Here is a 57169-nt window from a genome sequence, read left to right as displayed (position 1 = left end):
CCCCAACGACTCGAAACTCACAAAATGTAGTGAAGACTTTCGACAACCCGATCAATAATGACAACCACTTACAAAAATAACTGCGGAAGTTGGGCTAACTTTTACATAATGTGCTTATTGTCTGCCTATCTCCAATGCGATTCACTCCCAGGAAAATCAAAAACAAAGCTGCCGACGCGAGCGCCCACGCGCCGGTAGCAGGAATCGTAGCGGGCACACTTGCGTTGTCTTGTGGGTCGCTGCCGCCGTTGAGTTCGTCCAGATTCGTGTAGGTGTCGCCGTCGGGGTCGCCGGAGGCGCCGTTGTCGGGGTTGATCGAGCCGTCATCGTTCGGATCGAGCGAGTGGAGCACCTCCCACGCGTCGGGCAGGCCGTCGCCGTCGGTGTCTGGATCGCGCGGGTTGGTGTTGTAGATCGCGTTTTCGTCCGCGTCGGTCAATGTGTCGTTGTCGCTATCGAGATCGAGCCAGTTTGGTATGCCATCGCCGTCGGTGTCGGCGCCGGTTTCAATGCCGTTCGCGATACCGTCGCCGTCGTTGTCGAGTAGGACGAATTCGTCGAAGTCGAGTGTGAAATCGTCGTTGCGGTCGATGCCGAGGGTGTAGCCCGAGCCCGCGGGCACGGCTTCGAACGTAAGTTCTGAGTTGGCAGCGGCCAATGCGGCGAGCGCCGCAAGCGATATGGGCGCGTCTGCCGCGGAGTCTGGCGTGAACATGCCGCCGCCGGTGTATTCCCATCCACGCGGAAATCCTGCCTGTATGCCCTTCACGATGAGGTCGATATCGCCGGCGTTCGCGAGCGTAACAAACAGATTGATCGTGGTGAGGTCGTCCAGGGGATTGCCGATCGTCACCTGTTTGCCGACTGCGGCGTGCGCGTTATTGTTGGGGTTGCCGGGCGCTTCGGGATTGGGGCCGGGGTTTGGAGGGGCGTCGTCGAACCCGCCGGAGAATGAAAGGACGAGCGCGGTGAGATCGGCGACGTCCTGGTCCGAGTTGACATTGAAAACCGGCTCGCTGACGAAGCGCGCGATGCTGTCGATGCTGCCGTCGTGAAGTACGCCGAACCCGCTCAGACTTGGGTTGCCGGGCGTGAGTTCGAAGCCGGCCTTGTCGTATTGGTTGCGGAGTTGCGGGATTTTGATCGCGTGATTAGTCGAGCCGTCGACGGAGACAAGCGTGACGTGATGTTCGCCATTCGGCCCGGTCGCGATGGGAACGAACGCCGAGCCGTTCCAACGCGAATCCGTGCCGTCACCGACGGGGAGCGTGTGACAGATGACGCAACTGAAGCCGCCGTCCATGGGCGCGGTTTGGCTGCGGTAGAGCTGAAGGCCGCGCACGGCGTCGCCGGCGGGCAGGGGTGCGCCGTTGCCGAGGACGAAGCGGCCGTTTGCGAATTGGCCGGGCAGCGGGAGGTTGGTGGGCAAGGTGTTGTCGAGGTTGCGGAATGGGTTCGGCGGGAAATGCGTCGTTGCGAGGAAGTCCTCGAACTCCTGCATTTCTTGCGCGGTGAGCATGGTATCGTCGCCCTGCAGGCCCATGAACGCGGGATTGAATTCTTCGAGGCCGTCGCGGTCGCCGCGCCAGTGGAACGGTTCCTTGCCGATGATGTCCTGCAGGGTTTGGGTCGTCATCGGACCCTTCATGGGATGAAAGTCTTGGAAGCCGCCGCCGAGTCCGGGTATGCCGCCGCCGAGGTTGTGCTGCGGGGGGCTGCCGGCGCCGGATAACGCCTTGACGCTGCCGGAGGGATCGCCGAGGTCCCAGGCGAGGCGGTCCATGCGGCCGTCGACGTGGCAGGAACCACAAGCGATGTGGCCGAGGCCGGAGTTTTTGTGTGTGTCGTAGAGGTGTTTGCGACCTGTTTTGATCGCAGTGGGGGTCGGATCGAAGTACGGAACGTTTGCGATCTCGTTGAGCGATGTCGTGTCGACGACGGAGATGGAGCCGTCGAAGCGGTTCACGACGAAGAGACGCGATTCGTCGGCGCTGAGGACGGCCCCTGTGGGGCCTTCGCGCAGTTCGGTAGTCGCGCCGAGGGTGACGCGGTTGCCGGTTTGATCGACGACGACGAGGTTGTTCGACCCCATTCCGGTGATGTAGCCGCGGTCGCCGGCGGCGTTCCACACGATGCCTCGTGGGTCGCCGATGGACTTGTCGCGGTCGGTTTGGGGTACGGTGGGCGTTTCGTATGGATCGACACCGCCCGGTTGGGCGAGCGCGAGGTGAGCGGCATTGAGATCGACGACGTTGGTGTTCGAGAGATTCGCGTCGTCGACGATGCCGATGTTCACGCGCAAGAAGGTGCCGCTGACGACCGGTTCGAACCGGACTTCGTTTGTGCCGTCCGTGCCGACGACGGTGATGTCGCCGGTTGCGGGATTGATTGCGAGCGACATGCAGATGTTCATCAGGCGGTCCGCGTAGTTGACGGTCGGACTTGGCGCGTTGAGATTCGTGATGACGGCGATGTCGTGGTCGATGACGTCCCAGCCGACATAGCGGCCGGAGAGGTTCGATTTCGCGCCGTTGATCCACGGCGACCAGTCGCTGCCGTTGTCGTCGCGCCAAACGCCTGCGGCGTCCTTCTTGACGATGAGGCCGACGCGCGGCGCCGCGCCGTTCGCTGCCTTCGGCGGGATGAATAGGTTCAGATCGCCGTTCGTGTCCAGAGGATCGTTTGGTGGCGGGTTCACGCCGCCATACGGATTGGTCACATCATCCATCGCGGCGTTGGTTGGAAAGCCGCCGAGGGTCCCGTCATTGCCGCCGGCAATGATGGTCGAGCCGTTACCCGATTCAAAGATCGCTGCGTATACCGTGAGGCCGTCGGGACTGACTGCCAGCGTGCGCGGCTCTTCGGCAAGGATGGAAATGTTCGTTGGCGCCGCGGCGACGTTCGCCGGGTCGAAACGTTGAATGGTGTTTGCCTGCGAACAGGAGACGAAGGCCATTTGCGGCGAGCCGGCGAAGACCACGTCGCAGGGTTCGTCGAGCGTGGGGATTGTCCCGATGACGCGCTGTGTGGTGATGTGGACGATCGAGACGCTGTCGGAAATGTGATTCACCACCCAAGCTTCCGTGTTGGTGCGGAAGCGCACGCTCACGGGATCGATGCCGACCTGCACCGATCCGCGTTGGACCGGCGTGCCGCTCGTTACATCGTAAATGTCGAGCAGGCCCGCCGCGGTGTTTGAGACGGCAATCGTTGTGCCGTCCGGGCTGAGGTCAATGGGATGGACGTGCGGCGTTTCGAAATTGACGAAGGCCGCGGATGAATTGAAGCAGAGCAGCAGACACGCAAGAACGAACACGCAGAGAATGCTTCGCACGATACGACTCCCACACCGGCACCCGGACTGATTTGTCACCCCTCACCCAAGGGGCACTACAGTAGCGCAAGATTGTTGAATTGGCAATACGAAAGCTACTTTCGCGGTATGCGCATTGTTCGCAGAGTGCGGGTGGAGGAATGGGAGTAATGGAAAAGGACCTAAGGGACCAAAGGGACCGAAAGGACCTAAGCGACCAAGAGCGTGATCAACCAATTAAAGAGAGGTACGAGCACAGAGTTCGGTTACGAGGACGATAACCAGCACGAATGCGATAGAGCGACGCACCGATTTTCGAGATGGCGCGGGCACGAATGAGCGGTGTGCAACGCTGCAATCAGGCGAACGCGTAGCGCGCGATGAGGGCGAGGGCGATTGCGTACATGATCGGATGAACTTCCCTGTAACGGCCGGCGATGGATTTCACGATGGCGTAGGAGACGCAGCCGGCGGAGACGCCTTCGTGGATCGCGAAGCCGAAAACCATGAGCGCGACGGTGAGAAATGCGGGGAGCGCTTCGGTGATGTCGTCCCACTTCACATGGCGCAGGGGGGACATCATGAGCAGGCCGACCACAATCAGCGCGGGCGCCACGCCGGGGTACATTGCGACGTGGGGCGCGGTGGCCTCGACGCCGTAAAACGCGGGGCCGATGTCGGTGCCGACGATATGGATAATTGGCGCGAACGCGATTGCGGCAATGAAACAGAGTCCGGTTACGATGGCGGCAAGGCCGGTGCGCGCGCCGGCGGCCACGCCGGTTGCGCTTTCGATGTAGCTCGTGACGGTGGACGTGCCGAACAAAGCGCCCACGCACGTGGCGATGGCGTCGGATAGGAATGCATGGCCTGCTCGCGGCATCGAGCCGTCGTCTTTAACGAAGCCAGCTTGTTTGCCGACGCCGACGAGTGTGCCCACGGTGTCGAACAGGTCCATGAAGAATAACAGCAGAATGGCGATGAGCGCGGCATCCCACCGCGCGACCAGTTCGGACGCATCGAGATTGAAAAAGGTGTCGAATGAATAGTGTGCGCCGGAGGTGTTGCTTGGCATCACGTTGGTGGCTACGCCGATCATGCACGTCACGACGATGCCGATGAGAATTCCGCCGCGAATGCCGCGGGCCATAAGGGCGGCGATCAAGAACACGCCACCGATGGTGAGCAGCGCGGGACCGGAGGTGAGATTGCCGAGGCTGACCATTGTTGCCGGATTCGGCTGGACGATGCCGCCCCATTGCATGCCGACAAACGTGATAAAGAAACCGATTGCGGGGCCGATGGTGTTCTTCAGGCACTCGGGCAGTACGCGCAGGACTTGTTCGCGCACTCCGAACGCAGAGAGTAGAACGAACAGGAATCCCGAGATGAGCACGATCATGAGGCCGGCCTGCCAGGAGAAGCCCATGCCGCCGGCGAACGTCGAGCACACGGTGAACGCGAAGAAGAAGTTTTCGCCCATGCCGGGGGCGAGTGCGATGGGGTAGCGCGCCAGCAGGCCCATGAGAACGCACGCAACGGCGGAAGAGAGGCACGTCGCGATGAGCACGGAACCAAAGGGCATTCCCACAGCGCTAAGGACGGTGGGCTGCACGAAGACGATGTAGCTCATCGTCGCGAAAGTGGTCAGGCCGCCGAGGATTTCGCGTCGGACTGTGGAGCCGCTACTTTGGATTTGAAAGTATGATTCGAGCAGGCGCATGACCCCCCCTCCGCCACGCATGAATTTTACACAAACGCGGCGGTACCTTCTCGTAATCGTAGTCGTCCTTCGTATTCGTAATCGAACTTTCGGCGGTGACTTGCATATTTGCTTGTATACCCGAGAACCAATTCTCGATTACGATTACGAATCGCGAAACGGCGAAGATGTACGATGAAAGGAGTGGAATTGCGCATTCTCATCGCAGGTTGCGGCTACGTCGGCACGGCCCTCGCCGGATTGCTTGTTAGAGACGGCCACCATGTCTGGGCGCTTCGGCGCGGCGGCGTGCTCCTGCCGAAAGGCGCGGAGTCGGTACAGGCGGACGTTTTGAAACCGGAAACCCTGTCGATGTTGCCGTCCGGCCTCGATGCGGCCGTGTACGCCGTGTCTGCCGGTGGGTACGACGAGGCGCGCTACCGCGCGGCGTACGTGGACGGCCCGCGTAATTTACTGAGCGCGCTCAAGGCGACCTCCGCTCAGCTTAAGCGGTTCGTATTCGTTTCGAGCACCGGCGTATACGCGCAGGACAACGGCGAATGGGTGGACGAAGATTCGCCCGCAGAGCAGACCCACTTCTCCGGCGCGACGCTGCTGGAAGGTGAGCGGCTTGTTCACGCGGGGCCGTTTCCCGCGACGGTGGTGCGGCTCGGCGGGATTTATGGTCCCGGGCGAACGCGTCTTATTGATTCCGTGCGCGCCGGGACGGCGACGATTCCGGCGGGGCCGAGTTTCATCAATCTGATCCATCGCGACGACTGTGCGGGGATTCTGCGGCACGTGCTCATGATCAAGAATCCCGCGCCGCTGTACCTGGGAGTAGACAACGAACCGGTGGACCGACGGGAGCTGCTGGCGTGGGTGGCGGAACAACTCGGTGCGGCGAAACCACCGGTTGACACGAGCACGTCGTCGGCACGATCGCTGCGCGGAAATAAGCGGTGCAGGAACGCGCGCCTGATTAACTCAGGCTGGAAGCCCGTTTTTGCCTCGTTCAGAGATGGATACAGCGCTTTGCTATAAGATTCATAAGCGACGAATGCACAGTGTGAACGAAGCGTAGATGGTGTAAAGGCAATTCGAGTATTCGATTACGAACATGAGCACGAGCGACGGCGGGGGATATCAAAGGACCTGTCTGTCCAGGGTCCGGTACTGAATTGCTTCGGTGATGTTGTTGTCGGAAATCCGTTCGAGGCCTTCGAGATCGGCGAGAGTGCGCGCGACGCGAAGTACTTTATCGTAGGCGCGGGCGCTGAAACCGAGTTGGTTTATCGCGCGTTCGAGCAGCTTGCCTCCGCCTTCGGAGGGGACGCAGTACTCGCGTACGGCTTTGGGATCGAGATGCGCGTTGCAGGTGTAGGCCTTTCCGTATCGCGCGCGTTGGCGGTCGCGCGCGGCTTGCACCGTATCGCGCACTTCGGCTGTCGTGGGGCCGGTTGGGCGGGTGTCGCTCAGTTCTTCGTAGCTGAGCGCGGGGACTTCCGCGTGGAGATCGATGCGGTCAAGCAGCGGGCCGGACAGACGCGCCATGTAGCGTTGAATTTCGCCTTGCGAACAGCGGCATTGCTTGCGGGGATCGCTGCGGCAACCGCAGGGACAGGGGTTCATCGCGACGACGAGCATGAAGCGGCTGGGAAACGTGACGGCGTATTGTGCGCGGCGGATGTGGACGAGGCCTTCCTCGAGCGGTTGGCGCAATACTTCGAGCGCGCTGCGGTTGAACTCGGGCAATTCGTCGAGAAACAGCACGCCGTGATGCGCGAGACTGACTTCGCCGGGTACCGGCGCGGCGCCGGCGCCGCCGCCGCTGATCGAGATCGTCGTTGACGTGTGGTGCGGCGAACGGAACGGCCGCTGCAGGATCAGTTGGCCTTTTTCTTTTACGCCGTTCGCGACGCTGTAGATGCGCGTCGTTTCGAGCGCTTCCTCGAAAGTCATGGTCGGAAGGATGCCCGGCAGGCGCGATGCGAGCATCGTCTTGCCCGTGCCCGGCGGGCCGATCATGAGCAGGTTGTGTCCGCCCGCAGCGGCGATGGTCAACGCGCGCTTCACCGCCGCCTGGCCTTTCACGTCGGTAAGGTCGGGAACGCTGCGGCGGCTCTGTTCCATTACCGCTTCGATATCGGTGCGGTAAGGCATGATCTCGATCTTGCCGGCGATGAACCCGCAGGCCTCGCTGAGGTTGTTCGCGGGGATGACGTCAACGCCGGGAACGACGCCCGCTTCCTCCGCGTTCTGCGGCGGGAGGACGATGCCCTTGAGGCCTTGATCGCGCGCGGAGATGGTCATCGAGAGAGCGCCTTCGACGGGGCGCAGCGTGCCGTCGAGCGCGAGTTCGCCCGCGAGCGCGTATTCGCGCAGGCGCGCGCCGGTGAGTTGATGGTCCGCGGCGAGCAATCCCATCGCGATGGGAAGGTCGAACGCGCTGCCTTCCTTACGGATGTCGGCGGGGGCGAGGCTTACCACGATGACGCCGCGCGGATAGCGGAACCCGGAATTGGTAATCGCCGATCCGACGCGTTCGCGGCTTTCCTTGACGGCGAGGTCGGGCAGGCCGACCATGAACATTTTGTTTTCGCCGGGGCGCGTGTCGACTTCGACAGCGAGGGGATACGCATCGACACCCAAAACCGCGCACGACTGTACCCGCGCCAACATTGACGAAGAGTCCCCTTACCGTTACACAACGACACCTGCGGCATGGTAATGGAAGTGTGGTGGGGTTTGCACGTGTGAGGAAGCGGGAATCGGGTGTAGGGAACACAATGGCCGCTGCTGTGAAATTCTTGTTGGTCGGGTCTATCGGGTCTATCGGGTATACCGGGTCTGTCGGGTCTATCGGATGACGCGTGTGACGATGGATCGTAGGTTTTCGAAACCCGCTACTCGGGCGGCTTCTCAGGAAACCACCGCGTTCTATCCGCGAGTTGTGCGTAGGGCATGTTGAGATTGCGCCACACGAGGGATCGGTAGAACTTGTTGGCGGCGCGGTAGTCGTCCATGGAGAGCAGATACTTGCCGCCGGTGTAGAGCGCGCGCATGGTTTCGATGTCGTTGTCCGGGAGGTTGAGCGCGGATTGCCACATGAGTTCCGCGGCGGTGTATCGGTAGTGGAAGCGGTGGTTGGGTTGTGGGGCGTTAAGTCGATACCTGTCTCTCTCATCTTCGGATGCTACCAATACATTGATCAGTTGCGGCGAAATTTGCGCAATACTGGATACATACGATTCATTGAGATTACCGGCAATTCGGTGGGGCCCCGCGCCGGGAAGCTCAAAGTTTCCTTCAAATGCGTACCAATCCGGTTCAACCTGTGTCCCGAGAATCTCCATGCCGGACGTCCTTACTACCGAAGCCGCTTCCGACAAGCGCTTCGCGCGCACGCGATCTACGACGGTTCTGGGCTGGACTCCGATGAACCACCCCCACGCTGACTGCGTAGTAGCTGGGCCTTCGTCGGGGCGGCCATCGCGAATCGCTGCGCTCAATCGTTCCGCGTCTTCCTTGGGGCCAGGTGGCAAGTATCGAAACGCCTCTTCCCAGCGCCCTTCACGCGCAAGACGGCGGCCCAATAGATCCTTCAAACTGCATGAGTATCCGAACGCGTGCGAGTTGCGGGCTACGGGTCCATTTACGGCATTGTCGTCTTTACGCGCGTCAACGTAGCTACGCAACTCTTCGGTAGTTAGCACGCGTTCCGCGACATACGCGGCATCGAGATGGTGACCGTTGTGCACAAATAGATCGAGTGCCTCCACATACTCCTTTTGCCCGAGCAGAAGCACCCCAAGTTCGCCAGAAACATGGTCGCGTGGCCCCGTTTGGGGACCGTCTAGCCCCGACTCATCGTACAAAACTCGATCAAGATACTCTGACTCAGATCCTACAAGCTCTCGCAGCAGCGCCACCGCATCGTCGATTTGCCCCTGCCGCAGCAGTAGTTTGGATTGTACCCATTTGCTGTACGGCGTGGGCGACACAATGGTTTCGATCCACCTGCTTGCCGTTTCAAAATCGCCCAGTTGATATGCCGTAAAGGCCAGTAAGTCGGCGTGCGCCATCTCGCCTTTAAGTCCCGCGCGAGATACGGCTTCGAGCCATTTCTTTGCGAGGTTCCGCGAGTCCGGGTGGGAGACGACGTACGTAGATATCGCGATACGGCAAACATCATCTTGAACCGCTTCGGGCAATACGGCGGTCGTCTCAAGTGCAATCGCGCACGCAACGCCAAGCGAGATGTAATCGGGCATTGCCGGAGAGTCTGGATTCAAGAACGGTTGTGCGTAGCCATGTATGGCCGCAACGATATTGCCGTTGTTCAAATCCATTTTCGCCTGCCATCCAATACTTTCGCCCGCGAGATTAAGCGGATCGTCGAACCCAGCCTTTGCCAGATCCCGAGTCATGTCATAGTGCGCTGCGGCTTCATTTGTGTCGGTTGTCGCGCGGGCAATCATGTAAGCAGCCCAGACAGAACGATGCCTTCGTTCGCTTTCCGGCAGCGCAAGTAAGGATTTCCATTTCGATACTGCGCCATCCCAATCATGCGTGTGATAGAGAGCAGCACCTTGAGCGTAGAGCGCAAACTCGCGGGGAATCTTTGCGGTTACCTCGTCGAGCGACTGGGCATTTACGGGAACCGCGGGCTGGTTTGTCACCAGTTGTTCGGGCGTGGGCGCCATTGCCACGCGCACGGCGCGGTAGTTCACGATCGTTTGTCTAACGTCGGCCTCTGGCATGCCGGATTCGGCAAGCGCGGCGCTAAGGCTCGCGGCATCTGCATCAAGCGATGTTTCCCACATTATTCCGGCATCTGCCCATGGCTTTTGATTCTTCGTAGAAGCTCCGAGGCGATGCCACACCTCCGTCACAAACGATGCTTCGGGCATGCGCAGCACTTGAAGTTCGTTACCGAACGCAAAGTACGCTCTGGGGAAGTATGGCCCGCAGGGATGCGCAAGAATCGATGCACCGACTCCCAACAAAATTGTCACGAGTAAGTAGCGTAAACGCACGGAGTTTGGTGTATTCATGGCGCGTATCATACCCCAAGAATCGTCGGCGTAGAATCTGTTATTGTGACGCATCAATTCCTGGAGACACTACAGGAGCCAGTTCCATGCAACGCCGAAATTTTCTTGCGGTAGCCGGGGTGGCCGCGGCGACGGGACTGAGTGGTTGCGCGACGCCGAGCGTGTCGCGGGAACCGGAGAAGGGCGCCAGGTCCGGCAAGCCAAACGTCCTCGTCGTTATCGTCGATCAGCATCGTGCGGATTGTATCGGTGCGTACGGGAACCGGGAGGTGCGGACGCCGAACATCGACGCGCTCGCGGCGGATGGGGTGCGGTACGAGAACGCGTTTTGCTGCTATCCCGTGTGCACGCCGTCGCGGTACAGCATGTTCTCGGGGATGTACGTTCACGACCACGGCGGTAGCAGCAACCGGTGCACGTTGCGCGCGGGCATCGACACGTATCCGCGGATTCTCCGCGACGCGGGGTATCGCACGGTTGCCGTGGGCAAAATGCACTTCACGCCGACCTATCTCGACGTGGGTTTCGATCGGATGTATCTTGCGGAACAGGACGGCGACGGGCGGTGGGACGACGACTATCACCGCGAACTGATGCAGCGCGGGCTTATCGACATCAACGATCTCGAGGATCAGCGGCGGGAGTTCCGCGCGCACGCGCGAAAGGAGTATTGGGAACATTTTGGCGCGTTGCCGACGAATCTGCCGCCGGAAATGCATTCGACCGAATGGATCGGGCGGAAGTCTCTGGAGATTCTCGGCGAGTGGGGGAGTGGCGGAAACTTGCTCGTTACCAGCTTCGTCAAGCCGCACCACCCGTTCGATGCGATCGCGGAAGATGCGGCGGGTTACGATCCGGCGGCGCTGACGCTGCTGCCGGGGTGGACGCAGGAATGCTTTGCGCACGATCTTGCACTGCAGACGGGGTACTTGCCGTACAAAGATCTCAGCGAAGCGCGGCTGCGCCGGATCATGGCGTATTACTACGCGACGATCGAACAGATCGATCGGCAGGTCGGCGCTATGGTGGAGGTACTGAAGAAGAAGGGACTATATGAGGATGCGGTAATCGTGTACGTCAGCGATCACGGCGAGTACATGGGCCATCACCACATGATCCTGAAAGGCAATTACATGTACGACTCGCTTGCGCGTGTGCCGTTAATCGTCAAGTATCCAAACGGGAGGCGCGCGGGCGAGACGTTCGCGGGGTTGGTGAGTCTGGTCGATCTCGCGCCGACGCTGGTGCGGCAGGCGGGGTGCGCGCCGGGAGAGAGGATGACGGGATTGGACCTTGCGGCGGAGACGAAGGGACGCGACATCGTATTCGCCGAAAGCGGGCGGGGCGAGCAGGTCATGGCGCGGACGCGCACGCACAAGCTGCTGCTCTCCGCGAAGCCGCAGCAGCAATTGCTCTACGATCTCGAACGTGACCCTATGGAATTGACGGACGTGCATTCTGAGTCCGCTAATGCGGCGATCGTGAGCGACCTGTCGGAGAAGGTGAAGGCATGGCAGGGGCCGGCGCCGATGTCCGCTCCGTATATGGATATGGGCGCTGCACAGATTGATCAACCCAATGTCCCGTCCCCGAATCTGGGCCATCGATCGGCGGCAGTCGAGTACTACACGCGCGAGGCGAAGGCTTACCTCCCCGGACTTTGAGGAAGCGCGATCCGGGCCGCTGCGCGGCTCGTGCGCGCGGCGCATATTAGTGGGTAAATAGACCATATCTTGGTTTGCGCCGCGATGGGCCTCGCCGATTCAAATCTCCATCACAAAACATAAAGTACTGCGCCATAATGTCTTAGATACGCTGGGTCCTTGTGGCACATCGGTTGCTATTTTGAGACTTGTACTTCGGGAATTGGAACGGAAGAGGACTCGGTAGATGGTGCAGGAACAGCGGAATGGATTCGACGAGGCGCGGCGGTTCGCGCGGGTCGCGTTCGACGGCCGCGTGGTGTACCGCTATGCGTCGGACGACGAGGGCATGGCCCGGGTGGCCGACGTGAGTCGCGGCGGGTTGCGGTTGTGCATGGGCCGTTATCTGCGCCCTGGGACGCGCGTGATGCTGGAGGCGGAGGGCGTCCGGGTGAACGGGCAGCCGATCGAGATGAAGGGCCAGATCGTATGGTGCGTGCCGGAACGCGGTCACCGGTTTGCCGCGGGAGTACGGGTCATTTACGACGAGCCGGACGCCGTGACCGCGGCGTCGGCGCTGGTGAACCACGCGCTGCACGCATCGGGAGTCGTACAAGAGTTGAAGGACAGACAGGTCGCGAACGCGGCATGGCGCGTGCGGCCTTTGGGCAGAGGAACCCGCGTCGCCGGCGCACGTTTTGCGGCGGGAAACGCGTAGAATGACAGGGCGAAGGAGTTTTTAGTCATGGGAATCTTCACACGCGTACGCGACATCATCAGTTCGAACATCAATGCGATGCTCGAAAAGGCGGAGGACCCGGAGAAGCTGATTAAGCTGATGATCCGCGAGATGGAGGACACGCTCGTCGAGGTGAAGGCTTCGTGCGCGGGCGCGATGGCGACGAAGAAGAAAATCCAGCGCGAGATCGACGAAGTGCGCAAACGCGAGAATGACTGGGGCGCGAAGGCGCAGCTCGCGGTAGACAAGGGCCGCGAAGACCTGGCGCGGGAGGCGCTGGTCGAGAAGCGCCGGTTCCGCGAACGCGCGGAATCGATCGACCGCGAGTTGGCGCATTGCGACAGCCTGGTCGAGCAGTATCAGAAGGACATCGTGCAACTCGAAGACAAGCTGGCGTCGGCGCGCGAGAAGCAGCGCGTGCTGGTGCAGCGGCACGTGGCCGCGCAGAAGCGGCGCCAGGCGCAGGAACAGGTGCGCGCGACGGACAACGCGGACGCGTTGGCGCGGTTCGAGAACTTCGAGCAGCGCATCGAGCGCATGGAAGCCGAAGCGGACCTGGTGAACTTCGGAAAGAAAGCGGCGTCGCTCGAGGAGGAATTCGCCAAGTTGGCGGGCGACGAGGAAATCGAGAAGCAGTTGGCGGAGTTGAAGGCGAAGAAGCAGGGTTAACTCGAGAACAATCGATTACGACTACGAGCACGGCAATACGTGGCCGGTAGGATGAGGCGCCGTCCGAGCCGATTCGAAGGATCGATTACGAGCACGAGCACGAGCACGAGCACGAGCACGAAAGACAAAGGGGCCGCGACGATGACATACGACTATCGCACGGAACGCGAGACAGAACGGGAGGAGATGTTCACCATCGCGGAGGTGGAGGCGATTCTTCGCCGCGGTCTCAACCGCAAGCGTGATTCGGGCGAGATTACGCGCGGCGAACTGATCGACACCGCGCGCGAACTTGGGCTCGAGCCGCGCGAGGTCGAGCGTGCGATTGTCGAGCAGCGCAAGCTGGGCGCGATCGAGGCGGCGCAGGAGGAGTACAAGGCGGCCAAGAAGCGGGGCTTTTACCGGCACCTTAGGGCATATTTGATCATTAATGCCGCGCTCCTGTTGATCAATCTCGTATCCGGCGGCGATCTGTGGTTTTTCTACCCGCTGATTGGTTGGGGCATTGGACTGGCGTTTCACGCCTCAAACGCGTTTAACCCGGGCCAGCGCGAAATCGAGTGCGGCGCGCGGCGGATTCTGCGCAAGCGGCAGCGGCGCGAAAGCTATTTCGGGTAGCGCGCGCAGGAGGGGTGTGGAAATGATATCGAGTTTGATATCGCTGGTCGTGGGCATCATCGGCGCCGTCATCGGCCTGATCGTCGGCGTCGTGGCGCTCATCGTCGGCATTGTCATTCCAGCGGTCCTGGCAATTGTGATACCGCTCATCGTTGTTGCGGTCCCGCTGTTGCTTATCATGGCGGCGGTGTGGCTGCTTGGGCTGCCGTCGGCGCGGCGCGCGCGGCGGCGCGAGCCGGAGGACGCGCGCATAATGCGGGACATCAACCGCGGGCTGGCGCGCATGGAGAACAGGCTGAACTCGCTCGAAACGATTATGATGGACGACGAGTCGCGGTCCTATTCGGCGCGCTGACGGGCGCAACAAATCGGGAGTACGGAAATGGACGTTTGGGTGAGAGGTTATCTTCTTCAACCAATATCGAGCCACGATGCATTCTTACTGTCGTTGATAGTAATCGCCGTCGGACTTGTCGTTATTGTCGTCCTTGTGCTAGTCGGCGCGGTGGCCCTGCGCATCGTCCGCGGCGGGACACGGCGCCATAGCGCGAACGCCGAAGAAGCGCGGCTCATGCAAGAAATCTATCTTGGACTCGAAAAGTTGAACGACCGCGTCGATTCGCTGGAAACATTAATGCTCGACGAACGCAAAGAAACGACATCGGTTTAGAAGGAGCAGCGTATGAACGTCGCGGAAATGGCCGTCATGATCCCGCTTGTCGCCGTAACGGGAGGAATTTTCCTTGCGGCACTGAAGATTTGGCGGGGGGACGGTGGCAGCGGCAAGCAGAGTTCGAACGCTGAGGAAGCGCGTTTGATTCAGGACATTTACCACGGACTGCTGAAGATGGAGGAGCGCGTTGAAGCGCTGGAGACACTCCTGCTCGAGCGGGAGAAGGAAGACAGCGCGCGCGAGCGCAAGGAAGTGTAGACGTGATGGGCTTGATCGAAGCGGGCGTCATTATCGGCATCGCGGTACCCGTGTTTGTGGCGGCGGTGGTGATGCTGGCGTCGCTGGGTCCGCCGCTCATCGTAAAGTTGAGGACCGAATTTGAAGGGAGTGAATGGCGTTCGCGAGACGCGGAACGCCCGGAACGAAGGAGGCCGGAAATGCACCATAGCCAACGCGACAGCGGTCACATCTATCGTTCGCGCCACGGACTGATCTTCGGCGTGTGCCGCGGCGTGGCGGAATATCTGGGATTCAGCGTGTTCTGGATGCGCGTGCTGACCATCGGCGGCGCAATCTTCACGGGCATTTGGCCGATGATCGCCGTGTACATCATTGCGGCGCTGGTGATGAAGCCGGAGCCGGTGGTGCCGTTTGAAGAGGATTCCGAACAGGAGTTCTACAACTCGTATGTTAGTTCGCGATCCATGGCGCTCGCGCGGCTCAAAAGGACCTTTGATAACCTCGAACGGCGAATTCGACGGATGGAGAATCTCGTGACTGCGCGGGAATACGACTGGGAACGGAGACTGAACGAGCGGGGATAGCTGAGCCGAAAGCGGGAAGGTTCACCATCCCCTCAAGGAGTTTGCTCGTTTTATATTGTCGATCCTTGGTCTGTCGCTATGTGTCGGAGGAACTGAGATTACCGGTCGCAGCGATGTACGAAATAGATGCTCGCCTCCAAGTAGGTTTTGCAGACGTAGTTCCGATATCTTATTCTCACTTACTAAGATGCGGTATCTCTCATCTAGCGTCACCAGACCAGCATCGAATGCCGAATGATGCAATGAACACAAAGCGATGCCGTTATTCGTAGCGTCAGTGGAGTTTTCGACACTGACAGGTACTATATGCGCCGCTTCGACAAGGCCCAACTGAATATCACAAAACGCACATTTGTATGTGTATGCGGTCAGTACACGCCACCGGAAGTTGAAATCGCGAATAGACGTGCGGACCATTCTGATCGCTTTACGACGAGCACGCGGCATAGAGTCTACAAGGCTGTCGTCATCTAATGATTCGGTTTGCTGAGAAAAGGTGTTCAGAAGTTGGAAATCTCTAGATGATCTTCCGAATTCGTGAAACGCTTGTCGGTTCTCCACGTAGTGGCAGAGGAAGTCCGGCCGCAAGGCAATTGCTATTTCCTGGTTCTCCTTTTGCGACGGTGAGAATCCGCTAATGGCGGCGTTCTCGAGCGCGTCTAACTTAATTTGGAACGATGCAGACCACGCCACTGCCCCCGAATGTTTCCGATAGTCAAAGGCCGCAAATACGCGGCCCTCTTCCCACCATCCGAGAATAAGCAAGTCGTAACCCAGTTCGGGTTGGAAATGCGAAACTTTGGACTGGATTCTATATTCGTCATCCGCGCGCTTCTTCCCGCCATGAGAAACGTTCCAGATGTAGACTTTTATTTTTCGAGATTCATTGGATCGGCCGTTTGGAAAAACCGTCAGCTTAAAAGGATGTTCGTTCGGCGCTTGTTCGTCCAGTACGAACCATCCGCTAGCCTTCACAGCCTCGATTACGCGTGAACGAAGTTGTGGTTTTGTAAGATTTGCCATTATTCAATGATCGCTCCACGACCAAAAAGATCGCTTTCGTCTTCGAAGCGAAATCGGCTACCTTCGAGGTATTCGCTATTCAACTCGAAAGACAACCAATGCCGTCCGAGCTGCTCGGCGACGCAACCAGTGGTGTTGGAGCCCGCGAACGGATCGAAAACCAAATCGTCCTCATCCGTAAGAAATCGGATAAAGAATTCGGCGAACTTCTTCGGAAAACGCGCCGGATGCGGTTTGACTCCACTTTCTCCGCATCGCCGCATATAATCGCTGTTAGAATCGTTATTCCCCAACTCTAGAAGGTTCGGCGGAATCGCGCCGCGGTTATCGCGCTGGAATTTATGCGTTATTACGTGTCCGCTAGGCCTGGTTTTGGCCCGATAGCCCTTTTGAAGCAGAGACTTCATGGCATCGGTATATGGGCGTAGAACGTTTCGGTTGTTCGCTTTTGGATGAGATATCTTACTGAGCCACCACACTACGTTCACAGAATCCTTGACTCGTTCGCGCCGAACGTTTACCCACTCCGCTGGTGCAGGTAATCGCGCGGGATTGTAGTGATAAAACTCCTGAGCCAGGTGGAACCCCTGTTCTTTGCAAAGTCGAATCAGAAGCTCGTATTGATAGAGGCTTCGTATTGGCTTCCCGGGTAAGTAGGCGCCGCCAAGATCGACAACGAAGGAACCGTTCCTTGCTAGTATTCTCTTGAATTCCTTGGAGAAGCCTAGGAACCAGTCAACATATTTGTTTTCTTCTTCATTTCCGTATTCTTTCTTGCTCGTCAGCGCAAATGGTGGAGAGGTAAGGACAAGATTAACGCACTCTGCCGGCAGTCTCGCCATTAGCTCCAGACTGTCGCCCAAGTGTGCCGAGCCCAAGCGCGTTTTGTAGAAAGGTTTATTCCGCTTCCGAAAAAGGGCTAAGTCACTCATGCATACCCCCTATGAGCCAACACCAAGCGCGGGGATTATAGCGATCCGCCTTGCCCGCCACAAACTCAGTGTGATTCAAGCGAATAGTGAATTGCAAACCCATATGAATGCAATTTTCACTTTACCCATGCCACAATATATTGTATACTCGCCGAGCATCAGTCTAAGATATTGGTGTTAGAAGGCTTGTCGACGCGGTTGGTTCGCGTCGATGGGCACTGGGTTGTACGGCCGGCAGGCGCCCTGTAGTGGGGTCGCATCCGGTGCTGTAACTGTTTTAACGAAAAGGGGTTATGGGTTCGGCGGAAGCGAGCGTTGCCCGATGAAGATTTCGTTCCTGGGTACACGCGGCATTCCGGCAAACTACGGCGGGTTCGAGACGTTTGTGGAAGAGGTTGCCGTGCGGCTCGCGGCCAAGGGCCACGACGTGACGGTGTATTGTCGCAGCACGCATTACAGTGAGCGGCTCGATACGTATAGAGGTGTGCGGCTGGTGTATCAGTCGACCATACATACGAAGCACTTGGACTCGATCACGCACTGCTTTGTGTCCACCGCGCACATGGTGCTTCACGGCGCCGACGTGGGGTGTTACTGCTCGTCGGGTAACAGCGCGTTTACGTGGCTTGCGCGGATGTTTGGCGTGAAGGTGGTGCTCAACACGGACGGGTTGGAGTGGGAGCGGGCGAAGTGGAACCGCGCGGCGAAGGCGTATTTCAAGTTCGCGGAGTGGCTGGCGGCGAAGTTTTCGAACGTGCTCATCGCGGATTCGCGCGTGATCAAGGAGTACTACAAAGAGAAGTTCAACCGCGACACGACGTTCGTGGCGTACGGCGCGGACGTTGTCGAGCGGGGATTCAAACGAGAGTTGTTGAAGGACTTCGGCGTCGAGCCGGAGAAGTATTTTTTGTTTGTCAGCCGCCTGGAGCCGGAGAACAACGCGCACCAGTTGGTGAAGGCGTTCGAGGGCGTGAAGACGGACATGACGCTGCTGATTGTCGGCAGCGCGCCGTTTGCGGACGATTACATCCGCGAACTGAAATCGACGAAGGACGTGCGCATCAAGTTCCCCGGCGGATTGTACGGCGACATCTACAAGGCGTTGCAGGCGAACGCCTACGTCTATGTCAACGCGATGGAAGTGGGAGGGACGCACCCTGCGATTCTCGAAGCGATGGGCGCGGGAAACTGCGTGCTGGTAAGCGATATCGCGTACAACGTCGAGGCGGTCGCGCATGCAGGCGTTTCGTTTCGCACGCGCGAAGTCGAGGACTTGCGCGAGAAACTGCAATGGCTCGTGGATAACCCGGAAGAAGTGGCGCGCTACCGGAAGATTGCCGTCGAGCGCGTGAAGGCGGAATACGATTGGGACCAGATCACGGACGATTATGAACGCATCTTCGCCGAAACCATCGCCGGATAAGCGCACGCTTGCGATACCGGACGACATCGCCGAACGCGTTGGCGCGCGGCGGTACCGTCTGTTGATGCAGTGGATTCGCGACGTGAATGGCGCGTACGACGCGGCGCTGTCCGCGGTAATCACGGACAAATCGATCGTGCTGGATGCCGGGTGTTCGCGCGGCGATCCCGATTTGCCGGCGATTGCGAATGCGAAGCACACGGTGGGATGCGACACGGACCTACCGGGGCTGCGCGCGAACACGATCGTGCGCGATCGCGTGGCGTCGCCGCTCGAGACATTGCCGTTCCGCAGCGAGGCATTCGACGTAATTGTGTGCAAGTTCGTGATCGAGCACGTACCGTCGCCCGCGCGGGTGTTCAAGGAGTTTTGGCGCGTGCTGCGTCCGGGGGGCGTACTTGCCGTGCTGACGCCGAACCGCTTGAGCCTATTTGCGTTTGTTTCCACCGCGATTCCGCACGGGACCAAACAGAGGCTGAAGGAATGGCTGTTTGGCGGGCATCCCGAGGATACGTTCCGTACGTACTACCGCGCGAATACGCCGTGGACGTTGGACCGTTTGATGCGCGAGGCGGGCTTTGCGCGCGAGCGCGTGGAGATGCTCGCGGGCATGTGGGCGTTCTTCATTTTCAATACGCCGCTGGCGTTATGCGTGCGCGCGATCGAACGCGCGCAGACGCATGTTCCGATTTTGCGCGCGTGCAGCACGCACATCATGGGCGTCTGGCGCAAACCGTTGGGCGCGGGGGCATGTTGACGCATGGACTGGAAGGGGCGCAAAGTATTGGTGACCGGGGCGGGTGGCTTTATCGGAAGCCACCTGTGCGAACGTTTGCTCTCGATGGGAGCCGAGGTACGTGGCATGGTCCACGGTAACATGCGCGGCAGCGTGGGATACCTCGCGGGTGTGCAGGGGCCGTTGAGCAAGAACCTCGAGATTTGCGGCGGCAACATTCGCGACGGCGCGTTCGTGCGCGAGGCGACTGGCGGGATCGACACGGTATTTCATCACGCGGCGATCACCAGCGTGGCGTATTCGTACGCGAACCCCGAAGAGACGATCATCACGAACGTAATGGGCACGTTGAACGTGTGCAATGCCGCCCGGCATGAACATGTACGGCGGGTGGTGCATACGTCGTCCGCCGGCGTATACGGCGCGGCGAAGGACGGCAGCCCCATCACGGAGACGCACCCGGTTGCCGCGCACAATCCGTACACGGCGTCGAAACTCGCGGCGGACCACACAGCGGAGAGTTTTTATCTCTCGTACGATTTGCCCGTCGCGACGTGCCGCATTTTCAACGCGTACGGCCCGCGTATCGGACAGTTTCTGGTAATACCCACCATTATTCTACAGCTTTCGCGCGGGAAGGAATTGCGGCTGGGCGACCTCACGCCGACACGCAATTTCACGTATGTGGACGACATTGTCACGGCATTTATCCGCATGGCAGAGGAAGACAGCGTCATAGGCGAAGTCGTAAACTTTGGGTCGACGCGCGCGGTGACCATCGGCGAACTTGCACAGATCATCGCGAAACTGATGAAAACGGACTTGGAGATCGAGCCCGATCCGGAGCGTATGCGACCGAAGCGCAGCGAAATCCAGCGCGTCGAGGCCGACAGCTCGAAGGCGAAAGAGCTCCTCGGCTGGGAGCCGACGGTGAGTTTGGAGGACGGTTTGCGCCGGACAATCGATTGGATTCTTTCCGGCGGTTACGAGGACGTGCCGGTACGGCACTGAAGGACGACGTGAGCGCAACGAAATACCAGGGCGTGATTCTCGCCGCGGGCCACGGTTCGCGGATGGGTCCCTTTGGCGAGGAGATGCCGAAACCGATCGTGCCGATCTGCAACAAGCCGCTGCTCGCGTACCAACTCGAGTCGATGAAGGCGGTGGGCATCGACGAGGTATTCATCGTGATTGGCCATCTTGGCCATCGCATTACCCAGACGCTCGGAGACGGCAGCCGTTTTGGCGTGCGCATTCGGTACGTCGAGCAGCAGCAGCGGCTGGGCATTGCGCACGCGGTGGGCCAGTTGGAACGCCACATTACGCGGCCGTTCCTGCTGATGTTGGGCGACATTTTCTTCGAGATACCGAACCTTGGGTCGATGATGGACGAAATGGAGCGCAACCGCGCCGCGGCGGTCATCGCCGTGAAGGAAGAGACCGATGCCGAAGCGGTGAAGCGGAACTTTGCCGTGTTGTTGCGCGACGATGGGACGGTGCGCCGCGTGATCGAGAAGCCGCGTCACGTGCCGAACATGCTGAAGGGATGCGGGCTGTACTTGTTCGATATGCCGGTCTTCGACGCGATACGCCGCACGCCGCGCACGGCGATGCGCGACGAATACGAGTTGACGGACTCGATTCAGATACTGATCGACTACGAATTCCCCGTGCGCATCGCGCCGGTGGTGGATTGGGACGTGAACATCACGTACACGCGCGACCTGATCGACTGCTGTATGCACCAGTTGCGCAAGCTGAACAAGATGTCGCTGACGGGCGAGGGGTGCGACCTCGCGCGCGGGACGGAATTGACGGACACGGTGCTCGGCGATCGCGTAATCGTCCGCAAGCCAGCGCGCCTTCAGCGGTGCGTGGTGCTGTCCGACGTTGTGCTCGACGACGGGCGCGCGCACACGGACACGGTCATTACGAAGCACTCGCAGTTGCGCGGATTGACAGGGTTGTTCGAGGAAAACGCGAATGCGACGACGTGAGGAGCGGATGAGTCTGCGAAACGACGCAAAGGACCCGAACCCCGTTTGGGCGGCCCGCGGCGGTACGCCACGGTTTGTGGTTGGGTTTTGGATTTTCGGCATGGTCATCGGCTTGGCGGCGACTTCGGCGTTCGCGCAGGAGAAGCGCTACCACGGCGAGGCGTTGGACGAAAACAACCGGCTCCTCATTGAAGAGGAGCTTGGCGTGTGCCGCGTCGGCGTGTTTGAGCGCAGCCGCTTTTCGGGCGATCGGTTGATCGATCAGGTTGAATCGGCGCCCGGTTCGTCGCCGCGCGCGAACCCGGCGCCGGAATACATGATCGAAGTCCGCGCGGAAGTGTTGAAGTCGTCCGCGCCGAACTATCTGCAGAACCCGGGGGAACGCTACCGCATAATTTTGCGCACGCTGAACATGAGCGTGGAATACGACAACATGGTCGAGGTTCCTGCGGAGTTTGCGCGCGACCAGTTGTTCTATGAATTCGAGCAAGTGCGCACGCAGGTGACCGGCATCGAGCGCGAGGCGGTGGAACACGCCGCGCCGCTGGTCGCGGAGATATTCAAGGAGGCGCAGCGCCTGCCCGCGGAGATTTATACCAGCGTGCTCAAGAGCCGCACGGGGCAGTTCCGCATTACTCCGGGAACGCGCCAGCGCCGGAAGATCGAGCCGGCGCAGACGTTCGCGCCGAGCATGAAAATCGATCGGCCGCAGCTCGGCGCGTCCAAACGCGAGCGCGAACGGCAGGCGTTGCCGCCGGGCGCGGCGAAGCCGGGCGAGATTGCGGCGCCGCAAGAGAAGGACCTCCGGCCGATTTGGCTTCAGCAGACTGGAGCGAGCGTGGCGGAGTAGTCGACATGATGGAATTGGGACGCGACGTAGTTAGGCGGTTAGGAAGTTAGGAAGTTAGGAAGGAAGAAGAGTGCGAGATAGGGGAGACGGAAGCAGGGCGCGGGCGAATTCACGCCCGTTTTCCTAAACCCGAACCCTGGTACTTTGTGGAAGTGAGGAACGGCCAACCGCCCGGCTGCACCCCGGGCGTGGCGATGAGGAGGCACATGGGTATGAACGCAGAAGGAACAGGCCGAGTGAATTGGGCCGCCTTCGCGCCGGCGCTGCTGGCAATGGTAATGCTGGCGGGCTGCGCGGCCACGCAACACACCGTTGTGTTGGATCCGAAAGGCGAACCCGAGGACATCACGCAGGCGGAAATCGACGAGATGAGCGGGCTCGACAACGCGTACCTGCTTCAGGTGGGCGACAAGGTGAGCCTGCAATTCCGCTTGCGCGAGTTCCGCGAGGGCGACGTGCCCTGGAACTACCGCATCGAGGTGGGCGACAACATGGAAGTGCGGCTCACCGCGCCGATGGGCGATACCGAGGGCTACAAGATCGACGTGGGCGATCTGATCGGTATCAGCTTCCTCAGCAATTGGCCGCTGAACTCGAACCGCACCGTGAGGCCTGACGGCTACATCACGATGCCGGAAGTTGGCGACGTGAAAGCGGCGGGGCTGACGCCGCTCCAGTTGCGCAAGAAGCTGACCGACCTGTACGCGAAGACGGGCATCATCGAGGGCGAACCGCGCATCACGGTGAACGTTGACTTCGCGAACCCCGACCGGCTCGAGAACATGAGCCGCGACATCGTGGTGCGGCCGGACGGCAAGATTCGTATTCCGTCGATTAATACGGACGTGACGATCGCGGGGCTGACCGTGCAGGAGGCGGGCGACGCGATCAAGGCGGAAGCGGAGAAGGTCCTCCAAAACAAGCCGGACGTGAACCTGATCGTGTTTCCAGCCATCAACAATTCGCTGCTGGCGATGAACGGCGTGGTGACGGTGCGGCCCGATGGGCGCGTATCGGTGCCGAAGATTGGCGAGATTCAGGCGGCGGGCTACAGCGCCGAGGAATTGCGCAAGACGATCAACGAGATGTGCGAATCGCTCACGTACAACCAGATGGACATTTCCGCTGACGTTGTCGCGGCGACAGGCGCGCGCATCTTCGTGGGCGGCGAAGTGGCGAACAACGGTGTGTACCCGCTCGAAGGCGCGCCGTCGGCGTTTCAGGCCATTCTCATGGCGGGCGGACCGACGAACGCTTCGCGCCTGAACAGCGTATTGATAATTCGCCGCAACCCGCAGGGCAAGCCGTACGTGTTCAAGACCAACATCGCGAACGTCCTGAAAGGCAGCACGGAGAATGACATCATGCTGCGCGGGTTCGACGTGGTGTACGTGCCGAAGAAGCTCATTTCGCGCGCGAATCTCTTTGTCGAGCAGTACATCGAAGAGATCGTGCCGTTCGAGAACACACTGGGCGTGACCGGCTCGTACTACATGAACACGCAAAAGATCGAATCGAAGAGCAAGAACAACAACTTCAGTTCGGGTGTCACGGTGATCCCCGGTTCGCGCGGGATCACGCTTCCCGGCACCGTGCTAAACCCATAACGGCGACAGCGGAAGAACGAGGTTAGCAACATGGACACTAGACAAATCTTCTTGCGAGACATCCTGACCGTCTTGTTCAAGCGCAAGGCGCTCATCCTGCTCTTCTTTGTGGTCGTCGTGGTGGGGGTATACCTGGTCAACATGATCTGGCCGCAGACCTATGAGTCCGTCGCGAAGGTGCAGCTTCTGCGCGGACGCGAAACGCTGCAACCCACAACGCCGCTGACGGACAGCGCGACGACGCCACTGATATCAATGACGGAGGAGGACCTCAACTCCGAAATCCAGATGATCTACAGCGACGACGTTTTGCGCGAGGTCGTGAAGGACGCCAAGCTGGTCGAGGAAGGGTTTGGCGGTGGTGGCGGCGCGGGGCGCGCGGTAGCCAGCGGCGCGCGCGATGCGGCCGGCGGCTTGCAGGTGGTGCTTGGACTGCGCAAGCGGGCCGAGCCCGAGGAGGCCGCGATCGAAAGCCTGCGCAGCGCGATCGCGGTATCGGCGATTAAGGACTCGTACACGATGGAAATCCGTTGTCGAATGGGGTCGGCGGCGCGGGCGCAGGACGTGTTGAAGATTCTGCTCGACAAGTACAAGGCCAAACACAACGAGGTGTTCAGCACGTCAGCAGCGGCCACCGACGCGCTCGAGTTGAAATTGTCCGAATTTCGAGAAGAATGGTCCCAGTCGCAGGCGGCGCTCAAGGCGTTCCGCGAAACGCAAAATGTGTACGGATTGGAGGACGAACGCAAGATACTCATCGAACAATACTCGAAGGCGAAGAACCTTGCGACCCAACTCTCGGAGATTGGGACAGTGACGCCGGATGCCGTCGCGACGCCGAACGATTCCACAATCATGGCGCAGCTTGGCCGCGAGACGGAAAGCTCCGTCATCACGGAACTGCGGCTGCGGTTGCTGGAACTGTTGCTGCGCCGCAACGAACAGGTGACGTCGAAAGGCCCGAACCATCCCGATGTGATCGGCATTAATGCGCAGATTGACGAGGCCGTCAACCGCCTGAATGACGCGATCGCCAACGCCGTGTCTTCCTCGCAAAAGCAGATCGCCGAGTTGGAAGCGCGGCTGAAGCTGCTCAACGGCGTTATCGACGAACACGACGCGCTGCAGGAAGAGGCGACGATTAAGCAAGACGCGTACACGTTCTTCGCGCAGCGCGTGCAAGAAGCCAAGGTCAATACGCAACTTTCGGACGTGGGCGTAAACAATATCGTCGTGGTGTCGTCGCCCAACATGTCGTCCAACCCGATTCGCCCGCGCAAGATGTTCAACATGCTGTTGGGGATCATCGCGGCGTTAGTCGGCGCGGTCGGCCTGGCGTTTTTCCTGGATTATCTCGACCACGGCCTGAAGACGCCGGAGGATTTGGAGCACTATCTCGGCGTGCCGCCGGTGGGGTCGTTCTTTGCGGCATCCGGGGGTAAAGTCGATGCTGGTGAGGCACAACGTGTCGGGGCGATCATCGACGCGCTGTCCGCGGACCAGCCGCTGCAACTGATTGAAGTGGCCAGCTCCGTGCCCGGCGAATCCGCGGGTGAGGTGGCACGCGCGCTCGCGGAGGTGTTCGCGGACGATCCGGCGGGCCCGACGCTGTTCGTCGATCTCGTCGGGGATAGCAGCAAGGATGCCGCGAGCGGCCGAGGGCTGTTCGACCTCGTGCTGAACGGTGGCGGCAATCTCGAAGAGTACGTGACGAAATCCAACGCGCTGTACATCATGGGCAAGGGCGCGAAGAAGGATTGCCCGACTTATATGTGGAAATCGGAGCGCATGAAGAACCTGTTGAACGAACTGCGCGCGCGGTTTACGCGCGTCGTGTTCCACGTGTCGCCCGTTCTGTCGTCCGGCGACGCGGTGAACCTTGCGCGGCTCGCAGATGGAATTGTCGTCGCGGTCCGCGCGGACAGCACGCGCCGAGAGGTCGTCATGCGTGCAATTGAGTTACTGGCTGAATCCAAGGGCCGCGTATTGGGTGCTGTGCTCACGGAACGCAAGCACATTATCCCCAGCGCGATCTACAAGCGCATATAGGGCGCGCAACGAATCGAGATGCAGGGTGGCCACGACGTGGCCACCTTTTTTTTGCGTTGCTGCGGCAATTTGGATTTCGGAAGATTTTGCGGCCGGTGCCACGCATGTATTCTTGATTTCTTAGAACAACGTTCGATTACGATTACGAGTCGTCATGAACAGAGTTCTCCCCGGGATAATGAAAACTTGAGCGGTGCGCTTTCAGCGCGTGGTGATAGGGGCGTGGACATTTTCCAGGGGCGATGCCCCTGGCTAGGGTTGCGTTGCGCCTTCGGCGCGCGGGATGAATTGTGCATTTTCGGAGTAGTTGTCATACCCCTATCGGGGCACCCAGAAACCGTGAAAATGCAATTTCAGATTTGAAATCTCTTATTTCAAACCAACACGAGCGGGATGTCTAAAAGGTCCAGTTTCGGAACAGCACGCGCACGAGCACGGCAGCGTGATTCGACCGTCTATGGGGCACCGGAACCATGAGATTCCGGATACGCAATGGCGCAATTGCTTCTGCAATTATTCTGTAAGTCTTCGAGATGAATTGAAGAACCCTGCGTTGGCCGCATACACTCGCTGCAGAGGAGCCGTTCATGAAATACGCGCTTGTCATGCTGACCTGCGCAATGTTCTTCGCGATGATTGCGCCTGTTTCTGCCGCTGAGGAGGCGTTTCCGGGCGCGCCGGGGTTTGCCGGAGTGCTTTCCCAATATGCGGCGTATGTGCTTCCGGAATCGGACCGCGCCACGGCGGACAAATTGAACCGTGCATTGCGCGAAGCGCAGGACGCTTCGAGACGGGCCACCAACGACGACGAAAGGCGCGCGGCGGACTCCAAGCGCGCGGACGCGGCGGGACAGCTTTTACGTCTGCTCGATGCGTGCCCGCGTACGATTCCTGTCGAAATGACGGGAGAACAGAAGACGTTAGCGGCGCCGTCGCCGGTTGAGATGGCCGCGGAAACGGGAGCGCTGCTCTTCCGCGTTGTGGCGGGAAAGGGCGCCCCGCGCGCGGTTACGGTCGACTACAACATGGCCACCCAGGCGACGTCTCGCGTGCGCGTGCAGGTCGCGCCGGATTGCACGACGTGGGTGCTGCTTACGTTGAATAACGTCCCGAGTTTCACTTCGTATATCGATGTGGAGTTTTCGGCGGGCGGCGGCAACACAGCGATTCTTCCACTGCCACTTGTCGCCCCGGAGTGCGGCACCTTCGCAGCAACGATACTCTCGGACGATACCGGCAAGCCGACGCCGGCGATGGTGCGGATCGAGCGCAGGTTGGACGGGCGGCAGTTCGGCCCGTCGAATGCGATCGACTTCGCGGCGCAGTTCGAGAACCAGGGCAATCCCGGGCCGGAGCGCCGCACGAACCATACCGGCAGCGCGGCGGGGAGTTTCTGGGTGTGCCCGGGGCCGTTCAGCATGCAATTGGGGCCGGGCGACTACCGTATCGTGATTGCGCGCGGCGCGGAGCACGAGGTCATTCTCGACGACTTCTCAGTTTCGCCGCGCGATGTCACTTCCAGATCGTACCGGCTGAGGCGCTGGATCGACATGCGCAATCGGGGCTGGTGGTCGGGCGATGGGCACGTGCATAGTCAGATCGTGAGCGATGCGGACGCCGACCGGCTCATGGCGTGGGCGAAGGCGGAGGACGTTCACCTCAACAATATTCCCAAAGTGGGTGACATCAGCCGTACGTATTTCGAGCAGCGCGGGTTTGGTCCAAAGTACTACGTTGTTGAGGACGATTACATTCTGACTCCGGGACAGGAATGTCCGCGCACGCACGCCGAACTTGGCCACACGATTCACATGAACATCCGGAACATGATCCGCGATACGGGGCAGTACTATCTTTATGACGTGATTTTCGACGCCGTGCATGCGCAGGGCGGACTCTCGGGGTACTGCCACGTCGCGTGGGAAGGCTTTCACGTTCATCGCGACATGAGCATGAACGTGGCAAATGGCAAGACGGACTTCGTGGAAGTGATGCAGTTCGGCAAACTCGGAACGGCGCTGTACCACGACTTCTTGAACATGGGCTTTCCGATTACGGCCTTCGCCGGGTCCGACGTGCCGTGGGGCGGCAGCATTGGCGAAGTGCGTATGTACGCGTATCTCGGAAAGAAGAAGTTCACGGCCGAGAACTGGTTTGACGCGGTGGAAAAGGGACACACCTTCGTAACGAACGGCGTCATGCTCGATTTTCGGGTGGACGAAGCGGTACCGGGTGACTCCATCTCGGTGACGGACGAACGACCGTTGCGCGTGCGCGCTCGGGCTTTTGGCGACTCCAAGCGAGCGGTACCGACGAAGCTGGAAGTAATGGTACACGGCGATGCGTACAAGAGTGTGGAATCTTCCGATGGAGATAAGACGGAACTATATCTGGATTTCGATATTGCATCCGGGCATGGGTCCTGGATTGCGGCCGCGGCGGAGGGCAGCGACGGATCGCGTGCGCAGACGACGCCCATTTACGTCATTCGAGATGGGTTCCGCTTTTGGAAACACGAGGACGTTCCCGAACTGGTTCAAAAGCGCCTAACCAGTCTGGGCGAAATTGAGCAGTTCGTCGCGGACGCGCAGCGGCAAAACGCGGCGGGCGAAGTCGAAGACAACCGGCCGATCAAACAACTGGCGATTCAAGGGCCTGCGCTATTGGAGCGCGTGCAGGCGGCGAGGAGTTTATATGCGGAACTGTTACGCATTGCGGATGCGGAAGGGCCGGCGCGTGCGGCCCGTTAAGGCTGCAGCTGTCCTGCTTCTCTTTTGTTGCGCGGCGTCCGGGCATCCCGAACACGGCGATTGCCTCCAGCATCGCATCACACTCGAGGCGGGACCCGAGCACACTGACCTCATTATCGAGATTTCGTTCGACGCCGCGCGGTCGTTGGTCGAGCGGAAACGGATCGATTCGGACGGTGACGGCACGCTCTCGGGTTCTGAACGGAGCGCCTACCTGGAGGGCATACAGCGCGACGCAAATGCGCGTGTATCGCTGCTGATCAATGAGAAACCGGCACGGCTTGTCGCATTGTACGATCCGGAACTCGATCTACTTGATTCAGGCGATCTGGAACGGCATCCGCATGTGCTGCGCTTGTCGTTCTTCGCATCGGCGTTGGTCACGCCGGGCGACGTTGTTGTCGTGCGCGACACTCTGTGGCCGAATAACCCCGCGGTCATGCTTGCGGAGGCGAACGAGGGTGGGACGCTGGGGCTGGTCCCGCGGCAAGCGGTGTCGGGCAGTGTATTGACTGCGCCTTCGGAACGTGAGGTGACGTTCGAGGTTGTACACGGGGCGGTGGAGCAGAAAAAATCGGCCGGGCATGTCTGCACGGCGGCGTGCCGCCATGCACCGCGGAGCAAGGGACGTCCGGGCGGACACCGGACCGACTGACCAGAACGCCTCACATCTCGATCTGGACGCCCAGTTCGACAACCTGATTTGGCGGGATACCGAAGTAGCTCGTGGCCCCGGCGGCCAGACGCGACATAGTCGCGAACAGGTGCGTGCGCCACTTTGCCATGCCCTTGCTCTTGCCGACGACGATGCTTTCGCGGCCGAGGTAGAACCCGGTTGTGCGCCGCTCGAACTGCAAGCCTTTTTCGGAGGCCAATTCGATGATTTCGGCGATGTGCGGCGATTCCATGAAACCGTAGTGCGCGACGACGTTGAAGAAGCCGTGGCCGAGATCGGTGACCTGGACTCGTTCGTCTTCGGGCACGTGCGACGATTCCGTGAATACGAACGAGAGCACAATGGTCCTCTCGTGTACCACCTTGTTGTACTTCAGGTTGTGCAGCAGTACCACCGGCACGACGTTTGGGGTGCCGGAAAGAAAGACCGCCGCGCCGGGTACGCGTTTCGGTTTGCTGCCGTGCTCGAATACGCTCTCGACGAAATTGTCCAGCGACAGCGTGCGCTTGCGCAATCGCTCGTAGAGCAGGCTGCGGCCCTTCTTCCATGTAGTCATGACGGCGAAGAGCACGATGCCGGCCATGAGTGGGAACCAGCCGCCGTGCGGCACCTTGAGCATTGTCGACGACCAAAACGTGATGTCGATCAATAGGAAGACACCGGCGGTCATTGCAATCCGATAGAGGGGCCACTTCCACGCCTCTTTCATGTAGATCGCAAGCAGGGTGCTTGTCGTCAACATGGTCGTGCTTACAGCTACGCCATATGCCGCGCTGAGGTTGCTGGAGGAGCGGAAGCCTAGAACCAGACCCAGCGTGGCGAGCAACAGCAGGGCGTTCACCACGGGAACATAGATTTGGCCGATTGTGTGACTAGAAGTATGCAGGATGCGCAGCCGTGGTAACAACCCCAGCTGAACGGCCTGGCGCGTTATGGAAAACGCGCCGGTTATCACCGCTTGTGACGCAATACAGGCGGCCATCGTCGCGAGGACGACCATTGGGTAAAGGAGGAACTTTGGCGTTAGCGCGTAGAAGGGGTTTGCGATGCTTGCCGGATCGATAAGAAGAATCGCGCCTTGGCCGAAGTAGTTGAGCAAAAGACAAGGCAGCGCGACCATAAACCAGCCGTTTCGAATCGGGATTCGGCCGAAATGGCCGATATCGGCGTAGAGAGACTCGCCGCCCGTGACCGCCAGGAATACGGAACCCAGAAGAGCGAATCCCAGTACACCGTGGTGCAGGAGGAACGAAAGGCCGTAGCTCGGATTCACGGCCAGCAGTACGTGGGGATGGGCGATGATGGATCGCACACCCAAGACGCCTATTGCAAAAAACCAGACGAGGATGATCGGGCCGAAGTATGCACCGATGCGGGCGGTTCCCCACTTTTGGATTACGAATATTCCCACGAGGATGACAAGGCAAATTGGCAGGATGTAGGGGTTGAAAAACTCCGTCGCTACGCTCAAGCCTTCAATTGCGCCGAGGACGGTAATAGCAGGGGTAATCATGCCGTCGCCGTAGAGCAACGCCGCGCCGAAGATGCCCAATGCAATGAGGATTCTGGAGAGGGCATCTTGCTTGTTTCGGTGTGTCGACGTGACGAGGGACATGAGTGCCAGGATTCCGCCTTCGCCCCGGTTATCTGCTCGTAACACGAACGGAACATACTTTACCGATATGATCACAATCAGTGCCCAGAGAATGAGGGAGAGAATACCCAGGACATTGTCGTGGCTTACGCCGACGCCGTGTGAGCCGCCCAGGCATTCGCGTATGGTGTAGAGGGGACTTGTACCTATGTCGCCATACACGACCCCGAGCGCACCAAGGGTGAGCGCTGCGACAGACTGTTTCTTGTGGCTTGACTCGCGCGTCATGAGGTATTGCACATTCCGTGACGGCCAGGCAGAGCACCAATCAGAGCAGAGCGGCGCGCAGAATTGCGTATACCATTATTAATCATTGCTTTATGTGGAATGGGCTGCAACGGGTTCTGAATCGAGAGAGGTCCCGAAAACGTTGCCCACAGAATCGCGCTCATTGACCCCGCCGCCAGAACAATCATCGGTACTCTCTTGGAGTTGACGGGCAGCCCATAGTGGCCACTATTCCCGCCGAAACCCCGATCCGACCAAACATCGAAGTGTACTCATCTCGACCGCAATATTCCAATTGTCCCGTTGACGGTCACGAGGCTGGCCGATACACTGAGTCCGTTGGGGGGTAACTGCCATGCGCATCAATCTTTGTCGCTCCGCTCTGTTTTCCGTGCTGGTCTTTACGCTGTTGGCGCATGCCGACGACGAGGCGTTGCCTGGCGCGCCGGAGTTTGCCGGGGCGCTTGCGCAATATTCGGCGTATGTGCTGCCGGAGGCGGGGCGCGCACAGGCCGACGGGATCAACCGTGCGCTGCGCGAGGCGCAGGACCTGGCGAAGCGGGCGACGACTGACGTAGAGAAGCAGACCGCCGCCGAGAAACGTTTGGCGGCAGTCGGTCAGCTTCAGCAACTCCTGGCCAGCGGTCCAAAGGTCATCGAAGTCCAGGTCGAGGACAAGCAGGCCACCCTGGCCCCGGCGCCACCCATGAACATGGCTGCCGAGACAGGTGCATTATTGTTCCGCGTGACGACGGGCGCCGGCCCGGAACGGGCAATTACCGCGGACTTCGACCTGTCAGACCACTCGTCGCCACGACTTCGGGTGCAAGTCGCACCGGGATGCGTGACGTGGGTGCTGGTGACGCTGAACCGGGTGCCGACGCTCACGACGCACGTCGAGATCGAGTTCTCGGCAGGCGGCGGGCCAACCACAATCCTTCCCATGACACTTACCACGCCCGATCGCGGTACTCTGGAAGTGACGATTCTCTCGGACGATAGCGGCAAGCCAACCCCCGCAATGGTGCGGCTCGAGCGCAAATTGGATGGGCGGCACTTCGGCCCGTCGAACGCGCTGGATTTCGGTCCGCAGTTTGACCATCAGGGAAATTTCGCGCCACAGCGGCGCACGAACAATGTGGGTAGTGCGGGGGGCAGCTTCTGGGTGTGCCCCGGTCCGTTCACGATGCAACTCGCGCCGGGTGCGTACACGATTGTCGTTGCGCGCGGGACGGAACACGAGGCCGTTTCGGAGGAGGTTACGGTCGCGTCGAACAAGACTACCGCGCGTACGGTTCGTCCGCGGCGCTGGATCGATATGCGGAAAAGGGGGTGGTGGTCGGGCGACGACCACTTCCATTGTCAGATTCTGAGCGACGCAGACGCGGAGCGCGCGATGCGGTGGGCACAGGCTGAAGACGTGCACCTGTGCAATGTCGTAAAGATGGGGGACATCAGCAGGACGTGGTTCGATCAGCGCGGGTTCGGCGCGGCGTATCGCGTCATGGACGCGGACTACATCCTGTCGCCGGGCCAGGAGTGTCCGCGCACGCACAACGAACTTGGCCATACGATTCACATGAACATCCGCAACATGATCCGCGATACGAGCCGGTATTACCTCTACGATACGGTTTTTGACGAAGTCCAGGACCAGGGTGGTTTGTCCGGGTATTGCCACGTCAATTCCGGGATATTTCACGTCCATCGTGATATGACGATGAATGTTCCGAAGGGGAAGGTGGACTTTGTGGAGTTGCTGCAGTTCGCCAACCTCGGAACGGATATCTATTACGATTTTCTGAATACAGGGTTTAAGGTCACGGCGTCGGCGGGATCGGACGTGCCGTGGGGCGGGAGCGTGGGGGAAGTGCGGTTGTATGCGTATCTTGGGAGGAAAAGGTTTACGGCTGACAACTGGTTCGCGGCGGTGGGGGAGGGGCATACGTTCGTCACGAACGGGATCATGCTTGATTTGCGCGTTGAAAAGGCGATTCCCGGCGATACGATTACGGTTACGGACGACAAGCCGTTGCGCGTGCGCGCAACGGCCATCGGCGATCCGCGCCGCGGCGTGCCGGCGAAGCTCGACGTGATCGTTCACGGCGATTCGTACAAACACGCCGAATCAACCGACCCCGAGCAGAAGGAGTTGTCGCTGTCGTTTACGATTCCCGCCGGCAACGGCTTTTGGATCGCCGCGCGCGCGGAGGGCAGCGACGGATCGCGCGCGCATACGACACCCATCTACGTCGTGCGCGAAGGGCTCCGTTTCTGGAAGTACGACGCCGTGCCGGCGTTGATCGAGAAACGTCTTGCCAGCCTCGCGGAGATCGAGCAGATTGTCACGGACGCACAAACCCGCGATGCCGCCGGTCAAGTCGACGACAACCGCGCCATCAAACAGCTCGCCATTCAGGGCCCAGCGTTGTTGGAGCGCGTGAAGGCGGCAAACGAACTGTATGACGAGTTGACGCGGGTGGCAGAGGCGGAAAGAGAGGCTCGGACGAGACAATGAGAGGGGCAACTGCGGTAAGACGCCTCTGCAGTCTTGCGGGTTTCGCAGTGACGTTTCTTGCAACTGCAAGTCCGAACACCAATCTTGCAACTTCCCCCGGTCCGGAGACCGCCCCACCTGTTATGCGCGTCGTTGCTTCTATTCCGCAATCTACCAATGGTGGCGAGTACCTTTTTGTTGAGCCGCCGTTGGTGTTTGTCGGCAGGTGGGGAAGTGGGATCAGAGTTTTCGATTTCTCGATTCCTGCAGTACCGAGATTTATCTGTGAAATGCAGGAAGAATATGCGGCTGCGGCGGCCTCTGCGCATGGCTCGGTTATATGTTCGGTCGGTCGCATGTACGGAGAAGTCCACGCTGATACGGGTCTCAATGTTATCGATATTTCCGAGGCCGCCGCTCCGAAGATAATCGGGATCGCGTCACTTGACGGTCTCACTCCACGCACCGTATGTCTGACACGCGACTTCGCGTATGCAGTCGTCCTGGCCGGCGAAAGCACGCAGAATGACGGCATGCGCTTCACGGCGCGGCTCTACGTTTTCGACATCTGCGATAAACGCCACCCCAGGAGGCGTTCCACGCTCGATATAGACGGCGACCCGTTCTCGGTGAGTTCCGACGGGAACTACGTCTATCTCGTCGCGCGTCTTACCACGATGCACCTTGACGCAATAGCCACAAGCCGAGAATTGCTTCGAATAATCGATGTTCGCAATCCAGACGCCGTAAAAGAGGTGAGCAGTATTGAAATGGACGCGTGGAACTCTGATGTGACTATTGACGGCCGAAGTATCTACACGACGTCGCGAGATCGGCTGCGCGTGTTTGACGTCAGTCGTGGGGCAAAGCCCAGGCTATCTGCCGAAGTTCGACTGGGGCTGCAATGTGGCTCTTTAGTCGCACTGCGAAACCGGGTCTATGTTGACCGGGCGACAAAATCGGATGGCAGTCGGATTTGTGTCGTTGACACGTCGCGGCCACAGCATCCGAGACTACTCGGAGAAGGCGTAATTCAGCCCGGCAAGTGCCCGCTTGGGCCGGAATCAGCCGCGATTTCGGACGAGTTTCTGGTGCATTTGGGTGAAAACGAACTTAGATGCGTGCAGGTCTTATCCCAATCGGGCGAACGTTAGTAATAGTCCCACAAACACCGATTGTTCACACGCGGGACTTCAAGCGCTCGAAACAGCGTCCTGTCGGAATGGGTCAATGCTTGGCTTTTGAAATACGCCGGCGATGGCTTGAGCCGGCGGCTTCAGGACGCACAACGCGATCCGCATACTTAGACTCGATCGTGCGTAGGTGCGCGCATAGCTTTTCGACGTCGTTTCCATGGCGAGCTGCCAGGTCGGCGCGAATTGCCCGAACCTCGTCCACGATTGCGTCCGATGATGGTGTCACAGCCTTCGAACGTTTCATATTTACTCCTCCTCTTCCCATAGTAATTCGGGCGTGACGATTTTAGGCGGCAGTAGTCCTGAACGAACGCACATGGTACTCAGGTGGGCCACTATGCTCGGATTTGCTAGACGTATCACATTCCAGGTGAGGACGTAGTCCATCCGGTGTATCGTGGCCACCGTGACGTGTACGGCGTCGCCCGCAACCGGGCCAGGCATAACCTTCTCGTGCACGAAGACTTGGCGAGTCCCTGCACATCGTCGCTGACCGGGAGCAACGGGACTGCGCGTATCCATCGGAGTGCCTTGTCGCGGTGCGGAAACCGGGGGTGATCCAATTTGCCAACCACTTCGGCAGAGACAAACAAATCGTACCGAACCGACTGCGTCTCCCACCATTCTCGGCTGACTACACGGCGGTGTATGCTCGTTGGATCTTTTCTGTCGCCCACGCATGCACTGATAAAACTCGTCTCGAGATACACAGAAGGCATGGTTTCATCCGAACCGACGGTGCTGTCGCGAACCTAAGCTTCTCGGCACCAGTTTATCGTAGCATATGACTTGGTTCTTATCCGACCAAGTACAGATTCGTTGCCTGCGTCCGAATGGAACCATCTTCCGTATGGAATAGAGAGGGACGAAATGGCCCGTTCTAATCGCCCATGTACCGTGTCTCGTACCTACATATCCGCAAAAATCCCGTTTTCTGGATGGGCTTTAACTGGCAGGGAACGAGTCGGTTGTCCGTGCAATACTCGTGTTTTCATGCGCATCATTGCGCAGGTCGCTAATCGCGTTTGCAAGGGCAGTCGTTACGCAATTCATGGCTTCCGGTGAATAGTGGACCGCATCGACAAACGAATGCTCGAGTGTTTCGAGCTCGCGCATGCTCTCCCACCATATGAGTCTCGTATTTGCTTTGCCAAGCTGCTCGATGCGTCCTTTGAACCGTTCGTAACTCTTGCTCAGGCTCGCATCGTCGTCGAGGGCGCGGGCGAAGTTGCGCTCGACGGGCAGCCAAGCGAGAACGAGTTGGCAGTTGGGGGGCATCATGGTGGCGAGGTCATGCATCGCCGCTACCTGTACTTCGGAGAAATATGGCGGCGGCGCGTAATCGCTGCCCGTCCAGACGTGCTCGTCGATTCCCGACGATTGTACGTCCGGCCTCAGGTCAAAAGTGGTCGTACTCTTTCCCGCGGCCTCGGAGAATTTTCGGTAGCGCTGTTCTTCGGTCAACGGCACGAATGAAGCTGCCCAAATCCACGCCGGCGCTGTCCTCCGCTCCGACCAAGCGGGGAACGCCAGGTCGGCGAGCGCGATGGCGCGGCTCGAGGGGCTGCGCACCGCGAGCCGTTCGTCGAGTGTCGCAAGCCGCAGGAAGAGGCTGTCGTCCTCGTTGAACATCGGGCCGATGTAGAGCTGATACGGCAGGAGATCGATCACGACGCACTCAGCGTCCGCCAGGATTTCCGGATTGCGTCTGAAGAACGCAAGTACCCGCCAGAAGTTGTTACCGGCGAGCGAGTAGTTTGCGACTTCCGATTCGTTGATACCCAATTGTTCGGCGAAATGTCGAAGCGGGAGGGAACCTAGCCGCGACGTTCCCATGACAATTACCTTTGGATGGGCATGGCCGGATTGCCGGTACGCGATTTCGTTGACTAGGTACGACTTGTGGGCGTGGCTCTCCGGCGCAAAGAACAGCGCGTCCGAGATTAGAAAGAGTACGATGCGGGCCGCGACCAACAGCGCCAGGGCAAGCGCGCCGGCGGCAGCGGCGCGCGGCAGTGGCGGGTGATTTGCGTTAGAACTGAAAATAGATAAACGCTTCACCGGAATCTCCCCTCGAATACGAAATGGCCAGGGTGCCCGCGGCACAGAGGATTCCCCAACTCCACCAGGGCATTCTTGCGAAGATGATGCTGCGCCGCGACCACTGGAAGGCCATGTCCAGACCTATGACAACGAAGGCGCAGTATATGAGCATCGCCGATGCGCCCGGGAGCAGCTTGCCCGATCCCTCAACGTCCAACAATGCCGGCGCCAGACCGCCGAGATAATCGAGAGCTGTGGTCAGGTCCGCGCACCGGAATAGAATCCATGCAAACGACACCAAGTGAAAGGTAACGAGAATCCTCCACGCAGACCCTATGCTCGCGAGTGACGGGAAATGTGGGACGGTAGTTTCGCGCGGAGTTTTGCCTGCGATGATCTTGTGAATCGTGAGGTAGACGCCGTGAAGACCTCCCCAGAGTACATAGTTCCAGGAAGCGCCGTGCCAGAGCCCGCCCAGCAACATGGTTACCATCAGATTGCGGTACTGGCGCGCGGTCCCGTGACGGCTCCCACCAAGCGGAATATACAGGTAGTCTCGAAGCCATTCGGACAGGGATATGTGCCAGCGGCGCCAGAAGTCGGTGATGGTCGGAGCGAGATACGGCTGCCGAAAGTTCTCCATCAATTCGATACCCATCAGGCGGCTGACGCCACGGGCAATGTCGGTATAGCCGGAGAAATCGCAATAGATTTGAATCGCGAAGGAATACATCGCGACCCACAGCGCGGCCGAACTGTACACGTGCGGGTGGCTGAATACCGGGTCGGCGTACGGGGCGATGGCGTCGGCAATGGCTACCTTCTTTACGTAGCCGCACAACATGAGCGCGAGGCCGGAATTCCACTGGTCTCGCGTCACCACGCGCTGTTTCTGCAATTGCGGGAGCAAGCGGGAGGCCCGTTCGATGGGGCCTGCGACAAGTTGCGGAAAGTAGGACACGTAAAGGGCGAAGTCGACCAGACTGCGCGCGGGCTGCTGCGTGCCGCGGTATACGTCGATGACGTAAGCGAGTGACTGGAACGTGTAAAAACTGATGCCGACCGGCAGGACAACGGTGAGCAGCGGCACGTTGGCGTTTAGGCCGGCGAATTCCAGGAATGCGGCCGCGGAGTCTATGAAGAAGTTGAAGTACTTGAATACCGCCAGCATTCCGAGATTGACGACAAGGCTCGCTGCAAGGAGACATCTGCGTGTCCGTTGATTGGCCGCGCCGCCGAGGAGTAGGCCCAGCGAGTAATCGACCAGCGTGGAAATAGCGAGCAACGAGAGGAAGCGCCAATCCCACCAGCCGTAGAAAATGTAGCTTGCGACAAGGAGCATTCGGTTCTGATAGCGGTGGGGGAGGGCGTAGTACAACGGCAGCACGATCAGGAGAAACAGGAGGAATACGAACGAGTTGAATAACATGGAGCTTCGCGTGGTTGTCGTGACCGGTACGCCCCGCCGGGTTATTGAAATTCTCGAGCGCGATTGTAACGCATGTCGCTGGGTGCGGTCGCGTCGCTTGCACTACCGAACCGGAAACGACCTGCCGCTCCTAATCGGTTGCCCGCGCAGTACCATGGGCGCTATTCGAAAGGCAGCAATTGCAGACCCGGCACAAAATCGAAGTGTCTCCGGTTTCGCGTAAGAAGCCGGTAGCCATGGGATATTGCAGTCGCGGCGATAAGCGCATCGGGGATAAGCAAGCCGCGACTGAGATAGAAATCTCTTACGAGCGCTGCTGCAAGTATAGAAGCCGGCTCCGATATCGGGATCAAGCCGAACTCCGCAAGAAGTTCGTCGACGGCGCGTTTCTCCCGCGCATCGCGGCATCCAATCGTCAACTCCATCTGCGAGACAACGCTAACCAAAATAGATTCATCGCTTCGGAGTTCCTCGACCGCTTCGATCGATGGCCTGTAACGGCGCGACACGTCAATCAGGATGTCAGTGTCTGCCAGGATCATTGGTTGAATCAATGTTCCTGCGCCATTCAGTCTCGCGAATTTTGCGCACCCATGCAGCGCTGTCCTTCATGTCTTCTCGGTCGGCCCACATGCCGCAGAATTCCAGAGCGGTAAGGGGACGCTTCTGCCCTTTGGGCCCCGTTCCAGGTGCGGCCATTTCAAGAGCATCGAGAATATGAACAAGTGTATCTTGCTGTTCTGGTGACAAATTGCGAACGCGCTCAAGCAATGTATTTGTGTCGGGGGTCATATCGTCGAGTTCCGTTCTCTCGTCTGAACGAAGTATAACACGTTTGGGGAAGGCGCTCTGCGCAAAAACGACAGCGGCCCGTTGGTGTTTTGAATGCCAACGGGCCGCTTGTACAAATGAGCCGGCAATGACCTACTCTCCCACGCAGTTGCCCGCGCAGTACCATGGGCGCTGGTGAGCTTAACTACCGTGTTCGGAATGGGAACGGGTGTGGCCTCACCGCCATAATCACCGGCAAAGTCCGGCTTCCGTTTGTAGCGCCCGCTCTCTGTGGCGGGCGCATGCCGCCCGGCGCGGAGACCGGGCGCTACAAATACGGCTGCCTAATACTTAGACAGCGAACGCAAGGGTGCAAACAAGGTACCGTGAACGGAGTGTCCGGTTATAAGTGCTCCACGAGATTGTGCCTTTGGGGGCGCAATGCGCGTGGGGTTTTGGTTGGGTAAAAAACGGCCAAGCCTCACGGGCAATTAGTACTGGTCAGCTAAACGTCTCGCAACGCGTACACTTCCAGCCTATCACCTGGTAGTCTTCCAGGGCCCTTCAGGGGCTTTCGCCCAGGGAAATCTTATCTTGGAGTGGGCTTCGTGCTTAGATGCTTTCAGCGCTTATCCCGTCCGAACATAGCTACCCGGCGGTGCCACTGGCGTGACAACCGGAACACCATAGGTTCGTTCATCTCGGTCCTCTCGTACTAGAGACAACTCTCCTCAAATTTCCTACGCCCGCAACAGATAGGGACCGAACTGTCTCACGACGTTCTGAACCCAGCTCGCGTGCCACTTTAATCGGCGAACAGACGAACCCTTGGGACCTGCTTCAGCCCCAGGATGTGACGAGCCGACATCGAGGTGCCAAACCGCGCCGTCGATGTGAACTCTTGGGCGCGATTAGCCTGTTATCCCCGGGGTACCTTTTATCCGTTGAGCAACGGCCCTTCCATGCGGAACCGCTGGATCACTAAGCCCTACTTTCGTACCTGCTCGACTTGTGGGTCTCGCAGTCAAGCTTCCTTGTGCCTTTACACTCTACGCACGATTTCCAAACGTGCTGAGGAAACCTTGGGGCGCCTCAGTTACTCTTTATGAGGCGACCGCCCCAGTCAAACTACCCATCAGACACTGTCTCCCGCCCAGCTTCATGGGATCGGGGTTAGGCTTTCGTTTTAATCAGGGTGGTATTCCAAGGGTGACTCCACCGAGGCTAACGCCCCAGCTTCAACGTCTCCCACCTATCCTATACAGATCAAGACAAAAGCCAATATCAAACTGTAGTAAAGGTCCACGGGGTCTTTCCGTCTTGTTGCGGGTAACCTGCATCTTCACAGGTATTACAACTTCACCGGGACCACCCTTGAGACAATGCTCAGATCGTTACGCCATTCGTGCAGGTCGGAACTTACCCGACAAGGAATTTCGCTACCTTAGGACCGTTATAGTTACGGCCGCCATTAACCAGGGCTTCGGTTCAGAGCTTCGCACAACGAGTTATGCTAACTCCTCCCGTTAACCTTCCGGCATTGGGCAGGCGTCAGTCCCTATACGTTGTCTTACGACTTAGCAGAGACCTGTGTTTTTGATAAACAGTCGCCTGAGCCTCTTTGTTGCAACTCCGACCAGCTTACGGGGCAAGCCCTTCACCGGCCAGAGCACCCCTTCTTCCGAAGTTACGGGGCCAATTGGTCGAGTTCCTTAAGAGTGGTTCTCCCGAGCGCCTTAGAATACTCTTCTCACCCACCTGTGTCGGTTTACGGTACGGACACCGGCCCCCTCGCTAGGGGGTTTTCTAGGCAGTGTGGAATCGGACAATCCGACTTAGCCGAAGCTTCATCGTCCCTTAACGTCTCGGAGTAGTGCAACCCGGATTTGCCTGGGTTACCTCCTGCGCGCTTAGCCCGCCATCATCTTGCGAATGCCGAATGACGGGTGCCCTATCCTGCTGCGTCGCCCCATCGCTCAAACGGGAACGCGGTGGTACAGGAATCTTTGTGCCTGTTTTCCATCGCCTACGCCTTTCGGCCTCGGCTTAGGTTCCGACTAACCCCGGGCGGATTACCCTGGCCCGGGAAACCTTGGGTTTACGGCGGACAGGTTTCTCGCCTGTCTTGTCGTTACTAATGTCTGCATGATCGCTTCCGTACAGTTCACATGTCCTCGCGGTCATGCTTTGTCCCAGTACGGAATGCTCCCCTACCCCTCTGATCTTGCGATCAGAAGCCGTAGCTTCGGTTTCGAACTTAGCCCCGTTACATCTTCCGCGCATAATCACTCGACCAGTGAGCTGTTACGCACTCTTTGAATGAATGGCTGCTTCTAAGCCAACATCCTGGTTGTCTGGGCAATTACACATCGTTTCCCACTTAGTTCGAATTGGGGACCTTAGCTGACGGTCTGGATTCTTTTCCTTTCGACTACGGAGCTTATCCCCCGCAGTCTGACTGCCGCAGTTCCACAAACGGTATTCGGAGTTTGATTGGGTTCAGTAATCTGGTAGGACCCCTAGCCCATTCAGTGCTCTACCCCCGTTTGCTACCGTGCGACGCTATACCTAAATATATTTCGGGGAGAACCAGCTATATCCGAGTTTGGTTGGCCTTTCACCCCTATCCACAGCTCATCCAAAGCATTTTCAACTGCCACTGGTTCGGGCCTCCATTCCCTTTTACGGGAACTTTACCCTGGCCATGGATAGATCACCCGGTTTCGGGTCTACTCCGTGCAACTAATCGCCCTGTTCGGACTCGCTTTCGCTGCGGCTCCGGACCATAGGCCCTTAGCCTTGCTACACAGAGTAAGTCGCAGACTCATTATGCAAAAGGCACGCGGTCAGACGGGCCGAAGCCATCGTCCTCCCACTGATTGTAAGCGTACGGTTTCAGGTACTTTTTCACTCCCCCTTCGGGGTTCTTTTCACCTTTCCCTCACGGTACTAGTTCACTATCGGTCACCAAGTAGTATTTAGCCTTGGGAGATGGGCCTCCCTGATTCACGCGGGGTTCCACGTGACCCGCATTACTTGGGAACGAACAAAGAAGGTCTTGTCGCTTTCGCCTACCGGACTATCACCGTCTATGGTCCCGCTTACCCAGCGGTGTTCGGCTAACGGCAAGATTTGTAACCTTCCCGGGGCCTCGTATTGCCCCGACTGTTCGCCCCGCAACCCCCTACGCACAACGGATACGACCTGTCACGTACGTAGGGTTTGGGCTGTTCCGCGTTCGCTCGCCACTACTAGCGGAATCGCTTTTTGCTTTCTTTTCCTCGAGTTACTAAGATGTTTCAGTTCTCTCGGTTGGCTTCTATCGCCTATGGATTCAGCGGTAGATCGCCGGGGTTTGCCCGGCGGGGTTGCCCCATTCGGAGATCCACGGATAATGCTTGCTTCCAACAACCCGTGGCTTATCGCAGGTAGCTACGTCCTTCATCGCCTCTTGGTGCCAAGGCATTCACCATACGCCCTTAGTAGCTTGGCCAAAACCCGTATATTCACTGGAGTGCGTCCGGTTTGAATGGACACACCCCGGCGGATAACAGAATCTTATTCTAGACACTCTATTACGGTAGTCATTGCTGGCTACCCTTGCATTCAACTGTCAAAGAACGTCCCGCACGCCTTCTTCGGCGTGCGGAAAACTCGCATCAAGCGGTCCAGGACCGCTTGTCATCAACGTATTCGTTGTGCGCGCCCGCCGTTCCGTTCGCGGCTTTCGGGCCGCTGCCGGGGCACTTTTTTTTGCGAAGCGCAGAAAAAAGTGGAGATGATCGGGATCGAACCGACGACCTCCTGCTTGCAAAGCAGGCGCTCTCCCAACTGAGCTACATCCCCGAAGTGGGGGAGACCGTGGCCCGTGTTCGAGCGGTCAACGTTTCCGACGCTCGATCATCGAACATTCGATCACGCACAACCCATTCAACTGTAAAGAGTCGTAGATGGTGGGCCCGAGTAGAATCGAACTACCGACCTCACGGTTATCAGCCGTGCGCTCTAACCATCTGAGCTACGGGCCCACGCCCGATTCACTCGGGATTTTGCCCCTTAAGGGCTGAATACGATGCACATCAACGACGTGTCTTGCGATCGACCTGCGCGAATCCGCCGAAGCGGACCGCGTGGTGTTTTACTCCTTAGAAAGGAGGTGATCCAGCCGCACCTTCCGATACGGCTACCTTGTTACGACTTCATCCCCCTCACCAGACACACCTTAGACACCTCTCCCCCTTGCGGGTTGAGCCAGTGGCTTTGGGTGCACCCAACTCGGGTCATGTGACGGGCGGTGTGTACAAGGCCCGGGAACGTATTCACCGCGCCGTAGCTGATGCGCGATTACTAGCGATTCCGACTTCATGCAGTCGAGTTGCAGACTGCAATCCGAACTGAGGCCGGCTTTTTGGGATTGGCTCCACCTCGCGGTCTAGCGTCCCTCTGTACCGGCCATTGTAGCACGTGTGTAGCCCCAGGCGTAAGGGCCGTGATGACTTGACGTCGTCCCCACCTTCCTCCGACTTATCATCGGCAGTCTCCTCAGAGTGCCCGGCCGAACCGCTGGTAACTAAGGACAAGGGTTGCGCTCGTTGCGGGACTTAACCCAACATCTCACGACACGAGCTGACGACAGCCATGCAACACCTGTCTCCAGGTCCCCGAAGGGAAGACCTACTTTCATAGGGTGTCCTGGGATGTCAAGCCTGGGTAAGGTTCTTCGCGTTGCCTCGAATTAAACCACATGCTCCACCGCTTGTGCGGGCCCCCGTCAATTCCTTTGAGTTTCACCCTTGCGGGCGTACTCCCCAGGCGGTGCGCTTAATGCGTTAGCTGCGGCACAGAAGGGGTCGATACCTCCTACACCTAGCGCACAACGTTTACGGCATGGACTACCGGGGTATCTAATCCCGTTTGCTCCCCATGCTTTCGAGCCTCAGCGTCAGTAACGTGCCAGAGATCCGCTTTCGCCACCGGTGTTCCTCCAGATATCTACGCATTTCACCGCTACACCTGGAATTCCAATCTCCTCTCACGTACTCAAGCCAGGCAGTATCCAAAGCACGTCCAGAGTTGAGCCCTGGGATTTCACTTTAGACTTACCAAGCCGCCTGCGCTCCCTTTACGCCCAGTTATTCCGAACAACGCTTGCAACCTCCGTATTACCGCGGCTGCTGGCACGGAGTTAGCCGTTGCTTATTCCTGAGGTACCGTCAAATCCGACGCATTTCCTCGTCAAACAGTTCTTCCCTCAGAAAAGGACTTTACGACCCGAAGGCCTTCATCATCCACGCGGCATCGCTGGATCAGGGTTTCCCCCATTGTCCAATATTCCCTACTGCTGCCACCCGTAGGTGTCTGGGCCGTGTCTCAGTCCCAGTGTGGCCGATCAACCTCTCAGCTCGGCTACCCATCGAAGCCTTGGTGGGCTGTTATCCCGCCAACTAGCTAATGGGGCGCGGACTCATCTTTCGGCAAGGCTTTAGAGGCCTCTTTCTTTGCAGGGTCCTAGGGCCCCGCAACCACATGCGGTATTAGCGGCCGTTTCCAGCCGTTATCCCCCACCGAAAGGCAGATTATCCACGTGTTACGCACCCGTTCGCCGCTTTATTCGCCCTTGCGGGCCTTAATCGCGCGACTTGCATGTATGAAGCGTGCCGCCAGCGTTCGTTCTGAGCCAGGATCAAACTCTCCGATAAAAAGTTAACAGGACACCAGCAAGTATCTGCCGTGCCCTGCCTTTAACGAATAGTCGATTCCTTGCGGAATTCAATCTACTTAAAGGGGTCCGGTTCCGGACAGCGAACCATCCGTACCGGCTCATAATCCGTGCAAGGCATTGCTGCCCAACACGGCGCACAAGACATGTCTTAATGTTGACATGCATCGTATTCAACTCTCAAAGAACAAGGCCCGACAGACGGCACAACCCCCTCAGCCACAAGAGATTAAATTCCCCTGAAGGGCGCTAACCTCTGCGTCCGCCCGAAGCGCAACGCATCGTAAGCGTCATCTCGGCTTGGGGTTGCCCGCGGTCGGAAGACGATTTTCTCAACCGCCATCCATCTGCGAAGTGTATCACCAAACGACGCCCGTGTCAACCCCCGGCCCCAACTCCCGGCAGGCCATTTTCTACCCGCCCAAGGGGGACTTTCGCGACTCCGAAGCGCCATCGGCGTCCACAGCGAAGGTGGAGTTTACCGAACCGGAAACGGCGTTGTCAACCGACTGAACCCCCGGTGTTCCCAGGAATGCCTTACCCAACCCCAATCTTATATTTGTTCTAATGAAATGGTTACCTGTTATTTATAGCACCAGTCGGTTATCCGTCGGCACCCGAGAGTGGGGCGGGGGATTTGGCGTGTTGTTTCTCTCGAGCGATTTTCCGCAACTCTTTTCGGACTTCCCGAGCGGGTTGGTCCGGGTCGATTTGTCTGGCAAACGGCATACCCATGGTCACCAGGTTCGTTTCGCCGAGCGTCAGCCGATTGGACGGTTTTTCAAAGTATGCGTCAGATGCGGCCTCGATCCCGAATACGCCATTCGCCATTTCCGCGATATTGAGATACACATACATGATCCGGTCCTTGGACCACGACATCTCCATGAGCGTCGTGAAGTAGGCTTCGAGGCCCTTGCGAAGGATGGAGCGGCCCGGCCAGAGAAAACAGTTCTTGGCAACTTGCTGGCTGACGGTGCTGGACGCCGGCGCGCGTTCGCCCGCCTGCACGTGCAGCCGCGCAATCCGGATTCGATACCAGTTGAACCCATCGTGTTCGAAGAAGGTTGAGTCTTCGCGGGCCACAACGCTTTGAATCCAATTCGACGCGACTTTGCTTTCCGGCACCCATGCGTTCCGTACGCGTACGCCTTCCACGTGCCGAATGAGCATCACGGACGTAACCGGTGGATTCACCGCGCTGTATACGTTAACCCACATCGAGCATGCGGAGATGAAAAACATGCCCGTCCATGCAAGGCCGATCGATATTGATCGGATCGTGCCGCAATTGAACCAATGTTGAACGGTGAGCATCGCACCGATACCTTCGCGAATCCGTGCGCGCGCACCGAAATTCTCGCGTGCCCGAACCGGAACGGAATCTGGAACGATCGCGCCTCGACCTCGAAGGAACGTTCGCGTCTGTCGACTCAACAAGAAATGCAGCGCGTAAATCCCTGTCGCGGAGCCCACGGGAAAAAGGGGAATCTGACACACGGCCGCCGCGACCCCGAAAATCCACCGCACACGAACATTCGACGTTGGATTGGAGAGGCCCCCTCCGGCCATCACCGTGGAGAAGCCCAAAGCCATGAACGCCAACAAGACCGCAATCTCAGTCGGGCCGTTAGCCGCGATCTGGCCGATGACGTGCGCCACGACAATCCCAACGAGTACCAGGATCGCGACGGCTAACTGCGCCGCCCCAAGCACCCGTAAGAACCGGCCGACTGTCGCGATTGGTTCGGCGGCCCGCGACTTGTCTCGAGTTCGCGCACATTCACGGGATGACCAGAATGCGAGCGTCGCGAGCGACGCGACCCAAACAAACCAGTTATGCAGAAGGATGCGCTGTTCGGCGACCGCGTAGATACTGACTGCGACGTAAAGGTAGGCGCAGAATACTACAGGCCCATCATGCCGCCGGAGCCAGCGGCCTATGCGATCTCCGCGTTCAACGTGATCGGCTCGCCGGGCGATGACTCGTCGGATGCACGCGGCGAACGCGACAACGTGGGTCACCAGCAGAATCTCGCGGCCCCTAACGCCCGCGTAGTACATGTTCTGGGAGGATACGAGCGCATCGACGAAGTCAACGCCTTGCGTGTATCTCAGAAGTCCGGCAATCGTCAGCAGGAAACCAACGCCCAACATCGCAGCGGTGTACGCGGTGGGGAGAAGCGCCACGACGAAGAGGCTGGCAGCGGATTCAAACACGTTTCCCTCGATACAGAAGACAAACACAGGGACGAACGTGCATCCCAGCAATTTAATGCATAGAGACACGGTCTGGCGCAGAAACCCACTTCCGGATTGCGTTTCCACCGCTTCACATTCCCGCATTTGCCCAATGCCCACGAGGACCCGCAGCGATCGCGATTATCCTAGCGCGCAGTTACGCTGCCATCAATCCTGGGTTTTACCGACGCCTGTACTTCAATTTTCACTGGCCAACGCGAATGTTCGCTTGGGTGCCGCGCCGCGGCATCCTCGTATGTCCGTGAAATCTTCGCATTGCGGATTTCGGATCATGGCCGTACTATAGGCTTCGACTGAAACGCGCCAGACGGGGCTCACGGGTAGGGCGAGGCTCCGTCCGAGCCAGTACGGAAGGGAAGAGACCCATGCGATACTTCGTTGCCTTATTGATCTGTGTGGTGGCTGTCTCATGCCAGCGGTCCTCGTACTACGGGATGGACACCTGGGCCAAGCCGTACCGGCCAGCACCGGCGCAGATGGCGGCGTCGGATGACGACATTCGCGAATCGGTGTTTCGCTACGAAATGGTGCACAACGAATCGACGCAGGGCAGGAAGGCGCACGCGTATTACCTGTCGGTCGAGGGTGGGCAGGACCCGTCGGATGCGCTTATCCAGAAGTTCGTTAATAGCCAGACCCCGGTGAAGAAGCAGTCGGCGGCGCTGGTCACGTCCCAGACGCCATTGGGCGTGCATGACAAACAGACGGGATTGCCGGGTCTTGTACTGACCGTCGATTCGATCAAGCGGGATGGGGATGTCGAGGCCGTGGTGACCGGCGGGTATGTCGAAGGCGGACAGAGCGCCGCGAACAAGACGTATAAGATGCGGTTCCGGCATGGGCATTGGGTGGTGATTGATTCGTCCCGTGTGAAGTGAGGTATCGGGTATCGGGTATCGGGTATGGGTATCGGGTATCGGGTATCGGGTATCGGGTATCGGGTATCGGGTATCGGGTATCGGGTATCGGGTATCGGGTATCGGGTATCGGGTATCGGGTATCGCAGCAAGTTCCAGGACAGAAAAAGGCGCACTTGTCAAGGCTTCAATGAGCGTGCGAGCGTTTTCCAGACGCCAGACGCCAGACGCCAGACGCCAGACGCCAGACGCCAGACGCCAGACGCCAGATCCCAGACCCGGACCCCAGGCCCCGGACCCCGGACGCCAGACCCAGACCCGGGCCCCAAGCCCCGGGCCCTAGACCCAGACCCGGGCCCCAGGCCCGGGCCCCAGGCCCCGGGCCCCAGACCCGGACCCCAGGCCCCGGACCCGGACTCCAGGCCCCAAGTCCCAGACCCGGACCCCAGACGCAAAGCGCAACATAACGGTTGCATTTGTCATTGACCGGTGCTAATATGCAACTCGGAGGTTGCGTATTATGAATGAACGCATCATCAAGCAAATCGAACTGAAGGCCCCGGTTTCGAGGGTGTGGCGGGCGTTGACGGATCACGTCGAGTTTGGGAAGTGGTTCCGCGCGAAGATTGATCAGCCGTTTGCGGTCGGCGCGGTGTCGACGGGCCATATTACGTACCCGGGCTACGAACATTATAGATGGCACGCAGTTGTGGAGAAGATGGAGCGCGAGCGGCTGTTTTCGTTTCGATGGCCGCATCCCGCGGACCCGAACGATGCGGACTACTCGACCGCGCCGTTCACGTTGGTCGAGTTTACGCTCGAACCCATCGAAGGCGGCACGCGGCTGACCGTTGTCGAGTCAGGATTCGAGAATATTCCGCCGGAGCGGCGCGACACGGCGTTTCGCGAAAATGAAGGCGGCTGGGCCGAGCAGATGAAGAACATCGAGGCGCACATCCGTGGGACGTAATAGCAATCTCGCGGAACAACGCGAGACCGTAGTGCCGGTGTTCGCCGCGCTCGGCGATGGGACGCGGTTGTCGCTGATCGCGAAACTTGCAGGCGGGCAGACGCGAACAATCGCGCAGTTGACCGAGGGGTCGCAGATCACGCGGCAGGCGATCACAAAACACTTGCGCGTGCTTGAACGCGCCGGCATTGTGCACAATCGGCGCGAAGGCCGCGAGAGCCGGTTTGCGTTAGACACGAAACGCATCGATGACCTGCGTGCGTATCTCGACCAGGTATCGAACCAATGGGACAACGCGCTGTCGAGATTGAAAGATTTCGTCGAACAGGGTTAGCTGAACGACTACTTCGCGGTCGCACGCACAGCGGCGTCAGTGATGTTTACCGGCGCTTGCGGCGCATCGGGAAGCAGTTGCCGAAACGGGCTTCCTTTGTCGTAGTCGACCAATCACACCGACGAGCAGTATTAAACCGGAAGGAATGGAGAGCCCCAGGAACCAAAACATCGCTGGTTTCGTAAAGAAGGTGCTTTCGCCGTAATACTTACTGCCGATGCGCTCGGCAACGGACATGCGTATCGAAGGGAGCAAGTCATACAACGAATCACCAGGACACACCGTGTGCGTGCATGCGGAATCAGAATCGTTGCCGTCACGATGCCCGCAAATGGAATCTAGTTTAATCCCCATGCCGGGATGAAAGACCGTCTCCAAGGGGTCGATATTGTTTTTGCGCGCGGTCGTGGCAAGAATCCGCTCGAGGGCCCGCAACTGTTTCTTTTTCGGGGTGCGATCATCGAAAGTGCCGAGCATCGCGATGCCGACGGTACCGGTGTTCTGGCAGGAGAAATGCGCGCCCGTCACGCCGTTTCCGCCGGCGCGCCCCTCATAGACAACGCCGTTCGGGTCGCAGAGGTAATTGTAGCCGATATCGCCCCAGCCCCGCGTATACGTGTCGTAAGCCCAAATCGCGCGCACGGCGGCGGCCCAGTCGGTTTCTGCGTTGGATTTGGCCGTGTGATGCACAACGAGGTGCGTTATCGTGGCATACTCCGGCGGCCACAAGGGAGAATGTTTCCGATCGGGACAGCCCCATGCTTTTCGTTTCACGATTTGGAGTTCTTGCTTTGCTGCCGTCGGCGTTGGGCCGGGATTGATAACCGTTGCGGTCGCTTCGATCTCGTCGTGAGTGACAGAACCGTCCTCGGCACTTAGCTGAGCCTCGAACTGCGAAACAGCATTCTCAGCGAAAACCAGACCGAAATACGTTGGCCCATCGCCGGGATCGGAGCCGTCAACATCGATCGTCATCTCGCGCCATGGCGACCATGCCGAGTTGTCGCACGAAAAACGAACACTGACCTCCAAATGTTGAACGGCCTCGGGTGTCTTGTTGAGTCTAAGTCCAAAGACGGTGAACGGAAAAGGCGCGTGTTGGGTTGGCGCGCAATGCTTAAGTCCGTTCGCGGTCCGAAATGCGAAATCAATGTCGCTCACCTGCACGTTGCCGAACGCGCGCGGCGCAACGAACGCGATCGCGAACACGCACCCTGCAATCGCGCGCGGCATCCAATCGAATAAGTACTGAGGCATCGAGAGGCCGTTATTGGAGGCTGCGCAGGTATGCAACAACTGCCTCGGCGTCTTCATCCGACAGCCGGAAGGGTGGCATTGGCGGGCGCGGCCGGGAGTTCGTGGGACGCCAGATACCGGTTTGCAGCAGGTGCGCAACGTCCTCCGGCACTCCGCCGACCATTGGGCCGAGGGCGGGCGCGTTGCTTGCGAACGGCTGCATGTCCGGATACGTTGCCTTCGCGGGGATGACGCCGCCCATGAAGGCGTGTTCGCGGATCGGGTTGCCCTCGTGATCCTTCGGACTGTGGCACACTACGCACATCGCGACGCTATTGGCGAGGTACCGTCCGCGTTCGATCTGCGCGGCTTTTTCCGCGGCCAGGTCAGGCGTGGTGGCGGCGGTGTCGGTTGGTGGCGCAGTTTCGTCCGCGGCAGACACGCGCCGGTCCATTAAGGATGTGAAAACGAGCAGGAGCGCAATCGCGGCGAGCATAATGACGGCGACTGTTTGTCTCATACGATTACGCATGATTGGTCTCCTCAACTGGGTTCGTGTGGTACGAATCCATCATGCGCCGACGCGCACAAAATCGCAACGAGGGTTTGCGCCTCAACGAATCCGACCGATGATACGTCTTGCCGGGGAGGTCCAAGTAAGGGGACCGGGCCGGCGCATTCCACGGCGCTTTGCATGGGCCCGGCCCGCCGAGCGCAATGTCCGGCGCGCTTGGTGGTAGAATATTGCGTATGAGACATATTGGTACAGCAGCGGTGCTTTTCGGGTGCGCGTGCGCGTTCGCGCAGGAGGCGTCGCTCCAGGAGTACTTTGCGCGGGTCGAGGCACTTCAGCGCGATGGTGCGGCGATTGCCCAGCAGATTGGGCGCGATGCGCTAATCCAGCAGTACCGGGATCTCATCGCCGCGAACCCGGGAAACGCCAATAACATCCGGCTCGAAACGCAGATCGCGATGTTGTATGAATCGGATTTTACCGATCAGGGTTTGCCGCCGGACACGTACGCGGCGCATCAGGTCTATCAAAGTATCATTGCCGACTACGATCCCGATCATCCGTACATGGCGACCGTGCGCAAGCTCGGCGCGGACCGCGCAGCGGAGTTCGATCCAAACCTCGCGCAGGGGATGTACGAAGGCATTCTCACCGATTATCCAGACGAGGACGCGCTGGTTGTGCAGACGCAATACGCGATGGGACAACTTGCCGCAGACCAGGGCGATCCCGCGGCGGCTGAGAATTACTTTGGCCAGGTGATCGCGTACGCGCCGTCGGGCGCGCATGTATCCGAAGCAGAAGCGGCGAATATCAAGGCGTATCAGGAAAGCGCGGCCGCAAGTATGCTGAGCACGGCAATCGCAGGTGCGGACACGCCGCAGGAGCGATTGAAGGCGTTAAAGAAATTCCTGGAAAAGCACCAGGAATTGGAGGCTGCAAACGCCGAACTTGTGCAGCGGTTTGCGCAGGCGATCGAGCGGGGCGCGGGCCGTTCAAGCAATCCCGAAGAGGGTAACGACGCGACGGTTGAAGCGCTGTTGGCGTCGCTCAAGAAGAATAAGCCCGACGACAGGGCCGTGGCGTCGCGCCGCGAACGGGAGCGCGCACGCGAGGAACGCGCGCGTGACGTGGAAGAAGAGAAAGCAAAGCTGGCGCGAGCGGACACAGTTACGGGCGCTGCATTTCCCGACACCGGCGCGCCATCGCTTGCGCATGTGGAGCGTACTTCCGAACCGCGCACGGCTGGCGCGCGTGCGTCCAGCACGAGCCGAATAGTGTTCACGGTAGGCGCGGTCTGTTTTGTGTCGATTGCGGCGCTCGCCGCGTCAATGTTTGTCCGCGCGAAGGCACGATAGCTGCGGTTATTTCGAGTCGATGTGCCTTACGTGTACGAGCCGGCGACGCAGCATATCGACGGCCGCCAGGGACTGATCGAGCACCAGACACCCAATTAGCGTTTCATATTGTCAGCCGGCGGGGCGCATTTCGAGGAACAGCACTTCGTTGTAGATTGGCCGAAACCCTTCCAACTGAATCTTGACCGGGCCAAACACGTCGGCTTCGACAGTCTCCTGAGCGGCCGTCTCGATTTCGACTTTCGTACCGCCGTCCGTTGCGCCGAGGGGATCCTTCCACGCGAGCGGCAGCGTCATAAAAGCGGCGCCCATGTCCACCAACGTGTCTAGAATCGATTCCTGGCATCGCCGCAGACCCGGGTGGGGATGCCGAGGTGGAGGCAGGTGCCGACGAGTTCCGGCAGAATATCGCCGTAGCCGACGACGATGTGGTTCGACATGTGCGATGCCATGCATTCGTTCTTGTCGTAGCCGGGGATGTGGGCGTTCATGATCGGCCAGACAGGCGTCGTCTTGTTCAGGCGATCCTGCACTTCCGCGTCGGGCATCGCGATGACTTCGCCGGTGCCGCAGTCCATGCCGAGTTGGCCGAAGTGCTCATAGAAGCGCGCCCAAGTGATGACGCCCGGTTTCGACACACCACTGCACGTGCCACCGCCTTTCGGGAAGTACATCTTGGGTTGGCGGTAGACCTTTGTGTTTTTCCATCCACCCCAATGCGCGGGCGGCGCAGCACCGGAGATGAGAAACACCCATACGAACTTGCCCTTCCACGTGCGGCCCCAGCGCACGTCGTGGAGCGTAGTTTCCGGCGCCATACCTTTGCGCTGGTAGATGTCGTTCATCAGCGCCTGCGGGATACCCGCTCCGAGGTCGGTCTCGTTGAAGTGGACGATGGGCTTGCCCTTCTCGATCACCTTGCCGGTCTCGTAGCTGACGACATCCGGGCGATCGGAGTTGTTGAGCATGCCTTCGACGAGGTCGGACGCGGGCACGCAGCGCACCAAACCTAACTGATACGGAATACCGATGGACGAAAGTCCATAGCGTTCATAGATGCGCGCGGCGGCGGCGTACATTTTCATTTGCGTGAGGACTTGTCCGTGTACGAGTTGCTCGAAACCGTCCGTACCCCAATCGAACCAAACGCCTTTCTTGACGAGCCAGTTGAGATAGCCCTGCGCTTCCTCGTCGGGGACGAGGTCCATTTCCGCGAGCAGATCGGATTGGTTGAGATATTCGATTGGCATGCCTATAGCGCCGACCTTGCCGGGATCGAGCACGGCGTTGAGCATGCCCATGCACCCCGGATCGAGTTGACCCATGATGCGGCGGCGCTTGCGAATGTCGTCCGCGAGTTTTTTGCCAAACGTGTTCGCGGCGGGTGGGAGTTTCATTTTTGACGCATCGGCGACGTGCGACATGTCGTGAGCGCATTCGCCCGTCTTCACCCAATCCGCAAGTTTCTTCATGAAGTAGGTGTCGCTTGCGAAGGTCTCGCTCCAAAGGCGTGAATGCTTCACGCCGAGGCGCGCGAGCGTGCCGGCGTGATTCAAGAGCGCGACAAGGCCGGGCCACGTGCCGTCAAAATTCGCAACCAGCAGGATCGGCCCGCGGTGCGTTTGCAGCGCGCCGCTGACGTGATGCGAATAGGCCCAACAGCTCAAGACGATTACGACGGGCGCGTCGGCCTCGATCTTCGAGAAGATTTCCGTGCCCATGCACTGCTTGTTGATGAAGCCGTGCTTCTTCTTCGCGTCGTATTTCGGAAGGACATCCGTTTTCACGCCGAGCTTCTTGAACGCGGCGGCCACGTCCTTCAACGTTTTGTCCTGCATCGGCCAGCAGACGACGTCGGCGGCGTCGCGGAAATCGCCATTGGAGATGAGATAGACCGTCTTATCTTTCGCCATGATGTATTGACCCCCAATTCAGTCGCGCGAGCAGCGCGCGGTACCCAGTCTCAGTATAGACCTCATAGGACCTATGGAAATCGAAAACTGCCTACTTCACGATCGGCGTGAGCACGATGTTTCGATAGGAAATACCGGTGTGATCGCCCTGTAGGTAGATAGGCCCCGGTTTGAATTCGTCCGACGAAAGCGCGCCGCCGGTGCAGCCGAGCAACGGCTGATTGTCGATGATTGTCTTGCCGTTCAAGACAACGGTCACGTGGCGTTCGCAGAGCGTGATGTCGTAGGTCTGCCACTGTCCCGCAGGCTTCTCGGCGGCGACGGTCGGCGCGATGCGGCTGTAAATGGCGCCCATATTGTGCGCGTCGAGTTCCTCGCCATAGCTGTCTTCGACCTGCACCTCGTAGATGCCGCGCAGGTAGATGCCGCTATTGCCTTTTTCGCCGACGAGCACTTCGCACTTGAAATTGAAGTCCTCGAATTCCTGTTCGGTGCGGAGGTTGCCCCACGGTTTGTGGGGTTTGCCTTCCTCGTTCACGGGATTGTTTACAAGGATGCCGTCTTTGGCGCTCCAGCCGTTTTCCTGTTTGTCGTTGGTCAGCTTCCAGCCGTTCAGGTCTTTGCCATTGAACAGGGTGATCGGCTTACCGTATTTGACTTTCGATAGGTCCGGCGCGGCGGGGAGATCGGGAATCCGTTTGCCGGAGAATTCGCTCGTGGACGTGCCGACGCCGTTGGTGTTCGGTTCGGTGATCGAACACGCCGCGGTGTCGCCCGAGACGATGACACGAATGGTCTTCGTAAACGTCTGTTTCGCGATCACGTTGCCCGCGGCGTCCTTGCGCTCGACCTCGTTGTGCCGCGTGACGATCAGCGCATCGCCGTCAACGTAGACGCTTTCCGTGGGCACGACGCTGCCGCCACCCCAGAGAATATCGGCTTCGAGAAAACCGCGTTCGTTGGTGACGCCAAGCCAGCCCGCGCCGCCGCCGGGGATTGTCAAGGCCCAGCGCCCGAGATAGGGCGCTTCGGGGCCCGCGAACGCGCACACCGCGATGGAAAACGAGATAGTACTGCCGATTGCCAATTGTCGTAGCAGATTCATGGTCATTAACTCCCCGCGCCCAATAGGCAGTAGTATCCTCGCCGGTGTGAAGCGAATCAAGATCGCCGGAGCGGCTTGGGTTGCGCGCCAGCGCGGTGTTACGATGAGTGCGATGACGTTAACGATGCCGGAACACCACGCGAAAGACATGCCGTGAACAGCGATTCCACTCGATGCCGGGCGCGGAATTGCGGGGCGCCGCGTTCGTGAAGTGGACCCGATCGTCCGACAATATTGAGTTGGCGATCGCGCCGACGTATCGGTACGGCGCATTGCCGCTGTTCGCGATTGCGGTGCTGTTTATCATACTGGCGCCGGCGTTTTGGAACGAGACGCAGGCGCGGGCGGGAGCGGTCACCGAGGCGTATGAGAACGCCGACCTGTACCACTACTTCTACCCAACGTACCATTATGCGTTCGGCCGGTTGCGGGACGGTTCCTTTCCGCTGTGGAACCCGCGCCAACTATGTGGCACGCCGCTCCTCGCGGACGCGCGCGTAGGCGTCCTTCAGCCTCTCAACTTGCCGTTCCTTTTTCTGCCGACCGAACAGGCGATGGCCGTCCACGCGTTCACGTGTCTGTTGCTGATGGGGCTTTTCTTTACGCTGCTGGCGCGTGCCGTCGGCGTGGGTTATCTCGCGGCGATGCTCGGCGGGATGGTCTATGCGTTCTCCGGATTCTCCGCTGCCGCGATGTCGCGTCCACCGCTCGCGGCGGCGCTGGTGTGGACGCCGCTGCTGTTGTGGGCCGTGCGCGAATACGCCCATCGGTTCGATACGGCGGCGGCGGTGATTGCGGGAATGACCGGCGCACTGCTGATACTGACCGGCAGTTACGCGATTGCGCTGGTCGTGGGAGCGATGGCTGCGCTGTACACGGTGCAGTCGCTGGTTGTGGTCGAGCGCGGCAGCGCGGAGTTCGCGAAACGGGCCCGCGGCCTGTTCGTGATACTCGGCGTCGCTGCCGGTGTGTCCGCCGCGCAGTGGGTCCCCACGCTGGCGCATGCACTGCGGCTCGACGATTCGCCCGCGTGGATATGGGGGCCGCACACGCCCGCACAGATGCCCGCCAGTCTCGGAGAGTTCTTCGCGCATATTATCCTGAGCACGCCGGAGGGCCAGCCGCGGGCCGCCTACGTAGGCATAGTTCCGCTCGTGTTTGTGCCTGTGTCGATCTTCCACCGCCACCGGCGTCGCGACGTCGTGTTGTATGCGTTGCTCGCCGCGGGTGGGATACTTGCCGCGGCGTTTTTTGCGTGGCGTCCGCCGCTTCAATTTCCCGTACTCGCGCTGCTGCTGCCTTTCGTCATCGGCGTTGCTCTGCTCGCGTCGATTGGCGCGGACCGTGTTCTGATCGCGAAGACGTCGTTTCGATCGCAAACGATTTGGCTTCCCGTGCTCGTCGTGCTGTTAGCGTGCGCGGCGATGTTCGTTGCGTTTGGCGCGGACGTCCGCCGCTACCTGGTCCCGATCGTGCCGGTCGTACTCGTGTTTGCGCTTTTTCGCGCGCGCGTGCTGCTGCCCGCGTGCTATACGCTATTGTGCGCGACCTTGCTGATTGACGCGATAAACGCGGGCCGGACCATCTACACCCATCCGCGGCAGGATGCACCCGCCTGCTACCAGACCTACGCACTTGCGCTCTCGTCGGCACGCGACCAGTCGCTCGGGGGACGCATTGTCCCCTCCGCTCGTAACCTCGATCGCGGCCTTACCGCCAACGTCGGAATGCTCGCATCCGTCAATGCAGTAGGCGGGTCGGGCATTCCGTTCACGCGCGATCAGGCCGATTGGTGGGCGCGT

At 59.2% G+C, this 57169-nt stretch carries 42 protein-coding genes, 2 tRNA genes, 3 rRNA genes and 1 pseudogene (1 of these 48 running past the window's edge); 25 read left to right on the top strand and 23 right to left on the bottom strand.

The window, feature by feature from the left end:
* Positions 1 to 553: 553 nt before the first annotated feature.
* A pseudogene (locus HUU46_22940) lies at positions 554 to 3337 on the bottom strand (beta-propeller fold lactonase family protein).
* A 334-nt stretch (positions 3338 to 3671) separates the two neighbouring features.
* A complete protein-coding gene (locus HUU46_22935) occupies positions 3672 to 5030 on the bottom strand; it encodes an NCS2 family permease (GenBank protein NUM56498.1) in 1359 nt (452 codons plus the stop codon).
* A 180-nt stretch (positions 5031 to 5210) separates the two neighbouring features.
* On the opposite strand from HUU46_22935, the gene HUU46_22930 reads away from it, so the two are divergent.
* Positions 5211 to 6059, top strand: coding sequence for an SDR family oxidoreductase (locus HUU46_22930; GenBank protein NUM56497.1), 849 nt, complete (start codon positions 5211 to 5213; stop codon positions 6057 to 6059).
* Positions 6060 to 6161: 102 nt separating this feature from the next.
* Here HUU46_22930 and HUU46_22925 read toward each other — a convergent pair whose 3' ends face one another.
* The gene (locus HUU46_22925) at positions 6162 to 7697 is read right to left on the bottom strand and encodes a YifB family Mg chelatase-like AAA ATPase (protein ID NUM56496.1); all 1536 of its coding nucleotides are present in this window, start codon (positions 7695 to 7697) and stop codon (positions 6162 to 6164) included.
* A 224-nt stretch (positions 7698 to 7921) separates the two neighbouring features.
* Positions 7922 to 9841: a hypothetical protein gene (locus HUU46_22920; GenBank protein ID NUM56495.1), complete on the bottom strand. Its 1920-nt coding sequence runs from the start codon at positions 9839 to 9841 to the stop codon at positions 7922 to 7924.
* Between the two features lie 317 nt (positions 9842 to 10158).
* On the opposite strand from HUU46_22920, the gene HUU46_22915 reads away from it, so the two are divergent.
* From HUU46_22915 to pspC, 8 genes are all read left to right on the top strand, one after another.
* Positions 10159 to 11736: a sulfatase-like hydrolase/transferase gene (locus tag HUU46_22915; protein NUM56494.1), complete on the top strand. Its 1578-nt coding sequence runs from the start codon at positions 10159 to 10161 to the stop codon at positions 11734 to 11736.
* Between the two features lie 226 nt (positions 11737 to 11962).
* Positions 11963 to 12433, top strand: coding sequence for a PilZ domain-containing protein (locus HUU46_22910; protein NUM56493.1), 471 nt, complete (start codon positions 11963 to 11965; stop codon positions 12431 to 12433).
* Between the two features lie 27 nt (positions 12434 to 12460).
* Positions 12461 to 13123 carry a phage shock protein PspA gene (gene pspA, locus HUU46_22905; protein NUM56492.1) on the top strand — a complete coding sequence of 221 codons (663 nt, stop codon included), beginning with the start codon at positions 12461 to 12463 and terminating at the stop codon, positions 13121 to 13123.
* Between the two features lie 51 nt (positions 13124 to 13174).
* Entirely contained in the window at positions 13175 to 13741 is a 567-nt protein-coding gene (locus tag HUU46_22900) for a 2TM domain-containing protein (protein NUM56491.1), read from the top strand.
* A 22-nt stretch (positions 13742 to 13763) separates the two neighbouring features.
* Entirely contained in the window at positions 13764 to 14096 is a 333-nt protein-coding gene (locus tag HUU46_22895; protein NUM56490.1) for a hypothetical protein, read from the top strand.
* Positions 14097 to 14123: 27 nt separating this feature from the next.
* Positions 14124 to 14411, top strand: a complete 288-nt coding sequence (locus tag HUU46_22890) for a hypothetical protein (protein NUM56489.1) — start codon at positions 14124 to 14126, stop codon at positions 14409 to 14411.
* 12 nt (positions 14412 to 14423) lie between these two features.
* Positions 14424 to 14672: a phage-shock protein gene (locus HUU46_22885; GenBank protein ID NUM56488.1), complete on the top strand. Its 249-nt coding sequence runs from the start codon at positions 14424 to 14426 to the stop codon at positions 14670 to 14672.
* 179 nt (positions 14673 to 14851) lie between these two features.
* Positions 14852 to 15238 carry an envelope stress response membrane protein PspC gene (pspC, locus tag HUU46_22880; GenBank protein NUM56487.1) on the top strand — a complete coding sequence of 129 codons (387 nt, stop codon included), beginning with the start codon at positions 14852 to 14854 and terminating at the stop codon, positions 15236 to 15238.
* A gap of 21 nt (positions 15239 to 15259) precedes the next feature.
* On the opposite strand, the gene HUU46_22875 is transcribed toward pspC, so the two are convergent.
* Both HUU46_22875 and HUU46_22870 read right to left on the bottom strand, forming a co-directional pair.
* Complete coding sequence (locus HUU46_22875; protein ID NUM56486.1) at positions 15260 to 16261, bottom strand: HNH endonuclease; 1002 nt, start codon at positions 16259 to 16261, stop codon at positions 15260 to 15262.
* Positions 16261 to 17193, bottom strand: a complete 933-nt coding sequence (locus HUU46_22870) for a site-specific DNA-methyltransferase (GenBank protein NUM56485.1) — start codon at positions 17191 to 17193, stop codon at positions 16261 to 16263. Before HUU46_22870 ends, HUU46_22875 begins: the two co-directional genes overlap by 1 nt.
* 322 nt (positions 17194 to 17515) lie before the next feature.
* Between HUU46_22870 and HUU46_22865 the strand changes: the two genes are divergently transcribed.
* The 9 genes from HUU46_22865 to HUU46_22825 all read left to right on the top strand — a co-directional run bounded on the left by HUU46_22865 (position 17516) and on the right by HUU46_22825 (position 29260).
* Positions 17516 to 18616: a DUF1972 domain-containing protein gene (locus tag HUU46_22865; GenBank protein NUM56484.1), complete on the top strand. Its 1101-nt coding sequence runs from the start codon at positions 17516 to 17518 to the stop codon at positions 18614 to 18616.
* Complete coding sequence (locus HUU46_22860) at positions 18582 to 19373, top strand: methyltransferase domain-containing protein (GenBank protein NUM56483.1); 792 nt, start codon at positions 18582 to 18584, stop codon at positions 19371 to 19373. The genes HUU46_22865 and HUU46_22860 overlap by 35 nt, the downstream gene beginning before the upstream one ends.
* Before the next feature lie 3 nt (positions 19374 to 19376).
* Positions 19377 to 20363, top strand: a complete 987-nt coding sequence (locus tag HUU46_22855; GenBank protein ID NUM56482.1) for a GDP-mannose 4,6-dehydratase — start codon at positions 19377 to 19379, stop codon at positions 20361 to 20363.
* A gap of 8 nt (positions 20364 to 20371) precedes the next feature.
* Positions 20372 to 21349 (top strand): NTP transferase domain-containing protein, encoded by a 978-nt coding sequence (locus HUU46_22850; protein NUM56481.1) that lies wholly within the window; start codon positions 20372 to 20374, stop codon positions 21347 to 21349.
* Positions 21336 to 22199: a hypothetical protein gene (locus tag HUU46_22845; protein ID NUM56480.1), complete on the top strand. Its 864-nt coding sequence runs from the start codon at positions 21336 to 21338 to the stop codon at positions 22197 to 22199. The genes HUU46_22850 and HUU46_22845 overlap by 14 nt, the downstream gene beginning before the upstream one ends.
* Before the next feature lie 212 nt (positions 22200 to 22411).
* Positions 22412 to 23806 (top strand): polysaccharide biosynthesis/export family protein, encoded by a 1395-nt coding sequence (locus HUU46_22840; protein NUM56479.1) that lies wholly within the window; start codon positions 22412 to 22414, stop codon positions 23804 to 23806.
* A 30-nt stretch (positions 23807 to 23836) separates the two neighbouring features.
* The gene (locus HUU46_22835) at positions 23837 to 25855 is read left to right on the top strand and encodes a hypothetical protein (GenBank protein NUM56478.1); all 2019 of its coding nucleotides are present in this window, start codon (positions 23837 to 23839) and stop codon (positions 25853 to 25855) included.
* Positions 25856 to 26442: 587 nt separating this feature from the next.
* On the top strand, positions 26443 to 28605 hold the full coding sequence (locus tag HUU46_22830; GenBank protein ID NUM56477.1) for a CehA/McbA family metallohydrolase: 2163 nt from the start codon (positions 26443 to 26445) through the stop codon (positions 28603 to 28605).
* Positions 28592 to 29260 carry a hypothetical protein gene (locus HUU46_22825; GenBank protein ID NUM56476.1) on the top strand — a complete coding sequence of 223 codons (669 nt, stop codon included), beginning with the start codon at positions 28592 to 28594 and terminating at the stop codon, positions 29258 to 29260. The genes HUU46_22830 and HUU46_22825 overlap by 14 nt, the downstream gene beginning before the upstream one ends.
* A gap of 10 nt (positions 29261 to 29270) precedes the next feature.
* On the opposite strand, the gene HUU46_22820 is transcribed toward HUU46_22825, so the two are convergent.
* Entirely contained in the window at positions 29271 to 31163 is a 1893-nt protein-coding gene (locus HUU46_22820; protein ID NUM56475.1) for a potassium transporter Kup, read from the bottom strand.
* Positions 31164 to 31518: 355 nt separating this feature from the next.
* Here HUU46_22820 and HUU46_22815 point away from each other — a divergent pair, with 355 nt between their 5' ends.
* Positions 31519 to 33681 (top strand): CehA/McbA family metallohydrolase, encoded by a 2163-nt coding sequence (locus HUU46_22815; GenBank protein NUM56474.1) that lies wholly within the window; start codon positions 31519 to 31521, stop codon positions 33679 to 33681.
* Positions 33682 to 33803: 122 nt separating this feature from the next.
* Positions 33804 to 34814, top strand: coding sequence for a hypothetical protein (locus tag HUU46_22810; protein ID NUM56473.1), 1011 nt, complete (start codon positions 33804 to 33806; stop codon positions 34812 to 34814).
* A 73-nt stretch (positions 34815 to 34887) separates the two neighbouring features.
* Here HUU46_22810 and HUU46_22805 read toward each other — a convergent pair whose 3' ends face one another.
* The 11 genes from HUU46_22805 to mtgA form a co-directional block, all read right to left on the bottom strand.
* Entirely contained in the window at positions 34888 to 35100 is a 213-nt protein-coding gene (locus HUU46_22805; GenBank protein NUM56472.1) for a hypothetical protein, read from the bottom strand.
* A 701-nt stretch (positions 35101 to 35801) separates the two neighbouring features.
* Complete coding sequence (locus tag HUU46_22800; GenBank protein ID NUM56471.1) at positions 35802 to 36917, bottom strand: hypothetical protein; 1116 nt, start codon at positions 36915 to 36917, stop codon at positions 35802 to 35804.
* Positions 36889 to 38328 (bottom strand): MBOAT family protein, encoded by a 1440-nt coding sequence (locus HUU46_22795; protein NUM56470.1) that lies wholly within the window; start codon positions 38326 to 38328, stop codon positions 36889 to 36891. The genes HUU46_22800 and HUU46_22795 overlap by 29 nt, the downstream gene beginning before the upstream one ends.
* Before the next feature lie 161 nt (positions 38329 to 38489).
* Positions 38490 to 38870: a type II toxin-antitoxin system VapC family toxin gene (locus HUU46_22790; protein NUM56469.1), complete on the bottom strand. Its 381-nt coding sequence runs from the start codon at positions 38868 to 38870 to the stop codon at positions 38490 to 38492.
* Entirely contained in the window at positions 38851 to 39120 is a 270-nt protein-coding gene (locus HUU46_22785; GenBank protein ID NUM56468.1) for a hypothetical protein, read from the bottom strand. Before HUU46_22785 ends, HUU46_22790 begins: the two co-directional genes overlap by 20 nt.
* A 119-nt stretch (positions 39121 to 39239) precedes the next feature.
* A 5S ribosomal RNA gene (gene rrf, locus HUU46_22780) occupies positions 39240 to 39356 on the bottom strand.
* Between the two features lie 202 nt (positions 39357 to 39558).
* A 23S ribosomal RNA gene (locus HUU46_22775) occupies positions 39559 to 42595 on the bottom strand.
* 277 nt (positions 42596 to 42872) lie between these two features.
* Positions 42873 to 42945: transfer RNA gene (locus tag HUU46_22770), tRNA-Ala, on the bottom strand.
* 105 nt (positions 42946 to 43050) lie between these two features.
* Positions 43051 to 43127 (bottom strand) — tRNA-Ile (locus HUU46_22765).
* Positions 43128 to 43240: 113 nt separating this feature from the next.
* Positions 43241 to 44799: ribosomal RNA gene (locus tag HUU46_22760) — 16S ribosomal RNA — on the bottom strand.
* Together the 16S, 23S and 5S rRNA genes with 2 tRNA genes alongside form the textbook arrangement of a ribosomal RNA operon.
* A 622-nt stretch (positions 44800 to 45421) precedes the next feature.
* A complete protein-coding gene (gene mtgA, locus HUU46_22755) occupies positions 45422 to 46135 on the bottom strand; it encodes a monofunctional biosynthetic peptidoglycan transglycosylase (protein NUM56467.1) in 714 nt (237 codons plus the stop codon).
* 1310 nt (positions 46136 to 47445) lie between these two features.
* On the opposite strand from mtgA, the gene HUU46_22750 reads away from it, so the two are divergent.
* The 3 genes from HUU46_22750 to HUU46_22740 all read left to right on the top strand — a co-directional run bounded on the left by HUU46_22750 (position 47446) and on the right by HUU46_22740 (position 49241).
* Positions 47446 to 47958, top strand: coding sequence for a hypothetical protein (locus HUU46_22750; protein NUM56466.1), 513 nt, complete (start codon positions 47446 to 47448; stop codon positions 47956 to 47958).
* A 499-nt stretch (positions 47959 to 48457) separates the two neighbouring features.
* Positions 48458 to 48907: an SRPBCC family protein gene (locus HUU46_22745; GenBank protein ID NUM56465.1), complete on the top strand. Its 450-nt coding sequence runs from the start codon at positions 48458 to 48460 to the stop codon at positions 48905 to 48907.
* Positions 48897 to 49241 carry a helix-turn-helix transcriptional regulator gene (locus HUU46_22740; protein NUM56464.1) on the top strand — a complete coding sequence of 115 codons (345 nt, stop codon included), beginning with the start codon at positions 48897 to 48899 and terminating at the stop codon, positions 49239 to 49241. The genes HUU46_22745 and HUU46_22740 overlap by 11 nt, the downstream gene beginning before the upstream one ends.
* A gap of 36 nt (positions 49242 to 49277) precedes the next feature.
* On the opposite strand, the gene HUU46_22735 is transcribed toward HUU46_22740, so the two are convergent.
* Both HUU46_22735 and HUU46_22730 read right to left on the bottom strand, forming a co-directional pair.
* Complete coding sequence (locus HUU46_22735; protein NUM56463.1) at positions 49278 to 50498, bottom strand: N-acetylmuramoyl-L-alanine amidase; 1221 nt, start codon at positions 50496 to 50498, stop codon at positions 49278 to 49280.
* A 10-nt stretch (positions 50499 to 50508) separates the two neighbouring features.
* The gene (locus HUU46_22730) at positions 50509 to 51009 is read right to left on the bottom strand and encodes a c-type cytochrome (protein ID NUM56462.1); all 501 of its coding nucleotides are present in this window, start codon (positions 51007 to 51009) and stop codon (positions 50509 to 50511) included.
* A gap of 218 nt (positions 51010 to 51227) precedes the next feature.
* On the opposite strand from HUU46_22730, the gene HUU46_22725 reads away from it, so the two are divergent.
* Entirely contained in the window at positions 51228 to 52349 is a 1122-nt protein-coding gene (locus tag HUU46_22725; protein NUM56461.1) for a hypothetical protein, read from the top strand.
* Positions 52350 to 52460: 111 nt separating this feature from the next.
* Here HUU46_22725 and HUU46_22720 read toward each other — a convergent pair whose 3' ends face one another.
* From HUU46_22720 to HUU46_22710, 3 genes are all read right to left on the bottom strand, one after another.
* Positions 52461 to 52661, bottom strand: a complete 201-nt coding sequence (locus tag HUU46_22720) for a hypothetical protein (GenBank protein NUM56460.1) — start codon at positions 52659 to 52661, stop codon at positions 52461 to 52463.
* 14 nt (positions 52662 to 52675) lie between these two features.
* Positions 52676 to 54262 carry a fucose isomerase gene (locus HUU46_22715; GenBank protein ID NUM56459.1) on the bottom strand — a complete coding sequence of 529 codons (1587 nt, stop codon included), beginning with the start codon at positions 54260 to 54262 and terminating at the stop codon, positions 52676 to 52678.
* A 91-nt stretch (positions 54263 to 54353) separates the two neighbouring features.
* Positions 54354 to 55373, bottom strand: coding sequence for a DUF1080 domain-containing protein (locus HUU46_22710; GenBank protein NUM56458.1), 1020 nt, complete (start codon positions 55371 to 55373; stop codon positions 54354 to 54356).
* Positions 55374 to 55540: 167 nt separating this feature from the next.
* On the opposite strand from HUU46_22710, the gene HUU46_22705 reads away from it, so the two are divergent.
* Positions 55541 to 57169, top strand: partial view of a YfhO family protein gene (locus HUU46_22705; GenBank protein NUM56457.1) — the 5' portion only. The gene runs 705 nt beyond the window's last position; 1629 of the gene's 2334 nt are visible here — the first part of the coding sequence; its start codon is at positions 55541 to 55543; its stop codon lies beyond the right edge, outside the window.

This window comes from Candidatus Hydrogenedentota bacterium (genome assembly GCA_013359265.1).
Classification (GTDB): Bacteria; Hydrogenedentota; Hydrogenedentia; order Hydrogenedentales; family SLHB01; genus JABWCD01.
The sequence above is the reverse complement of the archived record's forward strand: the minus strand, read 5'-3'. Positions and strand labels throughout refer to the sequence as shown.

Excerpts from the sequence above, each read along its gene's own strand:
- HUU46_22930 (NUM56497.1), top strand. The coding sequence starts at position 5,211 with ATGAAAGGAGTGGAATTGCGCATTCTCATCGCAGGTTGCGGCTACGTC.
- HUU46_22925 (NUM56496.1), bottom strand. The coding sequence starts at position 7,697 with ATGTTGGCGCGGGTACAGTCGTGCGCGGTTTTGGGTGTCGATGCGTAT.
- HUU46_22920 (NUM56495.1), bottom strand. The coding sequence starts at position 9,841 with ATGTGGGAAACATCGCTTGATGCAGATGCCGCGAGCCTTAGCGCCGCG.
- HUU46_22915 (NUM56494.1), top strand. The coding sequence starts at position 10,159 with ATGCAACGCCGAAATTTTCTTGCGGTAGCCGGGGTGGCCGCGGCGACG.
- HUU46_22910 (NUM56493.1), top strand. The coding sequence starts at position 11,963 with ATGGTGCAGGAACAGCGGAATGGATTCGACGAGGCGCGGCGGTTCGCG.
- pspA (NUM56492.1), top strand. The coding sequence starts at position 12,461 with ATGGGAATCTTCACACGCGTACGCGACATCATCAGTTCGAACATCAAT.
- HUU46_22900 (NUM56491.1), top strand. The coding sequence starts at position 13,175 with ATGAGGCGCCGTCCGAGCCGATTCGAAGGATCGATTACGAGCACGAGC.
- HUU46_22895 (NUM56490.1), top strand. The coding sequence starts at position 13,764 with ATGATATCGAGTTTGATATCGCTGGTCGTGGGCATCATCGGCGCCGTC.
- HUU46_22890 (NUM56489.1), top strand. The coding sequence starts at position 14,124 with ATGGACGTTTGGGTGAGAGGTTATCTTCTTCAACCAATATCGAGCCAC.
- HUU46_22885 (NUM56488.1), top strand. The coding sequence starts at position 14,424 with ATGAACGTCGCGGAAATGGCCGTCATGATCCCGCTTGTCGCCGTAACG.
- pspC (NUM56487.1), top strand. The coding sequence starts at position 14,852 with ATGCACCATAGCCAACGCGACAGCGGTCACATCTATCGTTCGCGCCAC.
- HUU46_22875 (NUM56486.1), bottom strand. The coding sequence starts at position 16,261 with ATGGCAAATCTTACAAAACCACAACTTCGTTCACGCGTAATCGAGGCT.
- HUU46_22870 (NUM56485.1), bottom strand. The coding sequence starts at position 17,193 with ATGAGTGACTTAGCCCTTTTTCGGAAGCGGAATAAACCTTTCTACAAA.
- HUU46_22865 (NUM56484.1), top strand. The coding sequence starts at position 17,516 with ATGAAGATTTCGTTCCTGGGTACACGCGGCATTCCGGCAAACTACGGC.
- HUU46_22860 (NUM56483.1), top strand. The coding sequence starts at position 18,582 with ATGAACGCATCTTCGCCGAAACCATCGCCGGATAAGCGCACGCTTGCG.
- HUU46_22855 (NUM56482.1), top strand. The coding sequence starts at position 19,377 with ATGGACTGGAAGGGGCGCAAAGTATTGGTGACCGGGGCGGGTGGCTTT.
- HUU46_22845 (NUM56480.1), top strand. The coding sequence starts at position 21,336 with ATGCGACGACGTGAGGAGCGGATGAGTCTGCGAAACGACGCAAAGGAC.
- HUU46_22840 (NUM56479.1), top strand. The coding sequence starts at position 22,412 with ATGAACGCAGAAGGAACAGGCCGAGTGAATTGGGCCGCCTTCGCGCCG.
- HUU46_22835 (NUM56478.1), top strand. The coding sequence starts at position 23,837 with ATGGACACTAGACAAATCTTCTTGCGAGACATCCTGACCGTCTTGTTC.
- HUU46_22830 (NUM56477.1), top strand. The coding sequence starts at position 26,443 with ATGAAATACGCGCTTGTCATGCTGACCTGCGCAATGTTCTTCGCGATG.
- HUU46_22820 (NUM56475.1), bottom strand. The coding sequence starts at position 31,163 with ATGACGCGCGAGTCAAGCCACAAGAAACAGTCTGTCGCAGCGCTCACC.
- HUU46_22815 (NUM56474.1), top strand. The coding sequence starts at position 31,519 with ATGCGCATCAATCTTTGTCGCTCCGCTCTGTTTTCCGTGCTGGTCTTT.
- HUU46_22810 (NUM56473.1), top strand. The coding sequence starts at position 33,804 with ATGCGCGTCGTTGCTTCTATTCCGCAATCTACCAATGGTGGCGAGTAC.
- HUU46_22805 (NUM56472.1), bottom strand. The coding sequence starts at position 35,100 with ATGAAACGTTCGAAGGCTGTGACACCATCATCGGACGCAATCGTGGAC.
- HUU46_22795 (NUM56470.1), bottom strand. The coding sequence starts at position 38,328 with ATGTTATTCAACTCGTTCGTATTCCTCCTGTTTCTCCTGATCGTGCTG.
- HUU46_22790 (NUM56469.1), bottom strand. The coding sequence starts at position 38,870 with ATGATCCTGGCAGACACTGACATCCTGATTGACGTGTCGCGCCGTTAC.
- HUU46_22785 (NUM56468.1), bottom strand. The coding sequence starts at position 39,120 with ATGACCCCCGACACAAATACATTGCTTGAGCGCGTTCGCAATTTGTCA.
- mtgA (NUM56467.1), bottom strand. The coding sequence starts at position 46,135 with ATGCTCACCGTTCAACATTGGTTCAATTGCGGCACGATCCGATCAATA.
- HUU46_22750 (NUM56466.1), top strand. The coding sequence starts at position 47,446 with ATGCGATACTTCGTTGCCTTATTGATCTGTGTGGTGGCTGTCTCATGC.
- HUU46_22745 (NUM56465.1), top strand. The coding sequence starts at position 48,458 with ATGAATGAACGCATCATCAAGCAAATCGAACTGAAGGCCCCGGTTTCG.
- HUU46_22735 (NUM56463.1), bottom strand. The coding sequence starts at position 50,498 with ATGCCTCAGTACTTATTCGATTGGATGCCGCGCGCGATTGCAGGGTGC.
- HUU46_22730 (NUM56462.1), bottom strand. The coding sequence starts at position 51,009 with ATGCGTAATCGTATGAGACAAACAGTCGCCGTCATTATGCTCGCCGCG.
- HUU46_22725 (NUM56461.1), top strand. The coding sequence starts at position 51,228 with ATGAGACATATTGGTACAGCAGCGGTGCTTTTCGGGTGCGCGTGCGCG.
- HUU46_22720 (NUM56460.1), bottom strand. The coding sequence starts at position 52,661 with ATGGGCGCCGCTTTTATGACGCTGCCGCTCGCGTGGAAGGATCCCCTC.
- HUU46_22715 (NUM56459.1), bottom strand. The coding sequence starts at position 54,262 with ATGGCGAAAGATAAGACGGTCTATCTCATCTCCAATGGCGATTTCCGC.
- HUU46_22710 (NUM56458.1), bottom strand. The coding sequence starts at position 55,373 with ATGACCATGAATCTGCTACGACAATTGGCAATCGGCAGTACTATCTCG.